Below are 55,612 nucleotides of genomic sequence, written 5' to 3' on the forward strand. Positions count from 1 at the left end.
CAGCGGGCCAGCCAGCCGCCGTCAACGGCTAAAATATGCCCATTCACATAATCTGAAGCACGTGATGCCAAAAAGACTGCCGTTCCGCCGATATCATCTGCTTTGCCCCAGCGGCCGGCGGGAATTCTCTTTAAAATTTCCTCATTCCGCTTTTTGTCGTCGCGAATAGGCTTTGTATTCGCGGTAGAAATATAGCCCGGGGCGATTGCGTTGATCTGAACACCGGATGCTGCCCACTCATTTGCAAATGATTTTGTTAAACCGGCAACTGCGTGTTTGCTTGCCGTATATGCGGGAACAAGAATACCGCCTTGAAAAGACAGGAGAGAAGCGATATTAATAATCTTTCCATAGCCTCTTTTCAGCATATGGCTGCCTGCCAGCTGTGTCAGAATAAACAAGCTATTTAGATTGACATTTAGTACGTGATGCCAGTTTTCTTCGGCAAAATGTTCCGCTTTTTCCCGGTGGATAATGCCGGCATTATTGACAAGAATGTCAATTTGGCGGCTTTCAAACAGCTCAGCTGCCGAATCTTTTATCGCTTCCGGCTTGCTCATATCCAATGTAAAAGACGTAAACGTACGGCCTTCCTGCTCCACAAGCTGTTGTGTTTCAGACAGGCCGCTTTTATGTGATGTGCCGATAATATCGGCGCCAGCCCCGGCAAGCGCTTTGGCAATTCCTTGACCGATTCCTGTTCCGGGACCCGTCACCAGCGCTGTTTTTCCTTCTAATGAAAAGGTGTCATGTAGATAACTCATTTTATTTCAGCCCATCCATCGGAACGACATCCATGTCCGTAAATGTGTAATTTTCCCCAGCCATCGCCCACACAAAGCTGTAATTCGAAGTTCCTGCGCCAGAGTGAATAGACCAGGCAGGAGAAAGGACAGCCTGTTCATTTCCGACAACAAGGTGGCGTGTTTCGTCCGGCTGGCCCATGAAGTGAAACACCTTTGAATCCTTCTCAAGATCAAGGTACAGATAAGCCTCCATCCGGCGGTCATGAACGTGTGCCGGCATGGTGTTCCAGTTGTTATTTGGATCTAGCATCGTAATCCCCATCATAAGCTGACAGCTTTTAATGCCATCTTGATGAATGACTTTGTAGAGGCTTCGGACATTAGAGGCTGCATCATCTCCAAGGCGGTCTGGTGCCAGCTCGGAAAGAGCGGCTTTTTGTGTCGGATAGCTTTGATGGGCACAAGCGGAAACGAAGTAAAATTTCGCTTGTTCTCCGTTCAGGCTAGTAAATGCAACATCCTGATTGCCCATTCCGATATAGAGAAAATCCTTTGTTTGGAGCACATATTCGTCATCACCGACCCTGACAGCGCCAGGCTGTCCGACATTAATAATCCCAATTTCACGCCGCTCCAAAAAGAAGTCTGTTTTAAGAAAATCCCCGGCGTCTAGCTTCAGTTCATTTTGTCCCGGAGCCGCGCCGCCGATGACAACCCGGTCTTCATGCGAGTAATACATTGAAAGTTTGTTTTCCTTAAATAAAGGTTCCATTAAAAAATGACTGCGCAGCTCCTCAGTTGTAAAGCGCTTTACTTGTTCAGGGTGTACAGAATAACGATTTTCCATTGTGTTTCCCCCTTAGTTAAGATTTCGGCATCACTTGAATGAAAACATTTTGGTAACGGTTTCAAAGAAAATTTTAGGATAAATAGCTGAAAGAGTCAACGCCAAAAATGTAATTAAGCACATTTTTGAAAAAACTCTTTTCGAATTTTAAAAATATGGTATTCTTGTGTTGTAACGGTTTTGGGATCGGTTTCAAATATAAGATGATACAGGAGCACTTGAATGAAAAAGAAAACAACAAGCCATACGACGATCAAAGATGTAGCAGAATGTGCAGGAGTTTCGAAATCGACAGTTTCCCGTTATATCAACGGAAAAATTGATGCGATTTCTCCTGAAAAAGTGAAAAGCATTAAAAAGGCAATCGCAGAATTGAATTATCGGCCAAGTAAAATGGCACAAGGTTTAAAAATAAAAAAAAGCAAATTAATCGGATTTGTTGTAGCTGACATTACAAATCCTTTCTCAGTTGCGGCTTTCAGAGGCGTCGAAGAGGTTTGTGATCAATATGGCTACAGTATTATGGTCTGCAACACAGATAACAATCCTGAAAAAGAGCGGGAAATGCTTTTGAAGCTTGAAGCCCATTCGGTTGAAGGGCTGATTTTAAACGCAACGGGAGAAAACAAGGATGTACTGCATGCCTTTAGAGAACAGCAAATTCCTACGATATTAATTGACCGGAAACTTCCGGATCTGAAACTGGATACAGTAACTACTGACAATAGAAGAATCACAAGAGAGATTCTTCAGAAGATTTACAGCAAAGGATACACTGATGTCGCACTGTTTAGCGAACCGGTTTCTTCTATAAGCCCTCGTACAGAAAGAGCAGAAGTGTATCAAGAAATGGCTTCTGTTGAAAATGTGAACGGGCTTGTCAGAATGTATGAAATTGACGTGAAAAACAAAGAACAGCTTAAGGCGGCGCTTCAAACGTTTCACACGGAGATGCCGGAGCAAAAAAAAGCGATTTTGGCGTTGAACGGCTTAATTATGCTGAAAATCATCAGCTGTATGGAAGAACTCGGCCTGCGCATCCCTCAAGATATAGGAATTGCAGGGTTTGATGATACGGAATGGTATAAACTGATCGGTCCGGGCATTACAACGATCGCCCAGCCGTCGCATGATATGGGCAGGACGGCGATGGAACGTGTATTAAAAAGGATTGAAGGTGACAAGGGAGCGCCTCAAACCATTGAATTAGAGGCGGAAGTCATTATGAGACAGTCGCTTTAATCCTATGTGCCCTCAACTGAAGAGGAGGTTGGGAAGAGATGAAGCTTGATGCGGTGACATTCGGGGAATCGATGGCCATGTTTTACGCAAATGAGTACGGAGGCCTTCATGAAGTATCCACTTTTTCTAAAGGGCTGGCCGGAGCAGAAAGCAATGTCGCTTGCGGCTTGGCCAGACTCGGATTTCAGATGGGATGGATGAGCAAGGTCGGCGATGATCAGCTCGGAACATTTATTTTACAGGAGCTTAAAAAAGAGGGAGTGGATGTGTCCCGCGTGGTCCGCTCACAGGACGGAAATCCCACCGGCCTGCTGCTAAAGTCAAAAGTGAAAGAAGGCGATCCGCTAGTTACCTATTACAGGAAACACTCAGCTGCAAGCACACTAACGTCTGCTGAATACCCGAGAGATTATTTTCAATGCGCAGGCCATTTGCATGTGACTGGTATTCCCCCAGCCTTATCAGCTGATATGAAAGACTTTACCTACCACGTGATGAAGGACATGAAACATGCTGGGAAAACGGTATCGTTAGATCCCAATTTGAGACCTTCGCTTTGGCCCGATCAAGTAACGATGGCCCATACGATCAATGATCTGGCGGGGCTTGTAGATTGGTTTTTCCCGGGGATCGCAGAGGGGGAGCTGTTGACCGGAGAGAAAACACCTGAAGGCATTGCCGACTATTATCTGAAAAAAGGTGTCAGTTTTGTCGCTATTAAACTCGGAAAAGAAGGCGCTTACTTTAAAACAAGGGAAAGTGAAGGATTTGCAGAAGGTTTCCGGGTCGACCGTGTGGTTGATACAGTCGGTGCCGGAGACGGATTTGCAGTCGGTGTGATCAGCGGGATTCTTGACGGTTTGTCGTACAAGGATGCGGTGCAAAGAGGGAATGCGATTGGCGCTTTGCAAGTGCAGGCACCGGGGGATATGGACGGCTTGCCGACCAGAGAGAAATTAGCTGCGTTTTTATCTGCTCAAAGAACGGTTTACCAAAAGAAAGGAGATTATTAATATGGAGTCTAAAATTGTTGTAAACCGTCTGAAAGAAGCAAGGCTGATTGCAGTCATTCGTTCACAGGATAAACAGGAAGCCTGCCGGCAGATTGAGAGCTTATTAAATAAAGGGATTCGTGCAGTTGAAGTGACGTATACGACACCTGGGGCATCGGAAATTATCGAATCATTCCGTAATAGAAAAGATATCTTAATCGGCGCGGGCACAGTCATCACTGCGCAGCAAGCGGGTGAAGCTGCTGAGGCTGGGGCGCAATTTATTGTCAGTCCGGGTTTTTCATCGGATCTTGCTGAACATCTTTCGTTTTTGAAGACACATTATATCCCTGGTGTATTGACTCCAAGCGAAGTAATGGAAGCGCTCACATTCGGTTTTACTACATTAAAGCTGTTCCCAAGCGGTGTGGTTGGCATTCCGTTTATGAAAAATTTAGCGGGCCCTTTCCCGCAGGTGACCTTTATTCCGACAGGCGGAATACATCCGTCTGAAGTGCCGGATTGGCTCAAAGCCGGAGCTGGGGCCGTCGGTGTCGGCAGTCAGCTTGGCAGCTGTTCAAAAGAGGATTTGCAGGCTGTTTTTCAAGTGTAAAGGTGTATAGTTTTTCTCATAAACCGGATGATGGGAGAATCCACATATGAAAATCAAAGCGACAATTGAACGGGTACCTGGCGGAATGATGATTATTCCGCTGTTCCTGGGAGCGGCACTCAACACGTTTGCGCCGGGAACAGCGGAGTTCTTTGGAGGATTTACGGGTGCTTTGATTACCGGAACGCTGCCGATACTGGGTGTTTTTATCTTTTGTGTTGGAGCGACGATTGATTTTCGCTCATCAGGCTATATTGCAAGGAAAGGAATCACATTATTGTTGGGGAAGATCGGATTTGCGGCGCTGCTTGGTGTGATCGCAGCACAATTTATTCCTGATGATGGCATACAATCCGGTTTTTTCGCGGGGCTTTCTGTTTTAGCCATTGTCGCGGTAATGAATGAAACGAACGGCGGCCTGTATTTGGCGCTTATGAACCATATGGGAAGAAAAGAGGATGCGGGCGCTTTCGCGTTTATCAGTACAGAATCAGGGCCTTTTATGACTATGGTGACGTTTGGTGTAACAGGGCTTGCCGCATTCCCGTGGGAAACGCTGGCAGCTACAGTCATCCCGTTTTTACTCGGCTGTATACTTGGAAATCTTGATCATGATCTCAGAGACTTATTCAGCAAGGTTGTGCCGGCGATCATCCCGTTTTTTGCCTTTTCGCTCGGCAATACTTTGAATTTTGGAATGCTGATCCAATCAGGGCTGCTTGGAATTTTTATCGGTGTTTCTGTCGTCATTTTATCGGGCAGCTCCTTGTATTTGCTTGATCGTTTTGTCGCGCGGGGAGACGGTGTCGCGGGCGTGGCGGCTTCTTCTACGGCGGGTGCGGCAGTAGCCGTTCCGTACGCATTAGCAGAAGCGAATGCTTCGTTTGCGCCAGTTGCTGAATCAGCAACTGCAATCATAGCGACAAGTGTCATTGTCACCTCTCTGCTTACCCCATTGGCAACAGTGTGGGTGGATAAAAAAATCAATAAAAAAAAGCGGAAAACCCCACCGCCAAAAAATCAAATGACGATCAACTGAACAAAGAAGGCTGCCGAAAAAATACCGGCAGCCTCTTATCCAAACAATTTGACTTTCATACACCCTTCCATTAGCCTGTAATGGAACGGCTAGAATAGGGAGGGAATGGATATGGAGATACATACATATGAAAGGGAATTTTTTGAACTTTTAAAAAGGATCTCACATTACAGTGAAGCGGTTGCGTTAATGCATTGGGACGCCAGAACTGGTGCGCCCAAAAACGGCTCAGAAGATCGTGCCGAAAGCATCGGCCAGCTTTCAACTGATATTTTTAATATCCAGACATCAGATCGAATGAAGGCGCTTATCGATGCCCTGTATGAACGATTTGATGACTTGTCAGATGATACGAAAAAGGCAGTGGAGCTGGCGAAAAAAGAGTATGAAGAGAATAAAAAAATCCCTGAGGCTGAATACAAGGAATACGTCATTCTGTGTTCAAAGGCAGAAACCGCGTGGGAGGAAGCGAAAGGAAAATCTGATTTCAGCTTGTTTTCCCCTTATTTAGAGCAGCTGATTGAATTCAATAAACGGTTTATTACGTATTGGGGTTATCAAGAGCATCCTTATGATGCATTGCTTGATTTGTTTGAGCCGGGTGTTACGGTAAAGGTGCTTGATCAGCTGTTTGCTGAGCTCAAGGAAGCGATTATTCCTCTTGTTAAACAAGTGACAGCTTCCGGAAATAAACCGGATACAAGCTTTATTACAAAAGCGTTTCCTAAAGAAAAGCAAAAAGAGCTCAGTTTGTATTTTTTACAGGAGCTTGGCTATGATTTTGATGGGGGAAGGCTTGATGAAACGGTTCATCCGTTTGCGACCACGATGAACCGCGGAGACGTTCGGGTTACGACGAGATATGATGAAAAAGATTTTCGCACAGCGATTTTTGGAACCATTCATGAGTGCGGTCACGCCATATATGAGCAAAATATTGACGAAGCACTGAGCGGTACGAACTTGTCAGACGGCGCATCAATGGGAATCCATGAATCTCAATCATTATTTTATGAGAATTTTATCGGCCGCAACAAGCACTTTTGGACACCGTACTACCAAAAGATTCAAGCGGCATCACCTGAACAGTTCAAGGACATTTCCCTGGATGATTTTGTCCGGGCAATCAATGAATCAAAACCTTCATTCATCAGGGTAGAAGCGGATGAATTGACGTATCCTCTCCATATTATCATCCGCTATGAAATAGAAAAAGCGATTTTCAGCAATGAAGTGTCTGTGGAAGAACTGCCGGCGCTTTGGAATCAAAAATATGAAGATTATTTGGGGATTACACCGCAGACGGACGCAGAAGGAATTTTACAGGACGTCCATTGGGCAGGAGGCGATTTTGGCTACTTCCCATCCTACGCGCTCGGCTACATGTATGCGGCTCAGCTGAAACAAAAAATGCTGGAGGATCTTCCTGAATTTGACACTCTCTTGGAAAGAGGAGAATTCCATCCGATAAAACAATGGCTGACGGAAAAGGTGCATATTCACGGAAAACGGAAAAAGCCGTTAGAGATTATTAAAGATGCAACAGGGGAAGAACTGAATGTACGCTATTTAATTGACTATTTGTCAAACAAATATTCAAATCTCTATCTTTCCTAATCAAAAGCCTGGCAGCGCGGCTGTCAGGCTTTTTTATGGCCGGAAAAACATAAAAGACGAATGATTAACTTATAAACAAAAATAAAGTTCGGAAATTTTGTTTTTTATCTATGCAAGAGATTAGAATCTTGATATAATTTATGACAATATCATAGGAACACTCATATAATCGCGTGGATATGGCACGCAAGTTTCTACCGGGCACCGTAAATGTCCGACTATGAGTGAGCAATGAGACCGCATGTGTACGGTTTTTTGTTATTTCAGCATTGCTTGCTCTTTTTTTGAGCGGGCGATGCTTTTTTTATTCTCATAACGGAGGTAAGCAGGATGGAAGCACTGAAACGGAAAATAGAAGAAGAAGGCGTCGTATTATCTGATCAGGTATTGAAAGTGGATTCTTTTTTAAATCATCAAATTGACCCGTTGCTTATGCAGAAAATCGGTGCCGAATTTGCCGCCAGATTTGCAAAAGACGGGATTACCAAAATTGTGACAATCGAATCATCCGGAATCGCTCCCGCTGTGATGACGGGCTTGCAGCTGGGTGTCCCGGTTGTCTTCGCCAGAAAGCATCAATCTTTAACACTTACCGATAACCTGCTGACAGCGTCAGTTTATTCCTTTACAAAGCAAACAGAAAGCCAAATCGCTGTGTCGGGAACCCACTTGTCAGATCAAGATCATGTGCTGATTATCGATGATTTCCTGGCAAATGGACAAGCGGCGTACGGGCTCGTGTCGATCGTGAAGCAGGCGGGAGCTTCTATAGCGGGGCTGGGCATTGTGATTGAAAAATCTTTTCAGCCGGGAAGAGATGAACTGATGAAGCTAGGGTACCGGGTGGAATCTTTGGCGCGAATTCAATCCTTAGAAGAAGGAAAAGTATCTTTCGTACAGGAGGTTCGTTCATGAAAAACGGATTCGGCAAAACGCTGTCTTTAGGGATTCAGCATGTGCTAGCCATGTATGCCGGTGCCATTGTCGTTCCGCTGATTGTCGGAAACGCAATGGGGCTGACTGTCGAACAGCTGACTTATTTAGTGTCGATTGATATTTTTATGTGCGGTGTGGCTACACTTCTTCAAGTGTGGAGCAACCGATTTTTCGGGATCGGGCTTCCGGTTGTGCTTGGCTGTACATTTACGGCCGTATCGCCGATGATTGCAATTGGATCCGAATATGGGGTTTCAGCGGTTTACGGAAGCATTATTGCTTCAGGTATTCTTGTCATTCTGATTTCATTTTTCTTTGGAAAGCTCGTCTCCTTTTTTCCGCCGGTCGTGACAGGTTCGGTTGTTACCATTATCGGTATCACACTTATGCCGGTAGCCATGAATAACATGGCAGGCGGAGAAGGAAGTAAAGATTTTGGAGATCTTTCCAATCTTGCGCTCGCTTTTATCGTTTTGGGCATCATTGTGCTTTTATACCGTTTTACGAAAGGGTTTATCAAATCGATTTCGATTTTGATCGGTATTTTGATTGGGACTTTCATCGCTTCTTTTATGGGAAAAGTTCAATTTGATAATGTGTCGGACGCTGCGGTTGTTCAACTGATCCAGCCGTTTTATTTCGGAGCGCCGTCTTTTCACGCAGCGCCTATCATTACAATGACCATCGTGGCGATTGTCAGCCTTGTAGAATCAACTGGTGTCTACTTTGCCTTAGGTGACCTGACGAACCGCCGTCTGACAGAGAAAGATTTGTCTAAAGGCTATCGTGCCGAAGGGCTGGCTGTGCTGCTAGGCGGTATTTTTAACGCTTTTCCTTACACGGCATTTTCTCAAAATGTCGGGCTTGTACAGCTCACAGGAATCAAGAAAAATGCCGTCATTGTGGTCACAGGTGTGATCTTAATGGCATTCGGGCTATTTCCGAAGATCGCTGCTTTCACGACCATTATTCCGCCTGCTGTTCTGGGCGGGGCAATGGTGGCGATGTTTGGGATGGTAATCGCTTACGGCATCAAAATGCTCAGCCGCATTGATTTTGCAAAACAGGAAAACCTGCTCATTGTTGCCTGCTCAGTGGGTCTGGGCCTCGGCGTGACAGTTGTGCCGGATATTTTTAAGCAGCTTCCGAGCGCCTTAACACTGCTTACAACCAACGGCATTGTTGCTGGCAGCTTTATTGCAGTCGTCTTAAATATTGTATATAACGTATTTTCTAAAGCCAAAAAAACCGAACAAAAAGCTGATATCACGAAACAAAAGACAGCAGTCTAAACTCCGCCTTGGCGGAGTTTTTGCATATAAAAGTGTTCGTTGCGGCACAATGTATGCAAAGAGGTGATCGCATGGCGTTTATTTTATCCATCGGAACAAGTCTTCCTGCGTATGATGTAAACCAAGAGAAAGCGGCTGAGTTCGCCCGCTATATGTTTCAGCATTCCTTTAAAGATATTGACCGGCTGTTAACCTCCTTTAAAAACGGGCACATTCAATCGAGACAATTTGTTAAGCCAATTGAATGGTATAAAGAGGGTCACAGCTTTGAAGAGAAAAATAAACTATACATAGAAGAAACGCTTAACCACAGCAGAGAGGCTGTTCGCGAGTGCCTCTCTCATCCTGAATTTTTCCAAGACGCCATCCCTTATGAGAAAGTGGACGCTGTTTTTTTCGTCTCCAGTACGGGCCTTTCCACCCCGAGCATCGAGGCGCGGCTCATGAATGAACTCCCGTTTTCTCCATATACGAAGCGGATTCCGCTATGGGGTCTCGGCTGTGCAGGAGGAGCCAGCGGACTTGCGCGCGCTGTTGAATACTGCAAAGCGTACCCTGAGGCTTTCGTGCTCGTCATTGCTGCTGAATTGTGCAGCTTGACATTCCAGCCGGAAGATAAAACGAAAAGCAATCTGATCGGCACTTCGCTTTTTGGAGACGGCATTGCCGCAGCATTATTATGCGGAGAAAAGGCGGACCGCAGGATGTCGAAACTGAAGTTTGTGCCGAAGATAACGGATTCCCAATCTGTTTTGATGAAACAATCAGAAGATGTCATGGGCTGGGACTTTACTGATCAAGGATTCAAAGCCATTTTCTCAAGAGATATACCGACTTTGGTAGAAAAATGGCTCAAATCACATGTACAGGTTTTTTTGGACAAACATCAGCTGTCATTCAGTGATATCAGCGTATTTTTAGCACATCCAGGCGGAAAAAAGGTGATTGATGCATATATCAAAAGTCTCGAACTCTCAACAGAAAAGCTTTCCTCAGCGCAAAGTATATTGCAAAAGCACGGAAATATGTCTTCAGCCACAATATTGTATGTGATCAAAGACCATCTGCTGAACGGCGATAAAAAGGAAGCAGAACGGGGAATGATTGGCGCATTAGGCCCGGGATTTTCTTCAGAGCTACTGTTATTCAGCTGGGGAAGGGTGGCTTGACGTATGTTTTGGTTGTTAATCGTCATTCTCATGACTCAAAGACTGGCAGAAATGGCAGTAGCCAGACAAAACGAACAAAAGGTAAAGAAACAAGGGGCGATCGAATTCGGTGAGAGCCACTATCCGTATATCATCATCATGCATATTCTATTTTTTCTGTCTTTCATTGCGGAAGTGCTGCTGCTGAACAAACAGCCGTCAAGCTGGTGGTTCGGCATCGCTGCGGCTATTTTAAGCGTGCAGGCAGTGCGGTATTGGGCACTTTGCTCATTAGGCGCACATTGGAATACGAAAATTCTTGTCATTCCGGGTGCAGAGCTTGTAAAAAAAGGCCCTTATAAATGGATAAATCATCCAAACTATACCGTTGTTATATTAGAAATCTTATTGATCCCGCTTCTGTATCAAGCCTACGTCACCATGTGTCTATTTTCCATTTTCAATGCCGTGCTGTTAACCGTCAGAATCCGTGCAGAAGACAAGGCACTATAGGATCACCTCGTAAAATAGAGATTGAAAATCATTCTCATCCATGTTACAATATAAGTGAAAAAGATTCTCAATCAGGATGGTGAAGCGAATGACAATGCTATTTTTGCTTGGGGCGGTTTGTACATATAGTGTATTAATTGGTTTTGTATTAAAAGGAATCTCTAATAAATCTGTTTCATGAATCTGGAACTTGTCAAAGTTGCAGATTTTCTTTATAGAAGCTGCCGTAATGGCGGCTTTTTTCTATTCTTTTAGAGAAATTTGATCCATTCTTGTGTAAAATGAAAGGGGATGTATTCAGATCTTTCAAAAAAGATTCACAATTGAAACGGCACAAAGGGGTTCATACTGATGACAGAACATAACAGAAAAGAGCTTTTGCATAAAACCGGGGAACTATATAAGGAATTCATCGAAAATCAAGATGAACAAAGAGCTGCCAAACTTGCTGCTGTCATGAACAAAGCGGCTGATGAAGAGGTTTATATCGCGTTTACCGGGCATTATTCAGCGGGGAAATCATCACTGCTGAACTGCCTGTTAATGGAGAATATTTTACCGACAAGCCCGATCCCGACAAGCGCTAACCTTGTTGTGATCAGAAACGGGGAAAAGCGTGTTCGGCTTCATACAACAGACGGAGCATGCGCTGAGCTAGAGGGGGCTTATCGGAAAGACAAGGTGCAGCAATACTGCAAAGACGGGGAACAGATTGAAAGCGTTGAAATCTATGATCGATATACTGAAATGGATACGGGAGTTGCGTACATTGACACCCCTGGGATTGACTCAACAGATGATGCGCATTTTCTGTCGGCGGCGTCTATTCTCCACCAGGCGGACGCGCTGTTTTATGTCGTTCACTATAATCACGTGCACGCTGAGGAGAATGTAAAGTTTCTCAGGTCAATTAAAGAAAGTATTCCTAATGTGTATTTTATCGTCAATCAAATTGACCGCCATGATGAGTCGGAAACACGTTTTGAAGATTATAAAGCGCAGGTTGAGGAGATGCTTTGCAGTGAAGGCTTTTCGAAGGACGCACTCTATTTTACGTCAGTGACAGAACCGAACCACCCGTTCAATCAGATTGGCGTCCTGAGAGATGAATTAAAAGGAATAGTACAGCAATCCAAGAACAGCCTCCAGCCTTTAACAGAACAAAAAGTCCGCCATCTGCTGAAGGAACATACGGAGATGCTTTTGAAAGATGAAACAGGTGGAACCAGCTATGCTGAACAGCTTATCACGCAAACTGAACTGGTCCAATCGCTGCGTGATCAACGAGATGAGATGACAAAGAAAGCGACTGAGGCAGAAAACAGGATGCAGGAAGAAGTCAATCGCATTTTAAAAAATGCCAACCTGACGCCTTTTGAAATGCGTGAGCTGGCAGCTGAATTCCTCGAATCGCAAGAGCCTTCTTTTAAAACCGGTTTTTTCTTTTCGAAAGGAAAAACTGCACAGGAAAGAGATAGAAGAAGAAATGCTTTTTTCTCAGATGTGAAAAAACGAACAGAGGCCGAAGCGGATTGGCACATAATAGACACGTTTCATAAACTCGCCAAGGCATTTGATGTTCATACAGCTGAAAGTGAAAAGCTGATTCAGGCCTATCGCACTCCGCTTAAAATTGACATTATTGAGCTTGCTGTCAAGCATGGTGCAGCATTTTCTTCTGAATATGTATTGCAATATACAAAAGATTTGGCAGAGCTGATTCGCAAAGAGGCGAAAAGAGAAGCGGCAGACATCATAAAGGCGATTTCTGCGATGGTGAAAGAGAGTGTCACTAAAGACATGCAAACGGTCAATGAACGACTCATTCAGGAATCAGAAAAACTAGCCATTCTCCAAGAACAGGCCGGCTTAGAGAATAATGCCCGCGAAAAAGCTGATCGCATATGGGCCATTTGGGAAGACGAATCCGCATGCCCAAGGAATATAGAAACCGACTGGTTTAAAACGAAGAAAAAAACAGTGGCGGCGCCAGAACAGATACGAAACCAAAGCCATCAGACACGGCAGCGAAATATAAAACCAGAAATAATGGAGCAAGAACGGCCGCTTCAAGACCAGATCAAGCGCTTTCGTATATTGTCTGATCTTTTAGGCGAATATAACATGCTGTCAAAACAAACCTCAGCCTTTCAGCAAAGGATTAACAGGCTCGAGGAACGGAAATTTACACTCGCGCTTTTCGGAGGCTTTAGTTCAGGGAAATCATCATTTGCCAATGCGCTTGTCGGTGAAAGGGTGCTTCCGTCCTCACCAACGCCAACCACAGCCACCATTAACAAGATTACAAAACCAACCAATGGCAGCATCAATAAAACAGCGGATGTGGTCTTTAAGACGGAGGATGACATAACGGCTGAGATTTTACAGCTTACCGGAATAAAAGAAGAGCCCACGGGCCGTTCTTTTACAGAGAAGTGGGAAAAGGCGATCAAAAAAAGCCGGCTGCAGGAAGAACACGTGAAATTAATCAGCAATTTCCTGCTTGCATATGAAAAGGTTCAGCCATATATACAGGAACAAAAGACATTAACGATACCGCTGTCTGACTTAAAACCGTATGTAGCAGAGGAAGCAACGGCCTGCGCTGTAAAAGAGGTAACGGTCTATTATACATGCCCGCTCACTGAAAAAGGGATTACGATCGTTGATACGCCCGGCGCGAGCAGCATGAACAAACGGCATACAGAGCTGGCGTTCCAATATATGAAAGATGCCGATGCGTTTTTTTATATGACCTATTATCAGCATTCCTTCTCGAAAGGAGACCGTTCATTTTTGCGAAAGCTCGGGCTGGTAAAAGAATCGCTCAGTATGGATAAAATGTTTTTCGTCATTAATGCGGCAGACCTTGCGAAAGATAAAACAGAGCTTGAAACAGTGACCGATTATGTCAGCGCAGAGCTTGTAAAAGAAGGGATTCATGAACCGCAGCTCTTTACTGTATCAAGTAAAGAGGAACTGCTCGGCAAACCGGAATCATTTTATAACCAGTTCCCGAAAGTAAGAAAACACTTAGATCGCTTTATTGAAGTGGATGTTAAAAAAGCGTCTGCCGCACAGCTCAGTTCGGAAGCAAACAAACTATGCGAAACTGTTTTCCAGCTTCACCGATCCCAGCATCAGTCCGAAGAAGAAAAGGAAGCGCAGAAACAGCGCCTTATGCAATCATTTGCGCGGACAGCAGCCGAAATCGAGAAACGGCGAAGCTCAGAAACCATCATTGAGAAAGCAAAAAAAGACACAAAAGAACAGCTATATCACATTACACAGCGCTTATCCTTTTTTGCGAATGATTTACTAAAATCGGCATTTTATCCAGGGCTTCAGAATGGAGATTGGAAAAAGAACGTCGCTAAGGCGATGAAAACCGCAGTGCATGAATATCAATTCGAATATGTCCAGGAAATCAAAACGCTTGATGTTCGCATGAGCGGTTTTATTGAACGGCATATCGCGGAAGAATGGCTGGAAAGCTTTCAAAAAATATTAAACGAGGACGGTTACTTTTCCATTTATGCGGGTGATCTGCATTCTAACGGTATACAACTGAAGGAAGTTGAACCGGATTTAGATGAACGCGTCTTCGAGCAGGAACAAAAAGAAATCAAATCACCAAAACACTTTTTTGAACAGAAAGGAAAAGCGGCCTTCATCGAGGCTGTGCGGATGAAACTTAATAAAATCACAGAGCATTGGGTGACAAAGGAAGAAGAAAGCCTTATTTCTCATTACACAAATCACCTCAGGCGCTTGCAGGAAGAGATGGCTGACAAAGCAATGGAACAAATAAAGGACCAGAAAGATACGTATATAGAAGGATATGCGGAAGGGGAACATGCGAAAGAGATTGAAAAAGCATACCAAGCATGCATCTCCTGGCAAAGATCAGGCCATATAATAAAAATGTAAAATTCAGTTGGCTTGTATTTCAAGTCATGATAGACTAAATAGAAAAAAGCGAGATGAACGATTCATGTCAGAGGTACATAAAGCAATTTCAGCACATTCATCAAAACAGCATGAGCATATCAAAGCATTTATGCGTCTTGAAAACATGCGTGAAATGGCCATTGAAGAAGCGGTTTCAAAATGCAAAAACGATGAGCCATTTACGACAGATGCGATTAATGGAATTACCGAGCAAATGAATCAGCTTGCCAAACAAGGCATCGTGCCGACAAGACGCCATGTATCAAAAGAAATGGTCAGAGAATACGTAAACCGTATGTAAGCTGGATGATCCTGTCGCGAGTGAATCCTCAGCGGAAGCATATACTATATGTATCCGACGTAAGGGGGGATTCATGTTGGGCAGAACAAAGCTGGGCAACAGAAACGCACAGGCCAATAACAATGCCAAAAAGAAAAATGGATTTCAAACGCATTTTGACTCTTACGCAGGACGGGAAGCTGAAAAGCTGATCGCCAGCAATAAAAGACACAATGACTGATGATACACAAAACAGTATCTCTCATCAAAGAGATGCTGTTTTTTATTTTTGCGCTGCTTTATGGTAAAATAGAAGGAATGAAAGAAAAAGGAGTTATCTGATGAATAATAATAAATTATTGCTTGTTGATGGCATGGCTCTGTTATTTCGGGCGTTTTTTGCCACGGCTGTGCATCGCAACTTTATGATAAATGATAGCGGGGTGCCGACGAACGGCGTCAACGGATTTTTAAAGCATTTGATCACAGCTGTTGAAACATTCCAGCCGACACACGTCGTTTGCTGCTGGGACATGGGAAGCAAAACATACCGAAATGACCTGTTCGAAGATTATAAGGCGAACCGCAGCGCACCGCCTGTGGAGCTGATTCCGCAGTTTGATCTGGCAAAGGAAGCGGCCGCTGAGCTTGGGATTATGAATATCGGCTTTGCCGGATATGAAGCGGATGATTGTATCGGAACTCTTGCCGCTTTGTTTGCAAATGAAGCTGATATTACGATCGTAACAGGAGACCGCGATTTACTTCAGCTGTTAACGGATGAAGTGAGTGTGGCCCTCCTCCAAAAAGGAATTGGAAATTATAAAGTCTATACAAAAGAGAACTTTTACGAAGAAACAGGCGTCCTGCCGAAAGCTTTGATTGATATTAAAGCGCTAATGGGTGATTCGAGTGATAACTATCCCGGCGTTAAAGGAATTGGAGAAAAAACAGCTTATAAACTGATTCGTGAATACGAATCGATTGATCGTTTATTAGAGAATCTGTCTCTTCTTCCGAAGGGGCAGCAAGGGAAGATTCAGCAAGGTTTGAGCGATTTGGAGATGTCGAAAAAGCTTGCGGAAATTCATTGCTCGGTGCCGCTGGCATGTACGCTTAAAGACACTTTATTTACTCTGAAAATGGAGCAGGCGGCTGACATGCTGCGCCGCCACCAAATTAAAGGAATTGAACGTATGCTTGAAAAGCTGAACGCTAGAGAGATCGTTTAGACCTTCCCTAGCGTTTTGTATTGCTTTTTTTTGCTCTTTCCTCAAGCTCTGTTTTAGGGTCTGTATGCGTGTTGCCTTCTAAATCGCCTTGAGGAGTTACACCGCCGGTCAGCCGGCCTTTATCTTTCTTTTTCATGTTTATTCACCTCATCATTAGAATGAACCAATGACCGTGATTTAATTCTTATCATTCAGCCGAATCGCTTCTTTTGCAAGCTGATCGGCTTTTTGGTTTTGTTTTCCCGGTATCCATTTGATGAAAAAGAGAGGAAAGGCCGCTTTTAACCGGATGATTTCTTCCACATATGGGTGAAACATTTTGTTTTTTACCATTTCAAGCTCAGCGGCTCGTTCCACAATATCTGAATCGGTGCGAAAGGAAACAGATTGATACCCGCGCTTTGCACATAGCTTCATGCCTTCAATTAATGCACGAAATTCCGCTTCCTGATTTGTATGCATTCCGATTGGAATAGAAAAAGACTCTGCTTGTCCTTCATGTTTGATAAAAATGCCGATGCCGGAAGGTCCGGGATTACCGGCACTTGCGCCGTCTACATATATTTCTGTAGGCATTATGAACCCCTTTCGTCATTCGGTATCATTTTTTTTGCTGCATAGGCATAAGGCAATGAAATCAAAGATACCGCAAACTTAATCAAATATGTAGAAATAAAAATATGAAGCCAAACGCCTGCAGGATAAATGCCGAAAAAAGCGACTCCAGTAAATATAAATGTATCAAACAGCTGGCTGACAGCTGTACTGCCGCCGTTTCTGAGCCACAAAAGTCGATCAGAAGGAAATATCCTTCTAATTGACGAATATACATAAACATCCAGCGTTTGGCTGAAGATAAAGGCAAGCAAACTTCCTAACGCAACGCGCGGAAGAAATCCGAAAATCGTTTCAAGTGCTGTTTGCGATATGTCGCTGGAAGCCGGTTCGAAAAGCAGCACGCCCTGCATGACAAATGTCAGCGTCAAAAGCGTTGAGAATCCGAGCCATACCGCTTTTTTGGCTTCAGCCGGACCGTATTTCTCATTGAGCACATCTGTCGCAAAAAAGATGGTGCCATACATTACATTTCCGAGCGTTGCTGTTAAGCCAAACAGTTCTACTGTTTTGACGACTTGAAGGTTTGCGCAGACTGTAGCAAATCCAATCCATACAAACAGTCCCATTTTGCCAAATCCTTTATAAAATAAAAGAACAATGATAAAATGAATGATCGCAAAAATGATCCAAAATGAGTTGTTAAACAAAATGAAAAAGCTTCCTTTCCGGGATAAGATTGGTTTGATTATAGCACAAGCCCGGCAACTAATGAATGGTAAGGTGATCATAATGAAGCTCAGACCGCATTTGAAAATAGAAGCAAAAGGGACGGGATCCGTTTCGTTTATAGCCGAAGATTGGCTGACTGCTCAACAGGCGCGTATGCTCGCCAGAGAACTAGGCCGTTTTCCATACATGAAAGAGCTCGAGTTCGAAGACGAAAAAGGCGGCAGCTGGACGCTAAAGGAATTGGAAAAGCTAACAGAGGAGCTAGCTCAAGAGCCTGATGACGTAACTGTTTATTTTGACGGCAGTTTCGATAAGGAGAGCGAACTGGCGGGACTCGGAATCGTCATTTATTATTCATTAGGAGGAATCCGGCATCGCTTGAGAAAAAATAAAAGCTTCCGGTTGAAAACCAATAATGAAGCTGAATACGCGGCGCTGTATGAAGCAATAAGAGAAGTAAGAGAGCTTGGAGCAAGCAGAAATTCAATTACGATCAAAGGGGACTCGCTTGTCGTGCTGAATCAGCTTGACGGCAGCTGGCCTTGCTATGATCCGTCTCATAATGAATGGCTGGACAAAATAGAAGCACTTCTCGAATCGCTGAAGCTTACTCCAACTTACGAAACCATACAGCGGAAAGACAACCAGGAAGCCGACAGCCTCGCTAAAAAAATTCTATCCCATCAATTCGTAGAAAGCCATACGAAATTAGACCGTAACGGAGATGACGATATTGGATAAGAAAATGATCTTTAAAGAACTGACAGAACTTCAAGATGAATATTGCAAGGATTGTTTTATCAAGAAACAGTTCCGCAAAGATTTTGGCAAAACTTACGCACATTCATTTTGTATCACTAAATGTACGGTTGGTGAAAAGCTGAAAGCCTACGGCGATGTCTTAACCAATCATTAAAGAATAAAACCGCAGAATCTGCGGTTTTATTCTTTGAATTCATCCAGCTGATGCTCGCTATCATCCAGAAGCTGCTGTTGCTGCTCTACAAATTGAGGATCATCGAGGGTGGTCAGTTCTTCTGATTGTGACAGTTCTCTTGCATCCTCAATGGCTTGGTATGCGGCATCGGCTAATGTTGTGCTTTGGCCTCTTGTCGCAGCTCCTGTCGTTTTCTGCGCTGTTTCCACGGCTAGTTCCAGCTGACGCTTATCCGTAAAGCCAGTCTGCTCCTCTTCATGAAATTCTGATGTCATAAAAAACACCTCCGCAACTATTTTGCAGAGGTTTTTTGAAATTTATGTACAAAAATAGAAAATAAAATAGAAAATAAGCCGATATAACTATTGAACCAGAATAGATAGGACTGTTTTACTATTTGAGGTATTGGCAGAGAAGGGGAACGCAGTTATGGATGATAAAGACTTGAGGTCGATCCTTCACAAAACATTTATAGAAATATACAGTGATTTAGAAGAACTCGCGGATATCGCGAAAAAAGGGAAGCCTTCAATGGAAAAGCATGTCGAAGAGATTGAACAGAGGTGCAAGCAAAATATTTTGGCCATTGAAATTCAGATGAAAATCAAATAGGAGAGGCAAATGCCTCTCCTCTATTTGTCATCATGTATTGAGTTTAGAGTTTTACAACATTAGAAGCTTGAGGTCCACGATTACCTTCGACAATTTCAAAAGAAACTTCTTGTCCTTCTTCTAATGATTTGTATCCGTCTCCTTCGATAGCTGTGAAGTGAACAAATACATCGTCTCCGCCTTCAACTTCAATGAAGCCGAATCCTTTTTCGTTGTTGAACCATTTTACTTTACCGTTTTGCATATTGCTTAATTCCTCCTAGTACTGTAGCACCTGTGTGCTAAAAAAAATTTTTGTCACCATTTAACTTTGATTCATTGTTAAATGATGGTTCAACTATACACCATCTGGGAGCACTCGTCAAGTTGCGAAACGGTTTATTTTTAAAAAGAAGGGCAAGTTTTACAGAAAAATGTAACCGTTTTTATTAGTAGTTAAAAACAAATAAAAAGAGCACACGATTTTCGTATGCTCTCTATAAACATGTTACGATAGCGCTTTTGCTCTTTGCTGAGCTGCCAACATCATCTCTGATTCCTTCAGGATATCCTCTAAAATCACTTCGGAAGAGTTTGCTAAATGAAGGTCCTTAATGTTTTTCTTCATGCGCTGTAAGGTCTCTTCATCTGCGAGAAGGGAAGTGACTGATTCGAGAATCTCTTCATGACGGTTGACGACGATGGCAGCGCCGCGATCTTCAAAGAAGTTCGCATTTTCTTTTTCCTGGCCGGGCACGGGTTTGTACAGAATGACAGGCACACCGATGGCGGTCGCTTCTGTCAAAGTAATGCCGCCAGGTTTTGTAATCATGCAGTCTGTGATCCGGAACAGCTCATCAATGCGCTCCACATAGCCAAGAACTTTTAATTTGTCCCCGTTTTCTGCTTCAAGCGTGCTTAAAGATTCTTTTAAGGCTGTATTTTTCCCGCACACGACAACCACTTGCACATGATCATCATTAACAAGGTTTTCACACAGCTCTTTTACGTTCTTTAAGACACCGTGGGCGCCTGCCATGATCATAAGCACTTTTTTGTTGGGTGAAAGATTGTACTTTTGATATATCGGCTCCACAGGCAGGGATTCTTCAAATTGCGGCCTAATTGGAATTCCGGTGATTTTTACGTTGCTTGGATGAGTGCCGATCTCCAGCAGTTTTTCCTTTACATAATCTGTCGCCACATAATACTTATCCACGTTTTCATGAACCCAAATTTTGTGAAGGCAAAAATCGGTCATCACGTTGAAGGTAGGAATGACTCTTCCTGTTCGGCGTCTGTATTCCGGCACGACGATCATCGGAAATGTATTAATAATAATATCGGGCTGATGTTCATCGACAAGTTCGCCCAATCGTTTATTCCCCATTTTAAAGTAAATATTAAATTTACGTTTATTATAGATTTTGTCAACTCCGTAATAAAACAAACGATAAAACTGTTTCCCGATTGAGAAGCTTTTTAAATAAAGGTACTGAGTTACCTCTGAAACAATCGGATTTGACTCTTGATACAAATTAGAAACTGTTACATGCTGAAAGCCGAGCCGAACACATTGCTCATAAAGCGTTTTGGCTACCTGCACATGCCCATTTCCGTAATTTGCAGTCAAAATTAATACTCTTTTATTGGTATTCAAGTAAATTCACCTCAATGTAATCAACAACAAGCAAGCTTCATGCATCGTAAGGAGTTATTGTCTATACATAAACATAACACAAATACATAATCGAATTATTAATGCAGTGAAAAAATTAAGCTAATTTTAAAAGATTTGGATTCCAGTATTTTAAATTTTTGTTATACGCAGACTTAATCAGATGTATTTTATCATATTTTTTGCTCAGCGTATCACTAAAATAGAAAAATCAGTCCCATTCATAAGGAGTTTCTTGGTAAACGTAATAATTTAGCCAGTTCATAAACAATAGTGTCGCATGCGCTTTCCAGCGATTTACTGGCTCTTTGCTGTCTTCTGCGAAATAATGTTTAGGCGCCTCGACACCAGAAAGGTTGCGTTCCAGATCTCTTTCGTATTCTTGAAGAAGCGTATTTGTATCATATTCAGGGTGCCCTGTTAAAAAGACTTGTTTTTCGTCTTTTGACACAATTAAGCATACCCCAGCTTCCTTTGATGCGGTAAGAATATTTAACTCGGACACTGCTTGAAGCTGTTCCATATTTATATCTGTATGCCGGGAATGCGGCACGTAGTATAGCTCGTCAAAACCTCTTACCAATCTTTCATGTTTTGAAAGAACTGTATGTTCGAACACACCGAAGATTTTTTTCGGCATTTCCACTTTTTCCACACCATAATGGTAATACAATCCTGCTTGAGCACCCCAGCAAATATGCAAGGTTGAAGTGACATTCGTTTTGCTCCACTCCATGATCTCTTTGAGCTCTTCCCAATATGAAACATCTTCAAACGCCAAATGCTCGATCGGCGCACCGGTGATAATCATGCCGTCAAACTTCTTATGACGGATATTGGAAAAAGTCGTATAAAATTCGTCAAGGTGTTCTCTTGCAGTATTTTTCGGCGTGTGTGTGCTTGGGATTAAGAAAGTAAAATGAACCTGTAAAGGCGAATTTCCAAGCAATCTGAGAAGCTGAGTCTCTGTCTGGATTTTTTTCGGCATCAAATTCAATATAATAATTTTTTGCGGCCGGATATCCTGATGAAATGCTCTGCTTTCATCCATTACAAATATATGTTCACTCTCAAGCACCTGTTTTGCCGGCAGGTGTGTTGGTATATTAATAGGCAACGTGCCACCTCCATCATTTCCCCGTGTAATTTTCTTCATTATAGGAATTTTCACGCCAATTTTCAATCTATCTATAAGTGTTGAAGGGGAAACAATAGAAAACTCTTTAAATAAAACGCATAAATACGCCTTTTGGTTTCACTGGAAAATGCTTTTCAGATGTTTTATTCCAGAAGGGAACAGTCCTGTTTTATAGAATGGTTAAGATAACAAAAGGAGTCACGCATCCTAATGGAAAAGAACAGGCGGGCTTTCATATATAGCAGTCTTTTTGAGCATCAGCCAGTTCTATGCATGATGCAGCAGGCATATCAGGTTTAGTTGACTCTGTTCTTATAAGTTCTGATAAAGGAAGTTTATTGTGAATTGAGATGTAAAAAAGGTAAAATAATCAGCAGCAAGGACATAGGAGGGGCTTACATGTCTATATATCATATGAAGGTACGTACAATAACTGGGAAAGAAATGACACTTCAGCCTTTTGCCGGAAAGGTATTGATGATCGTGAATACAGCAAGCAAATGCGGATTTACGCCGCAATTGAAACAGCTTCAGGAGTTATATGATACATATCAGCAGGAGGGGCTGGAAATCTTAGGATTCCCCTGCAATCAATTTATGAGCCAGGAGCCTGGTGATGAAGCAGATATACAAGAATTTTGCGAAACGAATTATGGCGTTACGTTTCCTATGTTTTCAAAAGTGGAAGTGAACGGAAAAAACGCCCATCCGCTGTTTGTATATTTGGCAGAGCATGCGAAAGGCATGCTGGGAACAAAAGCAATCAAGTGGAATTTTACGAAATTTGTAGTGGACGAAAATGGAGAAGTCGTTGGCCGCTATTCTCCAAATACAAATCCGAAAGAGCTGGAAGACGTGATCGTGAGGCTATTAGGACAATAATGAGGGTGTTTGTATGAAGGGATTGAAGCGAATAGAACAAATCAGGGCAGGGGTCCAATCTGTCCTAAACGGCGAAAGCTCTGGACATGATTGGCATCATGTATCAAGGGTTACAGAGCTTGCTATGTATATTGGAGAAAAGGAACATACGGATTTATTCATAGTGGAGACGGCGGCTTTGGTTCATGATGTAATTGATGCCAAGCTGCCTGATACGATCAGGCTTTCAGTAAGCGAAGTATATGATCAGCTCGTTTTTTTCGGAGTTGGAAAAGAGGATGCTGATAGAGTGATTCGCATTATCACAAGCATGTCCTTTCGAGACAGGGATAAGCTGGCGGGAGAGCCACTTTCCATCGAGGGAAAAGCCGTACAAGATGCTGACAGGCTTGATGCCATCGGCGCTATAGGAATTGCCAGAGCTTTTATGTTTGCGGGCGCAAAAGGGCACAGCCTTTATGGAAATGATCAAAGCGCCTACGCTCATTTTTTTCATAAGCTGCTGCGGCTGAAAGATATGATGAATACAGACACCGCTCAGGAACTGGCGCAAGAAAGGCACGATTTCATGCTTCGGTTTGTCCGCCAATTAGAAAAAGACATGCCCGGGATTGAAGTCAAAACGTCGTAATAGAAGGCTTAGGGGGACTATGATAGAATAAGTCACAGATATGCTAGAGGAGGACAATCATGAAGATAAAATCAATTGAACCTACGCCAAGTCCCAATACAATGAAGGTCATCTTAACGGAAGAGCTTCCGGCGGGCAAGAGCAATAACTATAAACCGGATCAAGCAGAAGGCGCACCGACTGTTATCGGGGAAATTCTTAAAATAGAAGGCGTGAAAGGCGTATATCATGTCGCTGATTTTCTTGCTGTTGAACGGAACGCGAGATACGATTGGAAAGACATATTACCGCAAGTCCGCACTGCATTTGGGATGGAAAGTGCTGAAAACACAGGAGAAAATCGCTCTGACCAAGAGTCTTTTGGAGAAGTGAAAGTTTTTGTGCAGATGTTCAGCGGCATTCCTATGCAGGTCAAGTTAACAGATGGGGAGCGGGAAGAGCGCTTCGGGTTACCCGAACGCTTTCAGCAGGCGATCTTAAAACTCAGATCTGAAGCTTCAAATGTTGTGTTTGAGCGGGCATGGAAAGAACAAGGCGTCAGATTCGGCGACTTTAATGAAATCGGTCATGACGTGACAGAAGAGCTTCAGGCGGCTTACAGCGATGAGCGGCTGAAACGGCTGACAGAAGCGGCGGCTCAAGGGAAGGGCGAAGCAAAACAAGCTGTACAGCGCAAGGCGTATAAAGTGACGCTTGACATGCTGGATGATGAGGACTGGAAAAAACGGTATGCACATTTGGAGCAGATGGATCCGAAAGAGGAAGATATCCCCGTTTTACAGAAGGCATTGGATGATCCCAAGGTGTCCATCAGAAGACAGGCTGTTGTGTATTTAGGAATGATTGAAACACCTGATGTTCTTCCTCTATTGTATAAAGCGCTTGAGGATAAAGCCGTCTCAGTCAGAAGAACGGCCGGAGACTGCCTGTCTGATATCGGCGACCCTCACGCCATTCCTGCTATGATCAAGTCGTTAAGCGACTCCAGCAAGCTTGTCCGCTGGCGCGCGGCTATGTTCCTCTACGAAGTCGGCGATGAAAGTGCAATTGAAGCTCTACGCGCTGCCGAAGATGATCCCGAATTTGAGGTCAGCCTTCAAGTGAAAATGGCGCTTGAACGTATTGAGCATGGAGAAGAAGCAAAAGGCTCTGTTTGGAAACAGATGACAGAGAGCAGAAAAAAAGGTGAATAAAAGAAAGAAAAGGGTGCAGATCATGCACCTTTTTTATGTGAATTCACTTTTTATAAAAATTATTTCGAATATTGTTGAAAAATGTCCGAAAACTATTTATAGTAAGTAACAATATTAATAGTTGGAGGGTTCACATCGACAGAAAGCTATATAAATATAAAAACATGAAGGAAACAAGCAAGGCGAGGGCGGCCTGTATTTTATCTTTTTGCAAAAACAGCCCAAAAATAAACTGAAAATTGTTAAAATAAAATCCAGTCTAACAATTGAAAGAATTTAGGGGGATCACCATGGCAGAATTACGCAGTAACATGATCACACAAGGAATCGATAGAGCTCCGCACCGCAGTTTGCTTCGTGCAGCAGGGGTAAAAGAAGAGGATTTTGGCAAACCGTTTATTGCGGTTTGTAATTCATACATTGATATCGTACCCGGTCATGTTCACTTGCAGGAGTTTGGGAAAATCGTAAAAGAAGCAATCAGAGAAGCTGGAGGCGTGCCGTTTGAGTTTAATACAATCGGAGTAGATGACGGCATCGCGATGGGGCATATCGGTATGAGGTATTCGCTGCCGAGCCGCGAAATTATCGCGGACTCTGTGGAAACGGTTGTATCCGCACACTGGTTTGACGGTATGGTTTGTATTCCGAACTGTGACAAAATCACGCCGGGAATGCTTATGGCAGCTATGCGGATCAACATTCCAACGATTTTTGTCAGCGGAGGGCCGATGGCGGCAGGAAGAACAAGTGATGGGCGGAAAATTTCCCTTTCCTCAGTATTTGAGGGGGTAGGCGCTTATCAAGCAGGAAAAATCAACGAGAACGAACTTCAAGAATTAGAGCAGTTCGGATGCCCAACGTGCGGATCTTGCTCAGGCATGTTTACGGCGAACTCAATGAATTGCCTGTCTGAAGCGCTTGGTCTTGCTTTGCCGGGTAACGGAACCATTCTCGCGACAGCACCGGAACGCAAAGAGTTTGTCAGAAAATCGGCTGCGCAATTAATGGAAACCATTCGCAAAGACATTAAACCGCGTGATATTGTGACAGTAAAGGCGATTGATAACGCGTTTGCGCTCGATATGGCGCTCGGCGGTTCAACAAATACCGTTCTTCATACGCTTGCTCTCGCAAACGAAGCCGGCGTTGACTATTCTTTAGAACGCATTAACGAAGTCGCTGAGCGAGTGCCGCACTTGTCCAAGCTGGCGCCTGCATCAGATGTGTATATTGAAGATCTTCACGAAGCCGGAGGTGTGAGCGCGGCGTTGAATGAGCTTTCCAAGAAAGAAGGGGCACTTCATTTAGACGCACTCACTGTTACAGGAAAAACACTCGGAGAAACCATTGCCGGACATGAAGTGAAGGATTATGACGTGATCCATCCGCTGGATCAACCATTCACTGAAAAGGGAGGGCTCGCAGTTTTATTCGGCAATCTGGCTCCGGATGGGGCTATCATTAAAACAGGCGGCGTTCAGAACGGAATTACGAGACACGAAGGACCGGCTGTCGTATTTGATTCTCAGGATGAGGCGCTTGACGGCATTATCAACCGGAAAGTAAAAGAAGGCGACGTGGTCATTATCCGTTACGAAGGGCCAAAAGGCGGACCTGGTATGCCAGAGATGCTTGCACCTACATCTCAGATCGTTGGAATGGGACTCGGGCCAAAGGTGGCATTGATTACGGACGGACGTTTTTCCGGAGCATCTCGAGGCCTATCAATCGGCCACGTATCACCAGAGGCGGCAGAGGGAGGACCGCTTGCTTTCGTGGAAAACGGAGACCATGTCATCGTTGATATTGAAAAACGCATCTTGGATGTTCAAGTGCCGGAGGAAGAATGGGAAAAAAGGAAAGCGAACTGGAAAGGTTTTGAACCGAAGGTGAAAACCGGCTACTTGGCCCGTTATTCCAAACTTGTGACAAGTGCCAACACCGGCGGTATCATGAAAATCTAGACAACGGGGATTCCTTTCTGTTATTTTAAGGCGTGAACATTTGAAATCCAGCCCTCTCTATAGTATCCTTTACTTCAGATGAAGGATAATAGAGGGGGCTTTTTTATGTCAATGGCTTATGAAGAATATATGCGACAGCTTGTTGTACCGATGCGCCGCGAGCTGACTGGAGCAGGTTTTGAAGAATTAACAACAGCGGAAGAAGTAGAAAACTTTATGGAAAAGGCTGAGGGCACGACTCTTGTTGTCGTTAACTCTGTGTGCGGCTGCGCGGCAGGCCTTGCGCGTCCTGCGGCAACACAGGCAGTCCTCCAGCATGACAAAAAGCCTGACAATACAGTGACTGTATTTGCGGGCCAGGATAAAGAAGCTACTGCAAAAATGCGTGAGTATTTTACTGGACAGGAGCCTTCTTCACCATCAATGGCTCTATTGAAAGGCAAGGAAGTCGTACATTTTATTCCGCGTCATGAAATTGAAGGTCATGATATGGAAGAGATTATGAAAAATTTGACCGCTGCCTTTGATGCACACTGCTAAATGCCCGTTTTCGGGCATTTTCTTTTTTGGAGAGTACAGAAAATGATAACAACAAGTTATAGACCGACTGAAGACACCGTTAGAACCGCAAAGCTGCTTGCTAAAGAGCTTGTAATGCCATATTGCAGCCGAAATAAACAAACGGTTGAAAACCTGTTGGAGTCAGCTGCACGTGATTTGCTTGTGGTCGGCAAAGAACGGTTCGAGCTTTATACAAAACAAGGTGCCAAATTCTTTTTCCATCCGAATACAGCGATGTTCAGAGCTAAACGCTTTTTACGAGGGGAGCGGGAGCCTATGCTTCGGGCAGCTGATTTATCGGAAGGGGATACGTTTTTAGATTGCACACTTGGGCTGGGTTCGGATGCCATTATCGCAAGTATGGCAGTAGGCGAAACGGGTTCTGTGATTGGGATTGAAAAAAACCATCTTGTGTCCGTTCTCGTGAGGACGGGACTGCAGGCATGGGAAACGGACATAGTTGAGCTTCAAGCTGCAATGAGTAGAATCCAAGTCAAGAATGGAGATTGCCATGAATACATCAAGCAGCTGCCTGACAACTCTGTTGATGTGATCTATTTCGACCCAATGTTTCATGAGCCTGTAGAGACGTCTGATGGCATCGCGCCTTTACGGGACTTGGCAGAGGATTCGCTTTTGGATGAAGGATGGATCAAAGAAGCGGTACGCGTTTCTAGAAAAAGGGTTGTGCTGAAAGACCACTGGAAAAGCCCGCGATTTGAACAGTTTGGTTTTAACGTCATCAAAAGAAAAACGGCGCTGTTCCATTATGGCGTCATTCAAGCCGCAAGTAAAACAAGCCCGTGATGAATCAAGGGCTTTCAGCGTGTCGACAAACCCTTGCATTCGTTGTCAGTCCTGCGCGTTGGTGCTCACGTGTTATGAAAGGAACGGCGGCTAAATGCTTAGGCGTCCTGCCTAAACGCCGCCGTCATCACATCCTGTGAAAGTCTGCTACGATGCTCGTCCTTCCTAGACTTCAAGGGTTTTCAATCACGCTGAAAAGATGACAAAGTCATAAAACGAAAATCGTTTTATGACTTTGTCAACAATCTGCAAGCCCGTGATGATTCACGGGCTTTCTATTAATCGGTGACTTCCATGACGACAAAGTATAACAATGTTAAGAGTGAAACTGTGGCAAACAGAGCGTCAATCATATAGAAAGCCTCCTTTCATGGAATATTGTAAGCGTTTTTACACAAACGGCAAAGTAACGAATAGCCTAATTTGCATATTCGTTTCATATCGTACATGACTTGCATGTTTCGGATGTGCTAAAATAAGAGAAATATATAAATATAGAGAGGAATAAGCAGTCATGAAATTGTGGATGAGAAAGACCCTTGTGGTTTTATTTACCATCGTAACGTTCGGGCTCGTATCTCCTCCGGCTGCTCTTATGGCGGACAAGCCCTCTGGACAGCCGAGCAGTCTTGAGCAGAACGATTACACCGCTTTTTATGATGAGCATGACCTGTACGATGGTGAGTCGGAAGACAGGCGAGATCCTGAATTGCTTTTTCAAACGTACAAGGAACAGCTCTTTGACAGCGCTCAGGATCAGTCTCTATTGAAATTCGGTAGCAAAATCGCTCCGGTCATTGAGGATGACTATCGGAAAGAGATCCTTCCGAAAATCGAAAATGTGATTAGTGATTATTTAACGACATTGCAAGATGATGAGGCGTATCAAGATGTTGTGATCTCAAGCACGCCTTCAGCTGGCAAAACGGAGAAAATTTTCAACGTTTACAATCGGACGACTGGAGAAGATCTCCTTAGATTCCATGTGCGCAGAGACCACCCCCCACATGAGGGGTACTGGTTTAATTTTCATTATCATACAGCAGAAGATGGATTTCAATCACATCATGAGCTTGGGAGCATTTACTGGGACCGCAACACGCCTCCCAACTGGATGAGTGCGTAAAGGAGATGCCTTTGACGTGAAAAAGTACACAATGAATGAAATGGTCGATATAACAAAAGATATGCTGAACAAACGTGGCGTTATGATTGAAGATATTGCACAGATTGTTCAAAAACTTCAGGAAAAATACAATCCAAATCTGCCGCTCAGTGTATGTATGGAGAATGTAGAAAAAGTGCTGAACAAACGTGAAATTATCCATGCTGTTTTGACAGGCCTTGCGCTTGATCAGCTCGCTGAGCAGAAACTTCTTCCGGAACCGCTACAGCACCTCGTTGAAACGGATGAACCACTTTACGGCATAGATGAAATCATCCCTCTATCAATCGTGAATGTATACGGGTCGATCGGCCTCACCAACTTCGGTTATCTGGATAAAGAGAAGACAGGAATCATTAAAGAACTTGATGAGAGTCCAGACGGTATTCATACCTTTTTAGATGATATTGTGGCAGCCCTTGCAGCAGCGGCTGCGAGCAGAATTGCCCATACGCATCAGGATCTGCAAGATGAAGAAAAAGAACAGGATGAAAAGCCTGTTGTCAGATGACTGATAAAAAAATCATTTCTGGGTTCAGAAATGATTTTTTATTGTGTTACACTACTATAAGACTACTTTTAAAGGATGAAAAAAATGAAACAGTATAAGGATTTATGCAGACATGTTTTAGAGCATGGCGAAGAAAAGGGAGACCGGACAGGGACCGGCACAGTCAGCACCTTCGGATATCAAATGAGATTTCATTTACAGGACGGCTTTCCGATGCTGACCACAAAAAAACTCCACTTTAAATCGATTGCGCATGAGCTGCTTTGGTTTTTAAAAGGAGATACCAATGTACGGTACTTGCAGGAAAACGGAGTGCGGATCTGGAATGAGTGGGCTGATGAAAACGGCGAGCTCGGACCTGTATATGGTTCACAATGGCGTTCTTGGCAGGGAGCTGACGGGGAAACTGTTGATCAAATTTCCCGCCTTATAGAAGATATTAGGACAAATCCGAACTCCAGACGCTTAATCGTCAGCGCATGGAATGTTGGTGAAATTGATAAAATGGCGTTGCCGCCGTGTCATTGCTTGTTCCAATTCTACGTGTCTGACGGGAAGCTGTCCTGTCAGCTGTATCAGCGCTCTGCTGATGTTTTCCTCGGTGTGCCGTTTAATATTGCTTCTTATGCCTTGTTAACCATGATGGTTGCTCATGTGACTGGGCTTGAACCGGGCGAGTTTATTCATACATTTGGCGATGTTCATATATATCAAAATCATATTGAACAGATCAACTTACAGCTGACAAGAGACGTTCGCCCGCTTCCAAAGCTTCGTTTCGCCAGAGAGGTTGATTCCATCTTCAATTTTGCGTTTGAGGACTTTATCATCGAGGATTATGATCGGCATCCTCACATTAAAGGGGCGGTGAGCGTATGATTTCGTTCATTTTTGCAATGGATGCCAACAGGCTGATTGGCAAAGACAATGATTTGCCGTGGCGTTTGCCAAATGATCTTGCATACTTTAAAAAAGTAACGTCGGGCCATTCCATCATTATGGGCCGGAAAACATTTGAATCGATTGGGCGCCCGCTTCCAAACCGAAAAAATATTGTCGTCACATCAGCGCCGGCTTCAAAATTTCCGGGATGCACGGTTGTCAGTTCCTTAAAGGATGTGCTGGACATTTGTTCGGGCCCTGAGGAATGCTTTGTGATCGGAGGGGCTCAGCTCTATACAGCGCTGTTTCCTTACGCGGACAGGCTTTATATGACGAAAATTCATCACAAATTTGAGGGTGACCGCCATTTCCCTGAATTTGATGAAACCAATTGGAAGCTCATTTCTTCTGAGCAGGGGATAAAGGACGAAAAAAACCGATACGATTACGAATTTCTGGTGTATGAAAAAAAGAATTCTTCTGAAACGGGAGGATTATAATTGATTCGCTACAGCTGGCTAGTAGTTTATATTGTGTATATGCTGCTCAAAAATATGAAACAATTATTTAATCAAACGATGCTCGACCCCCGTCTGTCATACAAAAAACAGATGACTCTTGTTTACGAGCAGCCAAAGGCGTTTTTGGAAGGCTGCATCGGCATCACCGGTTCAGTTGTGACGATCCACCAGCCTGAGCCAATACCGCATGGCCCTGTTTTGTATGTGCATCCCCATTTGCGTTTGGCTGAACTGGCCTTGATTGCTGGGTATATTGAGGAACCGGCCGGCTTTATTGCCGATCCAAAAGTATTTCGCTTGCCCTTTATCGGACAATGGCTAGATCGGATGGATGTGATTTCAGGCGGCGATTCAGAAAAAGTATACGAAGATGTGACGAAACAGCTGGAAAAAGGTCAAAGCCTGATTCTTGCGTTAGATGGTTGTATAGACCCTGTAGAACTTGCGGCCCGCTATCAACTTCCGTTGGTGATGGTGAAAACGAAAGGCACAGCTGACCTGCAAAAGGGGTCGTTTTTTAAACGTTTAAAACCGGGAAATATCGAATTGTCCTTTTCAAAAGCTTATATACCTGCAAATGAAAAACAATTACGTGCATAACAAAGCGCAGTCTTTAAGACTGCGCTTTTCTGTTACGAAATAAACGGGACTTTCACACAATAAAACAGGACACAGAAAAACATCGCCGCGCTTCCGCCTAATACAAAGCTATGCCAAATGGCGTGATGGAAGGGGATCTTTTTCCAAATATAAAAAATAGTGCCGACAGAGTATAAAATGCCGCCGAGAAAAAGAAGGCTGAATCCCGCTCCGCTCAGTGAAGCGTATAAAGGCTTAACCGCGATAATCATCAGCCATCCCATAATCAAATACACGAAGGTTGACAAAAGGATGAAGCGTTTCACGAAGAAAATTTTAAAAACGATTCCGCCTAAGGCAAGAGACCATACGATAACCAGCAGGGTGAAGCCGAGTGTTCCTTTCAGCGGCCCCAGCAAAAAAGGTGTATAGGTTCCGGCGATCAGTACATAAATGGCGCTATGATCAATAATCTCCAAAATATCTTTCGTCTTTTTATGTGTGATGCTATGGAGCAGTGTGGAGCTTACATATAACAGCAGCATAGAGACACCGAATATTGTAAAGCTGACAATGTCCCATGCGGAGCCGTATTGAGCCGCAAATATGATCAGAAACACTAATGCCGGTATGGATAGGAGCACACCGATACCGTGTGTAATGGCATTGGCGATCTCTTCTTTGATTGTAAACAAGTGCATTCTCCTTTCGATCGCTAGATCATTTGATTTTTTAGCGTTTCCAGAAAGCCCAAACCTTCTAACGTAATTTTAGTGCCGGCGCGTCCGCGGCTTTTTGTGACATAATCTTTTTTCTCCAAATAATCGAGACGGCTCCTGACCTGCTGCGGAGATAACGAGGTTTGGGTGTTTTTGCTGTGTTCCGAGATGAACCGTCTGCTGGCTGGTTCTCCTTTTTCGTTTAACACTTTTATTGTTTCCAAAATAAATAAAAACTCGGCTTTTTCCATTAAAGTCAGCAGCTTCTCTTTTTTCTTCGACGCTTTTCCGTCTAACGTGCCCCTAATATATGGAGGCAGGTCATATGGATGAATCGTTCCCCCGTTTGAGACTGCCGCCATATAATCTGCGGCGTTTTTTAATTCCCTGACATTGCCTTCAAATGTGTGCCGCTCAAGCATCGAAAAGACTGAGGGATCAACGGACAATTGCCGCCCGGAGTTTGTAAGAAAATATTGTGCCAAAAGCGGTATATCACTTTTTCGTTCAGACAACTCGGGCAGTGTGAGCGTTAATATATTCAGCCTGTAAAATAAGTCTTGTCTGAATGCATGTTCCGCGTATCCGTCTGTGGCGGCACAGATCATCCGCGGTAACTCGGTGTTTGAATCTAAAACTTTTAACAGTTGAGCTTGTACAGAAGCAGGCATGCGCCATACTTCATCAAGAAAAAGGGTTCCTTGTGCTGCTTTTTGAAACGCACCTGATTTACCGTCATAGCCAAAAAGCTCACGCATCAGGCTTTCTTCTGAATGGATGCTGCAATTGACGCTAATAAAAGGTTCGCTGTATCTCGAGGATTCCTGATGGATCGCTTGTGCAACATGATCTTTCCCTGTTCCGATTTTTCCTGTTATGAGGACAGGGAGCTCCGTTAAAGAGAACTGCTTGGCGATTCGTTTTGCTTCTAGAAATGTTTGATGTTCCCCGATCAGATTATGAAACGTGTTGAGTGCTGGTGCGCTATTCATCAATTGGCTCCTTTTGGTTCTAATTGGTTTTATTATAACACGTCTTTTACCCCAAAACACCTTTTATTTTCGATCTTCTTTTTCTTTAGGCCTGCTAAAATGCTGGTGACGGGGATGTTATCTGGAGAAATTGTAATCGCAGTCTGTATTTTTTTTAATTGTAAATAAAAATAATTGTCTTATTTTTTGAATATTCGTGTTATAATGGCATATTAAATAGGGATTTAAAACAAGAAAGGAATCTGTACATGAAACCGTTGCTTAAAGAAAACTCTCTCATCCAAGTGAAAGACATTTTGAAAGCCCATCAAAACGTGAAGGATGTTGTGATCCACACACCTTTGCAAAGGAACGAAAGACTTTCTGAGAGATATGAATGCAATATCTATTTGAAACGTGAAGACTTGCAAGTTGTCAGATCTTTTAAGCTCAGAGGGGCTTATCATAAAATGAAACAGCTTTCCAGCGAGCAGACGGAGAACGGAATTGTATGTGCCAGTGCCGGAAACCATGCTCAAGGTGTAGCGTTCTCATGTAAACATCTTGGCATTCATGGGAAAATCTTTATGCCGTCGACAACGCCGAGACAAAAAATTTCTCAAGTTGAACTGTTTGGAAAAGGATTTATCGACATTATTTTGACAGGTGATACGTTTGACGATGCGTATAAAAGCGCTGTTGAATGTTGTGAGGCGGAATTGCGGACGTTTATCCATCCGTTCGATGATCCGGATGTGATGGCCGGCCAGGGAACGCTGGCGGTAGAGATTTTAAACGATATTGATACAGAACCGCATTTTCTTTTTGCAAGTGTCGGAGGGGGAGGCCTCCTCTCAGGGGTAGGCACTTATTTGAAAAATGTGTCTCCAGAAACAAAGTTGATTGCTGTTGAGCCGGAAGGAGCGGCATCCTATTTTGAATCAAACAAAGCGGGGCATGTCGTCACACTTGATAAAATTGATAAATTTGTAGATGGAGCAGCTGTTAAAAAAATTGGGGAGGAAACATTCCAGACTCTGGAATCAGTCGTGGATGACATTCTCCTTGTCCCAGAAGGGAAAGTATGTACTTCCATTCTTGAATTATATAACGAATGTGCGATTGTTGCTGAACCGGCCGGTGCTCTTTCTGTCGCGGCGCTTGATTTGTACAAGGATGAATTGAAAGGCAAAAATGTGGTGTGTGTAGTCAGCGGGGGCAATAACGATATCGGAAGAATGCAGGAAATGAAGGAGCGATCCTTGATTTTTGAAGGACTTCAGCATTATTTTATCGTCAATTTTCCGCAAAGAGCGGGAGCACTCCGCGAATTTCTTGATGAAGTCCTCGGGCCGAATGATGACATTACACGGTTTGAGTATACGAAGAAAAATAATAAAAGCAACGGACCTGCTCTTGTCGGCATCGAGCTGCAGAACAAGGCCGATTATGGGCCGCTGATTGAACGAATGAACAAAAAAGCGTTTCATTATGTAGAAGTGAATAAGGATGAGGACTTGTTTCATTTGCTGATCTAAATTTTCACACAACCGCGTAAAATGACAGACAACCCGGCCGGCATTGTATATAATAGAAGAAAAACAAAAAGAGGATTGATAGCTTGTTACTCAAAAGCCTAGAGTTCAAACGCAGTGACGGGATTCAGGTGAAAGTGACAGAGATACCTGTATTAAAGGAAGATGAGCACTATTTCTTTATGTTACATCACCATTTGCAGTTCTACTTAAAAGAAGTGTTTTCATCAAACAGCAGGACAAAAGTGTATTCTTTCCGACAAGATATGAAGCGCCGGATGAAATGGGCTGATTATCAGGCTGTTTTTCATCAAGAGGTGTTAAAGTACAACGCGTAATATGCTGCTTAAACCTGTGTGTCTCCCTTTGAAACCGTTGGTTGGGAGACATGCAGGATTTTTTTTGCCTGTACCGAATATATAAGATATAAATAGAGGATATAGCAGGCAAGAGCTTTTACCGGCTGGAAAGGGTGAATGTCATGAAGGTGATCAAAGGTTTAATAGTAGGGCTGTGTATTCTGCTTTTGGGTGCCTGCGGAGGACAACAAATTACAGATCCGCTTAATTACGAGGTGGAGCCTTTTACATTTCAAAACCAAGACGGCAAGGATGTTTCATTAAAGAGTTTAAAAGGAGAAGTATGGCTGGCGGATTTTATTTTTACTAATTGTGAAACTGTATGTCCGCCGATGACTGCTCATATGACCGATTTGCAAAAAAAACTAAAAGCCGAGAATATAGATGTCCGGATCGTATCCTTTAGTGTTGACCCGGAAAACGATAAGCCAAAACAGCTGAAGAAATTCGCGGCGAATTATCCGCTATCTTTTGACAACTGGGATTTCCTCACGGGATACAGCCAGAGTGAAATTGAGGCGTTCGCGCTTAAAAGTTTCAAAGCGATAGTGAAAAAACCGGAGGGAAAAGACCAAGTCATTCATCAATCTTCCTTTTATTTGGTGGGTCCGGACGGTAAGGTGCTAAAAGATTACAATGGAGTGGAAAATACACCGTACGATGATATTATCGCGGATGTGAAATCAGCCAGCACACTCAAGTAAGCAAGGAGACTAGGCATTTGCAAATCTTCTAAAACATGATACACTTTCCACTAGTAGAATGGGAAGGAGCAACAAGATTGAAGCTGCGCATTTTTTCACTCATGGCCAGTTTGATTTTGCTTCTTACTGCTTGTACGAGCATACGTACAGCATCTGAGGGAAAACAAAAAGCTAATGAACCGAAAACGAAAGAGCACATTGTAATAGCGGCTGTCGGAGATTCGCTGACAGAAGGTGTCGGAGATCCCGCGGGTAAGGGATATGTCGGCATGGTTGCGGATTCTATCCGGTCAGATAAACAAGTCAAAACAGTAGACGTAAAAAATTATGCCGTAAAAGGGAACCGTTCTGATGATTTATTAGAGAAATTAAAAGATAAAAAGGTTCAAAAAGGCATAAAGGACGCTGATTATGTCTTTTTTACAATTGGCGGCAATGATTTGATGAAAGTCCTTCACCAAAACTTCCTGCAATTAACCATGGAACCATTTCAGGAAGCGGAAAAACCATATGAAAAGCGTTTTAAAAAAATCATTTCTGAAATTCGGGAACTGAATGATCACGCTGAGCTGATTTATGTCAGCATGTATAATCCGTTTACATTTACGTTATCTGAATTAAATGAAATAAACGGTGTTGTTACTGATTGGAACGAAATAGCTGAAAAAGAGCTGAAAAAAGATAAGTTTGCGAAAATCATTTATATTGAAGATTTATTCAATCAAAAAAGCGAGAGCAGCAGAATTTCAGAGGATGATGATTTTCATCCTAATGGTACGGGTTATTCCCTTATCGCGAAGCGCGTTTATCAAGCCATTGAAAAAGAAGGATTACCGAAAGAGTAGGGTGACATCATGAATAAGTGGAAACGACTGTTTTTTATATTGCTTGCCATCAATCTGATTCTCGCCGCTGGGTTTGTGACACTAGTCATGCTGCCGGGAAAACAAGCTCAGGTGAAGGATTCAACTGAGAGCGAGTATGGATTTCAAGTGACAAGCACAAAAGAATCTTTAGCTGCGTTTGTGAACTCATATTTAAAAGACAAAGCATCAAACAAGCTTGATTATAAAGTAGAGATCGATGACGATGTCCATGTCGCGGGGAAAATCAAGGCTTTTTCCACGTCCATTGATGCGCTTGTCGCTTTTGAGCCGACTGTGAAAAAAAATGGCGATGTGGAGCTGAATGTTACGAAATTTTCGTTAGGGAAATTGAGTATACCGATTAGCTTTGTGTTAAATTATATGGACAGCTTTTACGAATTGCCGTCATTTGTCCACGTTCATCCCGGCGACAAAAGCATTGAAGTGCGTCTGTCAGAAATGCCTTTAACGAATGGAATGTATGTCAAAGCGGATAAAATAAATTTAGAAAAAGATGAAATTGAGTTTTCCTATTACCATCCTAAACAATAGAGGTGACTGAAAATGAAACGGATTTGTCAGTATTTCAGTTTATTATCCTTTACATTTTCCCTGTATTTCGGCTGGCTTGCTTATCACCATCTGGCCGCTGAAGATATGGATCAAATGTATTTGAACATTTCCTATTGTGCCTTGTTCCTAAGTGTGATGGTGTTTACTTTCGGTATGAGAGACCGAAAAAAAACCGATAAGTCATGAAAAAAGAGACAAAACAACGTCTCTTTTTTCGTGTGATCAAAGCGATAATGTAAGACCACAAGGAGAAAAAATGAAAGCATACGATTTTACGCAGGGGAACGTGCTGAAACAGCTTGTGCTGTTTTCAATGCCAATTATGCTCGGAAACGCATTGCAGGTTTCCTTTCAATTGATAGACAGTTTGTGGATCGGCAATTTACTGGGGGGAAAGGCTCTTGGGGCTGCCGCGGTATCGAGCACGATTGTTTTAACCGTGCTGTCTTTTATTTTAGGCCTTAACAACGCGACATTAACGATTTTGTCACAGCAAAAGGGTAAAGATGATAAAAAAGGAATGGCGTCGTATATCAATGCTTTTGTCGTCTTATTAACAGGCCTAAGCATCGGATTCGGTGCGGCCGGTTTTTTCCTGTCAGAGCTTTTGCTTCGTCTTCTAAAAACGCCGGAGTCGATGATACCGCTTGCTGAGACCTATTTACAAATTCAATTTATCGGCATTTTATTTTTGTTTGGTTATAACTTTATCAGCACGGTGCTTCGGGCCCTCGGCGACAGCAAGACACCTCTCCGGTTTATTGCATTTGCCGTTGTGCTGAATACTGTGTTGGCGCCGCTCTTTATTTCTGTGCTGCACATGGGAATAGCGGGAGCAGCTTATTCGACAATTTTGTCACAGGGGATTGCGTTTCTGTACGGGTTGTTTTATGTCCTCAAACACAAGCTTGTGCCGTTCTCTATCCCGCGAGTTCCAAAGTGGGAAGAGTCCGCGCTGATTTTAAAACTTGGGATTCCAGCCGGTTTGCAGATGATGGTGATTACAGGCGGTATGATGGCAATTATGAGTGTTGTCAACTCCTACGGAGAGCATGTGGTGTCAGGCTTCGGCGCGGTGCAGCGGCTCGATAGCATCATCACGCTTCCGGCTATGGCTGCCGGTACGGCAGTCAACAGTATGGCGGGGCAAAATATCGGGATCGGGAACCATAAAAGAGTGGGAACGATTGCGAAGCTTGGTGTGATGGCCGTTATTTCTTGCATGATGGTGATTGCAGTCATGCTTTGGGTATTTGGTAAATACCTGATAAAGTTATTTATCAGCGACCCTGATGCGGTCGCGTTTGGTGAACAATATTTGCGATGGATCGCGTTTTTTTATCCTTTTATCGGGATTAATTTCGTGCTGAACGGAATCGTCAGAGCCGCAGGAGCGATGCTGCAGGTGCTGGTTTTAAATTTGATATCGTTTTGGGTTTTGAGATATCCTTTCACGGCTCTATTTTCAGCTTGGTTTGGACAGAAAGGAATCGGGCTCGGAATCGGAATGAGTTTTTTATTAAGCAGCTGTGCGGCGTTTTTGTATTACAGATACGGGCGATGGAAAACAATGAAACTGTTCGCTGAATAATAAGTGAAGCGCTGCAAAAAGCACATACCCATGTATAGCGGTATGTGCTTTTTTTCATCGCTTTTTATCAAGTTTGCTGAAGAGCTCGATTAATGAGGCAAGTTCGGCATCGGTGTAGCAGTCAAAGCGTTTAAAGAAATATTCTGTTTTTTTCTCGTTGAAATGCTGAAGGACTTTTTCACCCGCTTCGGTGATATGAATGCGGATGATGCGCCTGTCTTCCTTCGATCTGATTCTCGTAATCCATTCCTTTTCCACCAGCGCATCAGTCACAGCTGTAATGTGGCTTGCTGATACCTCTAAAATAGGCGCAAATTCGGTGACCTTTTTAGGGCCTTGTTCACTGAGGATCCGCAGAATGGTGAATTCATTCCGTGACAGCTCTTTATCAAGAATTTCATTGATTTCGTTGCGTATTTGTTTAAAGACTTTACGGAGTAAATTTTCCATATCGTACATCATCTGTGTTCTTACTTTCAAATTTGTACCTCCATTACATAAGCATATTGCTTAAAACCTATAGATTTTATGAAAAGCAGAATCATTTTCATTCTATTTTTACATGCTATAATATAATAATACCACGTATGAACAAAGGAGGCACCAGTATGTCTGAAAAAAAAGAAATCGCCACATTTGCAGGAGGCTGTTTTTGGTGTATGGTCAAACCTTTTGACGAACAGCCGGGGATTGAAAAAGTGGTGTCCGGGTATACAGGCGGCCATACTGAAAACCCTACGTATGAAGAGGTGTGCAGTGAAACGACAGGACATCGTGAAGCCGTTCAAATCACGTTTCAGCCTGATGTGTTTCCTTATGAAAAGCTGCTTGAATTATTTTGGCAGCAAATCGATCCGACAGATGCCGGCGGCCAGTTTGCGGATCGCGGCAGCTCCTACCGTGCAGCCATTTTTTATCATAATGATAAACAAAAGGAGCTTGCGGAGGCTTCCAAGCAGCGTCTGATAGATAGCGGCATCTTTAAGGATCCGATTGTAACGGACATTTTAAAAGCTGAACCTTTCTATGAAGCGGAAGACTACCATCAGCATTTTTATAAAAAGAATCCTGGACATTATCAGCGCTACCGGACGGGGTCTGGACGAGCAGGATTTATCAGTGAGCATTGGGGGGCGAAATAAATGGGGTACAATAAAGAAGAAAAAATCAAGTCACTAAACCGCATGCAATATGAAGTGACGCAAAATAACGGCACAGAGCCGCCGTTTCAAAATGAATTTTGGGATCATCAGGAAGAAGGGCTCTATGTTGACATTGTGTCAGGCAAGCCATTGTTTACATCCAAGGATAAATTTGATTCCCACTGCGGCTGGCCAAGCTTTACAAAGCCGATTGAAGAAGAAGAAGTGGAAGAAAAACTAGACGCGAGCCACGGCATGATTCGCACAGAAGTGAGAAGCCGTACGGCTGATTCTCATCTTGGCCATGTATTTAACGACGGACCGGGGCCAAGCGGGCTTCGTTACTGCATAAACTCAGCGGCGCTGCGGTTTGTGCCGAAGGATAAGCTGAAAGAAGAAGGATACGAAAGCTATCTGCATCTTTTTGAAAAATAAAACAAAAAACAAGCCTGCCTACTGGATAGACAGGTTTGTTTTTTTGCCTTTTTTTCATTGGGCAATTCTGTCTTTCTTAATGAGAGGGGCTTAATCTATTGATATTTGGCAGATTGGCTTTGCGAAAATCAGGATGTTTTTCAGGCTCTGGAAGTATCGTCTAAAGCTTGCGCCATTTATACAGAGAATCAATTTCATGTAGGGGCGTTCATTCTTTGTGTTGCTTTTCACCCGGACGTTTGGTTTCCACTGTGGGCCGCCCGTGCTGCGATGCATACATATTCTTCTTCAATGATTTCATTTTAAAATAAAAGCTTCTCCGCGTCATGTTCTTGCCTGAGATTTTAGCGGATCACGCTCCATCTTTTGTGCAAATAAAATTGGAATGGCCGAATCCTTTGGAGCTGGAACATTTTCGAAGCCTACTGACCAAAACACAGTTTCTCTGTTATGGACGTGGGGGTTTCAGATTTTCAGATAACAGCTTGGTGGCACCCATTGTATTCATAGGCGATACAGGTTTACCCATAACATGCGGGCCCCGGTTTAAAAGGGCAGCCCCGCCACATCCTGTCCGCCGATGAGATTGGTCCGGATGGCTTTAATGTATGTCTTCACATGACAGAACGGTGATACCCATCTGTGGTCGTGCGCATTTACGAGTTCAAATGAAAGCCGTTTAGCCGCCGCCTACTTTTCAAAAAAATGTATGGGAATGATCAACTCACAAAGTGTGTTTTTTTTATAGAAAATCCCTATCAAGGGCAATCAGACAATAAAGCAAACTAAATAAACGTTGTACTAAATATTCATAATGATCTTACTCTCGTGCCGTAAAAATAATTCTGACGGAGCCATTTCACGTGCTTCATAGGGAAAAGTGATTTATGAGGCAGAAACACTACAAAAAAAGGTTCATTTTCCTCACGGTTGAACACCTGTATATATTTTACAATAGAAGCGATAGTGAAGGAGGAGGGTACAAAATGAAAGTTTCAAAAACAATGCTGCTAAGCACTGCTGCGGGTATATTGCCTAGCCTGACAACTCACTCGGTGTCTGCACATCATGTGAAAGCGGAACATCATTTTAAAGTGACGGCGCAAACGGAGACCGATCCTGTCGCTTCTGGAGATGACGCAGCAGATGACCCGGCCATTTGGGTTCATGAAAAGCATCCGGAAAAAAGCAAGTTGATCACGACAAATAAGAAGTCGGGACTCGTCGTGTATGATTTAAACGGCAAACAGCTTCAATCTTATGAGTTTGGAAAGCTTAATAATGTCGATCTGCGTTATGATTTTCCTTTGAACGGCGAAAAAATTGATATTGCTGCCGCCTCCAACCGATCTGAAGGAAAAAATACGATTGAAGTCTATGCAATTGACGGAGATAAAGGAAAGTTGAAAAGCATTACAGTCCCCACCATCCTATTTCAACTGATATTTCCGAGGTATACGGGTTCAGCCTGTATCACAGCCAGAAAACAGGAGCATTTTACGCATTAGTGACGGGCAAACAGGGAGAATTCGAGCAATATGAAATTGTTGATAATGGAAAGGATTATGTAACGGGGAAATTAGTGCGTGAATTTAAATTGAATTCACAGACAGAAGGCCTTGTTGCTGATGATGAGTACGGGAACTTGTATATAGCAGAGGAAAATGAAGCCATCTGGAAATTTCATGCTGAGCCAGACGGAGGATCAAAGGGACGGGTTGTCGACCGCGCGACAGGAGAACGCTTGACAGCTGACATTAAAGGACTGACGATCTATTATGCGCCAGACGGCAAAGGATATCTCATGGCCTCAAGTCAGGGAAATAACAGCTATGCAATGTATGAACGTCAGGGAAGCAATTGCTACATAGCCAATTTTGACATTGCAGATGGCGAAAAGATAGACGGCACTAGTGACACGGACGGTATTGATGTTCTCGGTTTCGGACTCGGCCCCAAATATCCGTACGGGATTTTTGTGGCGCAGGACGGTGAAAATATTGACAATGGACAAGCCGTCAATCAGAACTTCAAAATTGTGTCATGGGAACAGATTGCACAGCATCTCGGAGGAAAGCCTGATTTTCATAAACAGGTGAATCCGAGGAAGCTGAAGGACCGTTCTGACGGCTAAGAAAGAGAAGCACATTCAGCTGGCTTTCAGCGTGTCGACAAGCCATTCGTTGTCAGTCCCGCGCGTTGATGTTCACGAATTTCTATTCGCTGCGCCCAATACTCTTTATTCCTAGACAGCGAGGGTTTTCCACCACGAAAAAAGTTGACCAAACGCTAAGACCAAACCGTTTCAGCATTTGGTCAACAATCTGGAAAGCAGCTTGTTTGGCTGCTTTTTTCTGTACAGAAAAAATCGTTCATCACAATGAACGATTTTTCAAGAAAGCGCCAGATGGATTGCCTTTAGTTTTGCAGGAAGCTCATCAAACGTATATGCGGGCACGGTCTCTTTGTAATTGGCTGCTGCTGCTTTTTGACGTTCCTCAGGGTGGTTGATATAGAAAGCGGCTTTTTCCTTAAAGTCGTTCATGCTGTGATAAGAAATAAAGGATGAAAAAGGATGTGCCGCGGGTAAATCTGTTAATTGAAATGCTTCGCATGCAGCTATATCAAACGTCCGGTTATTAAAACTGGCATTTTGGAGGCGGATATGATTTTGATTGAAAGCAAAATGATAGGGCCGATGCGCATTCATCACGATGTCTGCCCCGTTATAATAATGGACGGCCTGTTCGGGCGGAACCCATGTGCTGACGACATCGATATGCGGCTGTTTGAGCACTTTATTCGGCAGGTATTTTCTCCATTCCTTTCCGATAACCCGAACGGTGAAAGGCAGATGCACCGCTTCTTTCATAAGCTGAACCCGGTTAGGGTAAGGATAGCCGATGATAAGCAGATTTGAATGAAAAGAATCATCTGTGTCCATTTTTTTAAACAGCCGGTGATTCACTGGAATCGGAACATAATAGACGTGCTGGCAGCCAAGCTCCTGATAATAGAGAGCGGCATTTTGTTCAATCGTTAATATGGCGTCAGCGTGCTTTATCACCTGAAGACTGATATCAATGTAAAATGGGTCTTCGGTCAGCCAAACATATACGGGAATATCCTTACCCTTTAACCAGATCAGCCAGTCGTGAGGAACGCGGTCTCCAACCATCATGAGTGCGAAGTCCGGCTGAAACGCTTCGATGTTCTCCAGAGATTCTGGTTCCGGAATATCTGCAGACATGTACTCTGTATGAGTATGACGAAAACATTCTTCAGCCCAGCGGTCAAAATAACTGTATATTCCTCCGTATCCCGACTGGATATACAACACTTTCATCAGATGTTATGAAAAGAATGTGACGCTTTCTACTTTGTCGACATCAATTAATGTTGTAGCTTGCCCTTCTGGCGTGACGGAGCTTTCCTGTGTTACAAATACGATGCCGTGAATTTGATCAAAAGCAACGAAAACAACTGGCCCGATCATGTCACCTGAATCAGTTACGATGCTGATTGTAGTGCCTGGCGTAATTCTGGCAAAAATCCATCTTGCCGGAAGGGAAGTAGATTCAGCCGTAATCATTTCACTTTGATCTACTTTTTGATCGATTGCAGCTTCAAGCAAGTCTTTAAGATGGTTTTCCACGTTTTCTCCTCCTTCTGTTGCAGTTGGAAATAAAGGGTTTAAAAGGGTTTTAATCAAATCCTTTTTTAACTCTGCGTTTTCAGAGCTCATTACACACACCTCCTATTCAATAGTGAACTCACGTTAATCATATTCTTCAGGCCGCCATTTGGTATGAGTCGAATGCCGTACCTGACCTATTTTTCATATATTTAAGGAAAATGCTGATTTTTTAAATGAGTGGACATAGCCTATACCATAAATCGAAATCAGTCATATTGTGAAACAGAGCATAAGGGTAAAGGAGAGGGAATGTTTGGATATTGAGAACCACGTGAATCAAGAAGAAAACCAAGATGAACTGCATTTTATTTTGCTTTTGCTGATTTTGCTTATTCGCCAATCGTCTACTGAGCATCCATCTGATCTCAGGCGCCAGCTCGTATTTGCAAAAGAGCTTGGCGTACCGGTCTCAACCGTTCATCTGATAAATGGGGAGACGCTTCAAAACGTCATCATAAAAGAGGTTCTGAGTGATTTGGTTATTTTTCAAAACCCGTTAAATCATACGAGATCTCATGTCGCACTTTCAAGTATTGTAAGCTGGGGTGCTTTTTAAATGATGACAGAGGCTCTGCTTGCTGCGGAGCCGTTTTGATGTGTGACGATAGGGGGGCTGTATATTGGGAGAGAAAGTGTCCATTATTTTAACGAGTTATAATAAACCTTACTATCTGCAAAAAGCGATCGAAAGCGTCATGAAGCAAACGCATGAACTCTGGGAGCTCTTGATCATGGATGATCATTCTAATGATGAAACAATTGCAGTGATTCATAAATACCTTCATGACCCTCGCGTTCGTTATGAAAATAGTTTCGTACATCCCGCAGATCGATTAAAAACCACCCGTTATGCCACATTAATTAACAGTGCACTCCCATTTGCCGACGGCGATTTCATTTCCTATCTCACTGATGACACTGTTTATCATCCTGAGCGGCTGAGCCGTATGGTAGAGATGTTTTCACATCATCCTGAGGCGCAGGCTGTTTATTCAAAACAAAAAGTTGTACAGGTAAACGAAAGGGGAGAGGCAATCTCCCATTTTTATAGAAATGCCAATACAGTGCTTCATCAGGCTGCTTTTCAAGTCGATCATTGCTCAGTTATGCATCGCCGTTCGTTACTTGATCGTATTCTCCATAAATATGGAAGCTATTGGGATGATGATATGAAGCATTGGAATCATGGCGACTCAATTTTTTGGGCCAGAATGAACAACTTTGCTCCGTTTCTGCCGATAAATGAAGTATTAGATACAACCTATAAAACCCCCGATTCGTTTCAAAATGCGTATCGGTTTCTGCCCGCCGATTTGATTGACGGATCTTTTGTAAAAGGATCAGATCAAAACGTGTATTTTTTTGATATGGGTGTGAGGCATCCTGTCGGGGAAAGGTGGGGTTCTTTGTATCTAAATCGGACTGTGGCCGTTCCAGATCCGTATTTATTCCAATATAACATTGGGAAAATGTTAAACATTCCGAACTACATTTTAGTAAAGGGAGCTGACCACCCTGCAATATTCTATATCGAAGCCGGAAAAAAAAGACGAATTGCTGATCAGTATGCTTTTCAGTTTTATCAATTTAAAAGAAAAGACATAGTGACCATTGGAGAAGAAGAACTGAAGGCGCTGCCAGAAGGGCTGCCAATTACGCGGGAACGATCTGGTTTGATCGAAAATCCGCCTGGACGCAGGCTTTTTTTCATAGAACGCGAGCCGTTTTTGTTTCTAAACGGCGTCTTTCACCCAATTCGTGAACAAGTAGTAAGGAAATTCTTTTTATATCATAAGCCAATCCCCGCTTCTTTCCGAAATATTCAGCAATTTCCAATTGGAAAGCCGTTTTATCCGGTGTACGATGAGATTATAAAGAAATTGAATATTGCAGCTGAGTAAAGGCACAGGCCATAAAAAGGAGACGTTCATGACAGGAGACTATTCAAAAACAGAACATCAATATATATTGTTAACGTCTGAATCGGCTTCGTTTGATCATTACAGCGTATATAGAGATCCGAAGCTGCCGCACATTTTTTCTCATAACTTTGTTCAGCTCCATGATACGTTTCCATTGAAGCGGTTATTGGACTTTTTGCCATCCGTACCAAAGCTGCTTCATGCAAATTATCTCCATTTAAAAGCGGCGCCGCAGCATGTTTTTCCGCTCGGGTTGAAGCAATCCCTTGTCAAAAGCGGGTTTGTTGTCGAGGATGAGCTGTTGTACGACATGAAGCTTAGTGATTGGAAAGGGCAGATGGGGCATCCGTTAACGGCATGGGGGACGGCTAAAAGTCTCAGTGATGGATCTTCTATCATGAAAATTTATGATTCCATTTATATCGGGGAAGCGATTGCTGAACAAAAATTAAAAAGAAAATATCCCTTTTATGAAACGGGTACGGTCATCCTTGTTGTTTGTTACAGCGATCCATCACAGAAGGTTCCCATTGGGTGCGGCGAACTTTTCATCCATCCGCAAGAAAAAACGGCTAAAATCGAAGAAGTTGCCATTTTGGATCAGTTTCAAAGGAAGGGCTATGGCAGCATCTTAGTGAAAGAAATGCTGTCTATCGCAAAATCGCTCGGAATGGAAGCGGCCTATTTAGTGGCTACAAGCACTGACGGTGCAACCCATTTTTACGAAAAGCTGACATTTAAAAAATATGAGCGGATACACACTGTTTTTCATTATTTCCTTTCCTAAAATAGGCGTTTGTACCAACCATTTGGGACTTGGCCCGCATAACATGCCGTATATCGTGATAAGAAAGGATGAAAACAGCATGCATGGATACGCTGGATACGGTTACGGAACTGGCTGCGGGACAAATACGTTTGTATTGATTGTTGTCTTGTTCATTTTATTAATTATTGTCGGAGCCGCTTTTATTGGCTAAATATGAATTTTTAAAAGAGCCTTTCCATTCAGGAAGGCTCTTTTTTGTGAGAAAAGTTTTTCAGTGAACGTCATGCCGCAATTTGGACACTCATATAATATGTCAAAAGGGTTTTTGAGGTGGAAACATGAGCAGTTATTTGATTAAGCCGGAGCTTAGTTCGGCCTATCCGGTTGTCAGTCATGCGAAGGGTTCATATGTTTATGATCAGACCGGAAAAAGATATCTTGACGGCTCATCAGGTGCGGTGACATGCAATATCGGCCACGGGGTTCGTCATGTGACTGAGAGGCTGAAAGAACAGCTTGATCAGGTGTCTTTTGCTTACCGCTCACAGTTTACGAGCGAGCCTGCCGAGCAATTAGCCGCTCTCTTAGCGCAGGAGCTGCCGGGAGACGTGAATTGGTCTTTTTTTGTCAACAGCGGATCAGAAGCCATAGAAACAGCGATGAAAATCGCCATTCAGTATTGGCAGGAAAAAAAGCAAACCCAAAAATCCATCTTTTTGTCGCGGTGGAGCAGTTATCACGGAATAACTTTGGGAGCGCTTTCATTATCTGGTTTTTATGAGAGGAGATACCGATTCACCCATCTCATTGAGCGATATCCCGCTACCTCAGCTCCCCACATGTATCGGCTGAATGATAGGACGGCAGAAGAAATTGTTCAAACTGCCGCTGATGAACTGGAAACGGCCATCAGAAGAATCGGAAGCCAATTTATCGCCGCCTTTGTGGCTGAGCCTATTATCGGTGCCGCAGGTGCAGCGATAACTCCGCCACCGGGATATTATGAGAGATTAAGTGAGGTATGCCGCACACACGAAATACTCTTTATTGCAGATGAAGTGATGACAGGTCTTGGAAGAACAGGGAGGATGCTCGCGACAGAGCATTGGCACACCGTTCCTGATATAGCTGTACTGGGTAAGGGCCTTGGTGCGGGGTATGCGCCTATTGCTGCTGCCGTTGTATCAGATCCTATTATTGAAACGATAAAACAAGGTTCGGGTGTGATTATGAGCGGCCACACATATAGTGCACATCCCTATTCAGCCAAAGCGGCTCTGGAAGTTTTGCGGTATGTGTTAAAGCACGGCTTGATCAAGCAATCAGAAAAAAAGGGAGCTGTGCTGAAAAAGAAGCTTATTGAGGCAGCTTCTCAAAGCAGCATCATTGGTGATGTACGAGGGAAAGGACTGCTATTAGGCATAGAATTTGTAGCTGACAAGAACACGAGGAACGTTTTTTCGCCAGAGCAGACTATTACCCAGCGTATTGTAGCCGAGGCGAAAAAACGCGGACTGATTGTTTATCCTGCCAAAGCGGGAATAGACAGCGGGGAAGGAGATGCTGTCATTATTGCACCGCCTTTTACCATTTCAGATTGTGAGACTGAAGAACTCATATCAATTTTTTCAGAAACAGTTGCAGCGATTGAAAAAAACTGAAAAGGGATTGAAATCAAATGGCGCCATTTCAAAAAACAATCAGCATCGAAACGGCAATTGCAGATGTCCAGGACGGATCGGTCCTGATGTTTGGCGGTTTTGGAGGAGTCGGCTCACCTCCTTCATTGATTGAAGCTATATTAGACAGCGGTGTAACGGATTTAACCGTTATTTGCAATGATGCCGGGTTTCCGGAAATAGGGATCGGGCCGCTTATTGTCAATCAACGAGTCAAAACCCTGATCGCATCGCATATCGGTTCTAATCCAGTAGCGGGAAAACAAATGACAGACGGGACGTTAGAGGTTCAATTTTCACCCCAGGGAACGCTTGCAGAACGGATTCGCGCCGGTGGAGCGGGGCTCGGCGGCATTTTAACTGACGTGGGGATTGATAATCAAATGGTTTGTGAGGGAAAGAACATCATGTCTATGGCAGGAAAGCGATATTTGATTGAAGAGGCGCTGACGGCTGATTTTGCTTTCATCAATGCGCACATTGCAGATGAATTTGGCAATTTAACGTATGACAAAACAGCGCGCAATATGAATCCGCTTATGGCGATGGCCGCAAGGAGAACCTTTGCCGAAGCTCAGCGTATCGTCCCGATGGGAGAGATTTCAGAAGAAAGGATTGTTACACCGGGGGTTTTTGTCGAGGGGGTAGTGAGAAGCGAAGGAGTGAAGTGGAAATGGGCTTGGGAGTAGCAGAGAGAGAACAGATCGCAAAACGGGCCGCATCTGAAATCAAGCCGGGCATGATTGTGAATCTCGGTATTGGCATCCCATCTTTGGTGCCAAACTTTTTGCCGCCTGGTATGCAGGTCATGCTGCAGGCTGAAAACGGTGTGCTCGGAATTGGCGAAAGCCCTGAAAAGGGAGATGAGGATGAACATTTATGCAACGCGGCTGGATTTCCGGTCCGCGCTGTTAACGGAGCGTCTTATTTTGATACAACGGTGTCTTTTGCGATGATCAGAAGAGGCAAAATTGACATTACCATTTTAGGTGCCCTGCAGGTCAGCCAGTCAGGCGATTTGGCGAATTGGCTTGTCCCGGGAAAAAAGGTGCCGGGTATGGGTGGTGCGATGGAACTGGCCCAAAAAGCGAAAAAAGTGGTTGTCGTCATGAGTCATACAGATCAAAAGGGAAGGCCCAAATTAACAGAAACATGCACGCTCCCGTTAACGGCGGCAGGCTGTGTAGATATGATCATTACTGAAAAAGCGGTTCTTGAGGTCGATGGCCGTCATTTCATTTTAAAAGAGCTGATGAATGGCTCGACAATCACCGAGGTGACAAGGCTGACTGAAGCTGAAATCAAAATAGATATGCCTTTTTCTTAAAGGGGGAATGAGGATGCAAGACATTGAGAAAAAAGTAATCGAGTGGCTTGATCAGCATTCGGCCAAAGCCATTCGTCTTCTCAAAAGGCTGATTGGAGAAAAAAGCACATTGGGTTCAGAATTTAATGCCCAAGCTGTTGTGCTGGAAAAACTGCGGCAATTTCATATGGACATTGACGTGTGGGAGCCAAGCCTAAAGCAATTAAAACAGCATCCCTACTTTAAATCAGACCGCTCCGATTTTCATGAGAGTCCGAACATCGTTGCAAAAAAAACGGGAGCGGGCGGGGGCCGGTCGCTGATTTTAAACGGCCATATCGATGTTGTGCCTGAAGGAAGCGTGAAGGATTGGAAGCATGAACCGTTTCAAGCTGTCGAAGAAAACGGTAAAATATACGGCCGCGGCTCAACGGATATGAAGGGAGGCAATACAGCCCTTCTTTTTGCTTTAGAAGCCCTGAACGCCTGCGATGTCAAATTAAAAGGTGATGTGTTGTTTCAAAGTGTTGTCGATGAAGAGTGCGGCGGAGCGGGAACACTGTCTGCCATCATGAGAGGATATCGTGCTGACGGGGCGCTGATTCCGGAACCGACGAACATGAAACTTTTTATAAAGCAGCAGGGGTCGATGTGGTTTCGGATCACAGTGAAGGGATTAGCGGCACATGGAGGCACACGCTATGAAGGGGTAAGCGCGATTGAAAAAAGCATGCATGTGATCAGAGCCATACAGGAGCTGGAAAAAGTCCGCAATGCCAGAATCTCAGATCCGCTGTACGACAATGTCCCAATACCTGTACCGGTGAATATCGGCACCATCTCAGGCGGAGCGTGGCCTTCTTCAGTTGCAGACCGTGTCGTCATAGAAGGGAGATGCGGAATTGCGCCCCATGAGAAGCCAGAAGCAGTAAAACTTGAATTGGAAAACTGGCTGAAGGATTTAGATTACCGTGATGAATGGTTTAAACGCCATCCGATTAAAGTTGAATGGTTCGGCGCTCAATGGCTTCCGAACGATTTGCCTAATGACCATCCTTTGATTTCAGTGCTGCAATCAGCCTATCAAAAAATGAAACAGACAGAGCCGATCATCGAAGCCTCGCCATGGGGAACGGATGGAGGGCTTTTATATCATGCAGGCGATACGCCTGTGATCGTTTTCGGGCCCGGAGAAACAAAAACAGCTCATCAAGCAAATGAATACATTGAGATTGAAGCCATGCTAGAATCTGCTAAGATTATCGCTCTTTTTGTGATCGATTGGTGCGGGCTTCATACAGGCGGGGAGGGGGAGAATGAGGATGCTCAAGTCGATAATGAGTAATGGTGTCACAGCTGTTCTGGACCATGACAGCTTTAATAGGCGAATAAGAGTTGTCCGTTATGACGGCGCTATTGAGCAGGCCCTGCCTGATATCGTGGCAGCGGCAAAAGAAGAGGATGCGGAAAAAATCATCGTCTATACGAAACAGCAAGATGAAGCTGTGCTTGCCAGACAATTGTTTGCGCCGGAGGGTTTTCTCGAGGGCTATTATCTCGGCCACTCGGCTTGTGTCATGGCGCGTTACCTCACAGAAAAACGCAGGCAAACAGATTCATATATAAAGGAACAGGAGATGATCGAAGCCTTATACCGCACAGCACCTCACCCCTGTAGCGAAAACAGTCCAAACTTTACGATGAGAAAAGCGGAAATAAACGACATGTATCAGCTTTCGATGTTGTTTAAAAAAGTATTCCGTACGTACCCGACCCCTGTATTTGATCCCGCATACATTGAAAAGACGATGAATGAAAATGTGATGTATTATGCCATGTTTGATCATGACCGCCTGATCAGCGCAGCAAGCGCAGACATCAATCCAGAGCTCGGGCATGCAGAAATAACCGACTGCGCTGTGCTTCCGGAATATCGAGGCCATTCGCTGACAAGCTTTTTAATCGAGGCATTAGAAAAAGAAATGGCCGAGAAAGCAATCTTTCACGTGTTTTCTCTCGCCCGGGCTGCCTCTTTTGGGATGAATGCTGTATTGTATCATTCCGGTTATCAGTATGGCGGAAGGCTGATTAATAATTGCTATATAGCGGAAGGTCTTGAAAACATGAATATTTGGTGCAAGCACCTGTAAGTCAAAAAGATGCACGAGGAGGAATTCATTTGGAGAGCAAATGGTATAAACCGAAACGGCATTGGAAGGAGATAGAATTATGGAAGGACGTTCCGGAAGAGAAATGGAACGATTGGCTTTGGCAGCTTACACATACGGTAAGAACGTTAGATGATTTGAAAAAAGTCATTCACTTGACCGAGGACGAAGAGGAAGGCGTCAGAATTTCAACCAAAACGATCCCCTTAAATATTACACCATATTATGCTTCTTTAATGGACCCCGATAACCCGAGATGCCCGGTCCGCATGCAGTCTGTACCTCTTTCTGAAGAAATGCACAAAACAAAATACGATCTGGAAGATCCCCTCCATGAGGATGAAGATTCACCGGTACCCGGACTGACACACCGCTATCCCGATCGTGTGCTGTTTCTTGTCACCAATCAATGTTCCATGTACTGCCGCTACTGCACAAGAAGGCGTTTTTCCGGACAAATCGGAATGGGAGTTCCTAAAAAACAGCTTGATGCTGCAATTGCTTATATCCGGGAAACACCTGAAATCCGCGATTGTTTAATTTCAGGCGGTGACGGACTGCTAATCAATGACCAAATTTTAGAATACATTTTAAAAGAGCTGCGCAGCATTCCGCATCTGGAAGTCATTAGAATCGGAACGAGGGCTCCGGTCGTCTTTCCGCAGCGCATTACCGATCAGCTGTGCGAGATCTTGAAAAAATATCATCCAGTCTGGCTGAACACCCATTTCAATACAAGCATCGAAATGACAGAGGAATCCGTTGAGGCCTGTGAAAAGCTGGTGAATGCGGGAGTGCCGGTCGGAAATCAGGCCGTCGTGTTAGCCGGTATTAATGATTCGATTCCCATCATGAAAAAACTCATGCACGACTTGGTAAAAATAAGAGTCCGTCCGTATTATATTTATCAATGTGATCTGTCAGAGGGGATCGGACATTTCAGAGCTCCTGTTTCCAAAGGTTTGGAGATTATTGAAGGGCTGCGTGGCCATACCTCGGGCTATGCGGTTCCGACCTTTGTCGTTGACGCACCGGGCGGCGGGGGGAAAATCGCCCTGCAGCCAAACTATGTCCTGTCGCAAAGCCCTGACAAAGTCATCTTAAGAAATTTTGAAGGTGTGATTACGTCATATCCAGAACCGGAGAATTACATTCCTAATCAGGCTGACGCCTATTTTGCGTCCGTTTTTCCTGACATCGCTGACAAAAAGGAGCCAATTGGACTGAGTGCCATTTTTGCTGACAAAGAGGTTTCATTTACACCGGAAAACGTAGCCAGAATCAAAAGGCGTGAGGCGTTTACAGCGAATCCGGAGCATGAAACATTAAAAGATCGGCGTGAGAAAAGAGATCAGCTTAAAGAAAAGAAATTTTTGGCGCAACAGAAAAAACAGAAAGAGGCTGAAAACGGAGGGGATTCTTCATGAAAACATGCGAATGGTGCGGCGAGCTTGAAGCAGTACCCGGCAGGAACACGGTGTACTGGGAGCTCCCTGACGGAACAAGAGCCATAGAGCTGACTGACACCCCCGCCATGGTGTGTGCTTCCTGCGGAATGACCTATCAGGAGGAAGCCACAATAAAGATGATTGAGGATCAGCTGCTTTTGATTCAAACAAAAAAACTGCCTCAAAGCCTGACCTACCAGCAGCTCATGGAGACAGAAAGGATTCTGAAACGCAACTATTTTGACTTCTCCTGAATGATGTTTCGGTATTCTTTTGTTGTATTTTTACACTTGAACTGTATAATAGAACAACAAAAGACAGACATCAGGAGGGGAAACCCATGAAATCCTTTTATCACTATTTATTGAAATATAGACACCCGAAGCCGCAGGACAGCATCAGTGAATTTGCCAATCAGGCGTATGAGGATCACAGCTTTCCGAAAACCTCAACCGATTATCATGAAATCAGTTCATATTTGGAGCTGAACGCTGATTACCTTCACACGATGGCGACGTTTGATGAAGCTTGGGATCAATACGAGGCTGAAGTTCACGGCAGATAATAGCTGTTTCGTCCGCAGATTCCTGCGGATTTTTTTATGTCCTAATCTAACCATAATTGGATATTTCCTTTGGTTTTCATGCCCATGCGAATTGGCGTCACCCGGCATACGATAGCGTATGAGAAATGTTGCGGCGAGGGGGAGACACCATGAAGCAAAATAAACCGAAATTCCAAGTAGGGGATGTCGTAGTCGTCATTATGTATGGAACAGTCGGCACCATCACAAAAGTACACCAAATTGATCATCACTATCTTTATGAAGTCAATCATAATGAAGTCTTATACTTTGAATCGTCCATTCAGCTGTACAAAGATTATGAGGGTGTCATTGTCGACATGGAAAAGCTGGATATTGAGTATGAATTCCTTATTGGGGATGTTGTTTATGTAAAAGATTATGGAAAAGAACTCTTTCGCATTATCGGCCACAGAACAGAAATTTGGAGATATTTAGAAGATGGTTGGGAAGATATCATATATGAGCTGACCCGTTTAAAGGATGGAGAGTGGCTTGAAACGGAGGAAGAGGATCTCACGCTGGTGCTAAGAAAATATGAAATGGACCAGTTTGTACACCAGCTGTTGTTTGTCCACTATGTCGGAGAAACTGGCCATGAGATCGGCGAAGATATTGCATCGTCTGCTCTTCTTCAGTTTGAAGGCGATGATGAAGATCAAGATACCCTTCACATCCTTGCTGTATCAATTGTTGATGAGCTTCTCGATATTTATAACGACTACAAAATTCTGTATGACATGTTTCGAGATGAAGAATATAAGGATATGATGATGTTTGTTTTGGAAAGTTTAAAAGAGCATTTCAGTTAGTTTGTGAACATGCAGATCAAGACATATAAAAAATAAGGCAGACAGCCCCACATCATCACATGCGTCATTCCTTTAAGCGTTTTTTCCATGATGATATCGAATCTTTCTCCGTCCAGTGCTTCCATCATTTTAGCAATCATTCCTGTCAGCCTCCCATGGCTTGTTTTTTATTCAATGTATATGATTGAAAGAATTGTTTAGAACACCGGGTATAATTCAGCCTGTTTTTTCATAAAACATAAAAAAGGAGGCGGTACGGAGATGAAAGAAATAGATCTTGTGATTGATACGGAAGAAATCGCTGAATTTTTTTACAGAGAGCTTGCGCGACGGGGCTACATACCGAGTGAGGATGAGCTGTTTGAAATCGCTGACATTACCTTTGATTATTTGATAGAAAAATGTATGATAGATGAAGAGCTGGATGAAGATGATTGAAGCTTAAAGCCGGAGTGGTCAGCTCCGGTTTTATTATTCGTGTTCTATGAATTCTGTGATAATTGAGGTGGTTTACATGTTGTACAAGCCCGTTAGCCTGTTTCTTTTCTTTCTTTT

Annotated in this window: 67 protein-coding genes, 2 pseudogenes and 1 riboswitch (2 of these 70 running past the window's edge); of the genes and pseudogenes, 53 read left to right on the plus strand and 16 right to left on the minus strand. The window is 43.6% G+C overall.

Annotated features, from left to right (window positions below; all coding sequences use genetic code 11):
* Positions 1-764, minus strand: partial view of a 2-dehydro-3-deoxy-D-gluconate 5-dehydrogenase KduD gene (kduD, locus tag BV11031_RS06945; RefSeq protein ID WP_010327936.1) — the 5' portion only. It extends 1 nt beyond the left edge of the window; only the first 764 of its 765 coding nucleotides appear in the window; the start codon lies at positions 762-764; the stop codon is cut by the window's left edge — 2 of its three bases fall inside, at positions 1-2.
* A gap of 1 nt (position 765) precedes the next feature.
* Positions 766-1,593, minus strand: a complete 828-nt coding sequence (gene kduI / locus BV11031_RS06950; protein ID WP_010327937.1) for a 5-dehydro-4-deoxy-D-glucuronate isomerase — start codon at positions 1,591-1,593, stop codon at positions 766-768.
* A gap of 222 nt (positions 1,594-1,815) precedes the next feature.
* On the opposite strand from kduI, the gene BV11031_RS06955 reads away from it, so the two are divergent.
* The 14 genes from BV11031_RS06955 to exnP all read left to right on the plus strand — a co-directional run bounded on the left by BV11031_RS06955 (position 1,816) and on the right by exnP (position 16,448).
* Positions 1,816-2,835: a LacI family DNA-binding transcriptional regulator gene (locus tag BV11031_RS06955; protein ID WP_010327938.1), complete on the plus strand. Its 1,020-nt coding sequence runs from the start codon at positions 1,816-1,818 to the stop codon at positions 2,833-2,835.
* Positions 2,836-2,873: 38 nt separating this feature from the next.
* Entirely contained in the window at positions 2,874-3,848 is a 975-nt protein-coding gene (kdgK, locus tag BV11031_RS06960) for a 2-dehydro-3-deoxygluconokinase (RefSeq protein ID WP_010327939.1), read from the plus strand.
* A 1-nt stretch (position 3,849) separates the two neighbouring features.
* Positions 3,850-4,440 carry a bifunctional 4-hydroxy-2-oxoglutarate aldolase/2-dehydro-3-deoxy-phosphogluconate aldolase gene (gene eda / locus BV11031_RS06965; RefSeq protein ID WP_010327940.1) on the plus strand — a complete coding sequence of 197 codons (591 nt, stop codon included), beginning with the start codon at positions 3,850-3,852 and terminating at the stop codon, positions 4,438-4,440.
* Positions 4,441-4,486: 46 nt separating this feature from the next.
* Complete coding sequence (gene kdgT, locus BV11031_RS06970; RefSeq protein ID WP_100740092.1) at positions 4,487-5,479, plus strand: 2-keto-3-deoxygluconate transporter; 993 nt, start codon at positions 4,487-4,489, stop codon at positions 5,477-5,479.
* A gap of 111 nt (positions 5,480-5,590) precedes the next feature.
* Entirely contained in the window at positions 5,591-7,096 is a 1,506-nt protein-coding gene (gene ypwA / locus BV11031_RS06975) for a carboxypeptidase (RefSeq protein ID WP_129550711.1), read from the plus strand.
* 141 nt (positions 7,097-7,237) lie between these two features.
* A riboswitch (purine riboswitch) is annotated at positions 7,238-7,337 on the plus strand.
* A gap of 89 nt (positions 7,338-7,426) precedes the next feature.
* Positions 7,427-8,011, plus strand: coding sequence for a xanthine phosphoribosyltransferase (xpt, locus tag BV11031_RS06980; RefSeq protein WP_010327943.1), 585 nt, complete (start codon positions 7,427-7,429; stop codon positions 8,009-8,011).
* Entirely contained in the window at positions 8,008-9,324 is a 1,317-nt protein-coding gene (pbuX, locus tag BV11031_RS06985; protein ID WP_010327944.1) for a xanthine permease PbuX, read from the plus strand. The genes xpt and pbuX overlap by 4 nt, the downstream gene beginning before the upstream one ends.
* Positions 9,325-9,395: 71 nt before the next feature.
* Positions 9,396-10,493, plus strand: a complete 1,098-nt coding sequence (locus tag BV11031_RS06990; protein WP_010327945.1) for a type III polyketide synthase — start codon at positions 9,396-9,398, stop codon at positions 10,491-10,493.
* Positions 10,494-10,496: 3 nt separating this feature from the next.
* A complete protein-coding gene (locus tag BV11031_RS06995) occupies positions 10,497-10,985 on the plus strand; it encodes an isoprenylcysteine carboxyl methyltransferase family protein (protein ID WP_010327946.1) in 489 nt (162 codons plus the stop codon).
* Between the two features lie 88 nt (positions 10,986-11,073).
* Positions 11,074-11,166 (plus strand): Fur-regulated basic protein FbpC, encoded by a 93-nt coding sequence (gene fbpC, locus BV11031_RS07000; protein ID WP_100740084.1) that lies wholly within the window; start codon positions 11,074-11,076, stop codon positions 11,164-11,166.
* Between the two features lie 170 nt (positions 11,167-11,336).
* Positions 11,337-14,915 carry a dynamin GTPase gene (gene dynA / locus BV11031_RS07005; protein ID WP_010327947.1) on the plus strand — a complete coding sequence of 1,193 codons (3,579 nt, stop codon included), beginning with the start codon at positions 11,337-11,339 and terminating at the stop codon, positions 14,913-14,915.
* Between the two features lie 64 nt (positions 14,916-14,979).
* On the plus strand, positions 14,980-15,237 hold the full coding sequence (locus BV11031_RS07010; RefSeq protein WP_010327948.1) for a YpbS family protein: 258 nt from the start codon (positions 14,980-14,982) through the stop codon (positions 15,235-15,237).
* Positions 15,238-15,310: 73 nt separating this feature from the next.
* Entirely contained in the window at positions 15,311-15,457 is a 147-nt protein-coding gene (locus BV11031_RS07015) for a hypothetical protein (protein ID WP_003230761.1), read from the plus strand.
* Between the two features lie 100 nt (positions 15,458-15,557).
* Positions 15,558-16,448: a 5'-3' exonuclease ExnP gene (exnP, locus tag BV11031_RS07020; RefSeq protein WP_010327949.1), complete on the plus strand. Its 891-nt coding sequence runs from the start codon at positions 15,558-15,560 to the stop codon at positions 16,446-16,448.
* Between the two features lie 7 nt (positions 16,449-16,455).
* Here exnP and sspL read toward each other — a convergent pair whose 3' ends face one another.
* Genes sspL through BV11031_RS07035 form a run of 3 tightly spaced genes read right to left on the minus strand, consistent with a single transcriptional unit; the run spans position 16,456 to position 17,713 of the window.
* A complete protein-coding gene (gene sspL, locus BV11031_RS07025; RefSeq protein ID WP_010327950.1) occupies positions 16,456-16,584 on the minus strand; it encodes a small, acid-soluble spore protein L in 129 nt (42 codons plus the stop codon).
* 41 nt (positions 16,585-16,625) lie between these two features.
* Entirely contained in the window at positions 16,626-17,024 is a 399-nt protein-coding gene (locus BV11031_RS07030) for a reverse transcriptase-like protein (protein WP_010327951.1), read from the minus strand.
* The gene (locus BV11031_RS07035) at positions 17,024-17,713 is read right to left on the minus strand and encodes a queuosine precursor transporter (RefSeq protein ID WP_010327952.1); all 690 of its coding nucleotides are present in this window, start codon (positions 17,711-17,713) and stop codon (positions 17,024-17,026) included. The genes BV11031_RS07030 and BV11031_RS07035 overlap by 1 nt, the downstream gene beginning before the upstream one ends.
* 82 nt (positions 17,714-17,795) lie before the next feature.
* Here BV11031_RS07035 and BV11031_RS07040 point away from each other — a divergent pair, with 82 nt between their 5' ends.
* Complete coding sequence (locus BV11031_RS07040; RefSeq protein WP_010327953.1) at positions 17,796-18,476, plus strand: ribonuclease H family protein; 681 nt, start codon at positions 17,796-17,798, stop codon at positions 18,474-18,476.
* Positions 18,469-18,651 (plus strand): zinc-finger domain-containing protein, encoded by a 183-nt coding sequence (locus tag BV11031_RS07045; RefSeq protein WP_039074238.1) that lies wholly within the window; start codon positions 18,469-18,471, stop codon positions 18,649-18,651. Before BV11031_RS07040 ends, BV11031_RS07045 begins: the two co-directional genes overlap by 8 nt.
* A gap of 26 nt (positions 18,652-18,677) precedes the next feature.
* Here the strand turns inward: BV11031_RS07045 and BV11031_RS07050 are convergent, their stop codons facing one another.
* The gene (locus tag BV11031_RS07050; protein ID WP_010327955.1) at positions 18,678-18,947 is read right to left on the minus strand and encodes a DUF2564 family protein; all 270 of its coding nucleotides are present in this window, start codon (positions 18,945-18,947) and stop codon (positions 18,678-18,680) included.
* 154 nt (positions 18,948-19,101) lie between these two features.
* Here BV11031_RS07050 and degR point away from each other — a divergent pair, with 154 nt between their 5' ends.
* Complete coding sequence (gene degR, locus BV11031_RS07055) at positions 19,102-19,284, plus strand: transcriptional regulator DegR (RefSeq protein WP_010327956.1); 183 nt, start codon at positions 19,102-19,104, stop codon at positions 19,282-19,284.
* Between the two features lie 43 nt (positions 19,285-19,327).
* Here the strand turns inward: degR and cspD are convergent, their stop codons facing one another.
* The 4 genes and pseudogenes from cspD to metA form a co-directional block, all read right to left on the minus strand.
* Entirely contained in the window at positions 19,328-19,528 is a 201-nt protein-coding gene (gene cspD, locus BV11031_RS07060; protein ID WP_003230776.1) for a cold-shock protein CspD, read from the minus strand.
* A 15-nt stretch (positions 19,529-19,543) separates the two neighbouring features.
* Positions 19,544-19,691, minus strand: a pseudogene (locus tag BV11031_RS07065) (hypothetical protein); the annotation flags it as partial.
* A gap of 80 nt (positions 19,692-19,771) precedes the next feature.
* Positions 19,772-20,923 (minus strand): diglucosyl diacylglycerol synthase, encoded by a 1,152-nt coding sequence (locus BV11031_RS07070; RefSeq protein WP_010327957.1) that lies wholly within the window; start codon positions 20,921-20,923, stop codon positions 19,772-19,774.
* Between the two features lie 229 nt (positions 20,924-21,152).
* Positions 21,153-22,058, minus strand: a complete 906-nt coding sequence (gene metA / locus BV11031_RS07075) for a homoserine O-acetyltransferase MetA (RefSeq protein ID WP_010327958.1) — start codon at positions 22,056-22,058, stop codon at positions 21,153-21,155.
* A 420-nt stretch (positions 22,059-22,478) separates the two neighbouring features.
* Here metA and BV11031_RS07080 point away from each other — a divergent pair, with 420 nt between their 5' ends.
* The 11 genes from BV11031_RS07080 to BV11031_RS07135 all read left to right on the plus strand — a co-directional run bounded on the left by BV11031_RS07080 (position 22,479) and on the right by BV11031_RS07135 (position 31,799).
* Positions 22,479-22,961, plus strand: coding sequence for a glutathione peroxidase (locus tag BV11031_RS07080; RefSeq protein ID WP_010327960.1), 483 nt, complete (start codon positions 22,479-22,481; stop codon positions 22,959-22,961).
* A gap of 13 nt (positions 22,962-22,974) precedes the next feature.
* On the plus strand, positions 22,975-23,592 hold the full coding sequence (locus BV11031_RS07085) for an HD domain-containing protein (RefSeq protein WP_010327961.1): 618 nt from the start codon (positions 22,975-22,977) through the stop codon (positions 23,590-23,592).
* 59 nt (positions 23,593-23,651) lie between these two features.
* Complete coding sequence (locus tag BV11031_RS07090; RefSeq protein WP_010327962.1) at positions 23,652-24,785, plus strand: conserved virulence factor C family protein; 1,134 nt, start codon at positions 23,652-23,654, stop codon at positions 24,783-24,785.
* 290 nt (positions 24,786-25,075) lie between these two features.
* On the plus strand, positions 25,076-26,752 hold the full coding sequence (gene ilvD, locus BV11031_RS07095; protein WP_010327964.1) for a dihydroxy-acid dehydratase: 1,677 nt from the start codon (positions 25,076-25,078) through the stop codon (positions 26,750-26,752).
* Between the two features lie 105 nt (positions 26,753-26,857).
* Entirely contained in the window at positions 26,858-27,292 is a 435-nt protein-coding gene (gene brxA / locus BV11031_RS07100; RefSeq protein ID WP_010327965.1) for a bacilliredoxin BrxA, read from the plus strand.
* A gap of 42 nt (positions 27,293-27,334) precedes the next feature.
* The gene (locus tag BV11031_RS07105; protein ID WP_010327966.1) at positions 27,335-28,120 is read left to right on the plus strand and encodes a class I SAM-dependent methyltransferase; all 786 of its coding nucleotides are present in this window, start codon (positions 27,335-27,337) and stop codon (positions 28,118-28,120) included.
* A gap of 514 nt (positions 28,121-28,634) precedes the next feature.
* Complete coding sequence (locus BV11031_RS07115) at positions 28,635-29,246, plus strand: YpjP family protein (protein ID WP_010327967.1); 612 nt, start codon at positions 28,635-28,637, stop codon at positions 29,244-29,246.
* A 16-nt stretch (positions 29,247-29,262) separates the two neighbouring features.
* Positions 29,263-29,796: a phosphatidylglycerophosphatase A family protein gene (locus BV11031_RS07120; RefSeq protein ID WP_010327968.1), complete on the plus strand. Its 534-nt coding sequence runs from the start codon at positions 29,263-29,265 to the stop codon at positions 29,794-29,796.
* A gap of 84 nt (positions 29,797-29,880) precedes the next feature.
* Positions 29,881-30,675 (plus strand): thymidylate synthase, encoded by a 795-nt coding sequence (locus tag BV11031_RS07125; protein ID WP_010327969.1) that lies wholly within the window; start codon positions 29,881-29,883, stop codon positions 30,673-30,675.
* On the plus strand, positions 30,672-31,178 hold the full coding sequence (dfrA, locus tag BV11031_RS07130; RefSeq protein WP_010327970.1) for a dihydrofolate reductase DfrA: 507 nt from the start codon (positions 30,672-30,674) through the stop codon (positions 31,176-31,178). The genes BV11031_RS07125 and dfrA overlap by 4 nt, the downstream gene beginning before the upstream one ends.
* Positions 31,179-31,799 (plus strand): lysophospholipid acyltransferase family protein, encoded by a 621-nt coding sequence (locus BV11031_RS07135; RefSeq protein WP_010327971.1) that lies wholly within the window; start codon positions 31,179-31,181, stop codon positions 31,797-31,799.
* 32 nt (positions 31,800-31,831) lie between these two features.
* Here BV11031_RS07135 and trhA read toward each other — a convergent pair whose 3' ends face one another.
* Positions 31,832-32,473: a PAQR family membrane homeostasis protein TrhA gene (trhA, locus tag BV11031_RS07140; protein ID WP_010327972.1), complete on the minus strand. Its 642-nt coding sequence runs from the start codon at positions 32,471-32,473 to the stop codon at positions 31,832-31,834.
* A 20-nt stretch (positions 32,474-32,493) separates the two neighbouring features.
* Positions 32,494-33,489 (minus strand): sigma 54-interacting transcriptional regulator, encoded by a 996-nt coding sequence (locus BV11031_RS07145; protein WP_010327973.1) that lies wholly within the window; start codon positions 33,487-33,489, stop codon positions 32,494-32,496.
* A 248-nt stretch (positions 33,490-33,737) separates the two neighbouring features.
* Here BV11031_RS07145 and ilvA point away from each other — a divergent pair, with 248 nt between their 5' ends.
* The 7 genes from ilvA to BV11031_RS07180 all read left to right on the plus strand — a co-directional run bounded on the left by ilvA (position 33,738) and on the right by BV11031_RS07180 (position 39,096).
* Entirely contained in the window at positions 33,738-35,006 is a 1,269-nt protein-coding gene (gene ilvA / locus BV11031_RS07150; protein WP_010327974.1) for a threonine ammonia-lyase IlvA, read from the plus strand.
* Positions 35,007-35,089: 83 nt separating this feature from the next.
* On the plus strand, positions 35,090-35,341 hold the full coding sequence (locus BV11031_RS07155; RefSeq protein ID WP_010327975.1) for a DUF2535 family protein: 252 nt from the start codon (positions 35,090-35,092) through the stop codon (positions 35,339-35,341).
* Between the two features lie 143 nt (positions 35,342-35,484).
* Positions 35,485-36,066, plus strand: a complete 582-nt coding sequence (locus tag BV11031_RS07160) for an SCO family protein (RefSeq protein ID WP_010327976.1) — start codon at positions 35,485-35,487, stop codon at positions 36,064-36,066.
* 77 nt (positions 36,067-36,143) lie between these two features.
* The gene (locus BV11031_RS07165) at positions 36,144-36,911 is read left to right on the plus strand and encodes an SGNH/GDSL hydrolase family protein (RefSeq protein WP_010327977.1); all 768 of its coding nucleotides are present in this window, start codon (positions 36,144-36,146) and stop codon (positions 36,909-36,911) included.
* Positions 36,912-36,920: 9 nt separating this feature from the next.
* Entirely contained in the window at positions 36,921-37,484 is a 564-nt protein-coding gene (locus tag BV11031_RS07170; protein WP_010327978.1) for a YpmS family protein, read from the plus strand.
* Positions 37,485-37,496: 12 nt separating this feature from the next.
* Complete coding sequence (ypmT, locus tag BV11031_RS07175; protein WP_129550712.1) at positions 37,497-37,691, plus strand: protein YpmT; 195 nt, start codon at positions 37,497-37,499, stop codon at positions 37,689-37,691.
* A 70-nt stretch (positions 37,692-37,761) separates the two neighbouring features.
* The gene (locus BV11031_RS07180; protein ID WP_129550713.1) at positions 37,762-39,096 is read left to right on the plus strand and encodes an MATE family efflux transporter; all 1,335 of its coding nucleotides are present in this window, start codon (positions 37,762-37,764) and stop codon (positions 39,094-39,096) included.
* 54 nt (positions 39,097-39,150) lie between these two features.
* Here BV11031_RS07180 and BV11031_RS07185 read toward each other — a convergent pair whose 3' ends face one another.
* Positions 39,151-39,576 carry a MarR family transcriptional regulator gene (locus tag BV11031_RS07185; protein ID WP_039074221.1) on the minus strand — a complete coding sequence of 142 codons (426 nt, stop codon included), beginning with the start codon at positions 39,574-39,576 and terminating at the stop codon, positions 39,151-39,153.
* Positions 39,577-39,704: 128 nt separating this feature from the next.
* Here BV11031_RS07185 and msrA point away from each other — a divergent pair, with 128 nt between their 5' ends.
* The 3 genes and pseudogenes from msrA (at position 39,705) to BV11031_RS07200 (ending at position 42,807) form a co-directional block, all read left to right on the plus strand.
* Positions 39,705-40,238: a peptide-methionine (S)-S-oxide reductase MsrA gene (gene msrA / locus BV11031_RS07190; protein ID WP_010331330.1), complete on the plus strand. Its 534-nt coding sequence runs from the start codon at positions 39,705-39,707 to the stop codon at positions 40,236-40,238.
* Complete coding sequence (msrB, locus tag BV11031_RS07195) at positions 40,239-40,673, plus strand: peptide-methionine (R)-S-oxide reductase MsrB (protein WP_010331329.1); 435 nt, start codon at positions 40,239-40,241, stop codon at positions 40,671-40,673.
* Between the two features lie 986 nt (positions 40,674-41,659).
* Positions 41,660-42,807, plus strand: a pseudogene (locus tag BV11031_RS07200) (phytase).
* Between the two features lie 258 nt (positions 42,808-43,065).
* Here BV11031_RS07200 and BV11031_RS07205 read toward each other — a convergent pair.
* Together BV11031_RS07205 and cgeA are read right to left on the minus strand one after the other, a co-directional pair.
* Positions 43,066-44,019 carry a spore maturation protein CgeB gene (locus BV11031_RS07205; RefSeq protein WP_026014583.1) on the minus strand — a complete coding sequence of 318 codons (954 nt, stop codon included), beginning with the start codon at positions 44,017-44,019 and terminating at the stop codon, positions 43,066-43,068.
* A 6-nt stretch (positions 44,020-44,025) separates the two neighbouring features.
* Positions 44,026-44,418, minus strand: coding sequence for a spore crust protein CgeA (gene cgeA / locus BV11031_RS07210; protein ID WP_010331326.1), 393 nt, complete (start codon positions 44,416-44,418; stop codon positions 44,026-44,028).
* Between the two features lie 205 nt (positions 44,419-44,623).
* On the opposite strand from cgeA, the gene cgeC reads away from it, so the two are divergent.
* The 13 genes from cgeC (at position 44,624) to BV11031_RS07285 (ending at position 55,057) form a co-directional block, all read left to right on the plus strand.
* Positions 44,624-44,926, plus strand: coding sequence for a spore maturation protein CgeC (gene cgeC, locus BV11031_RS07215; RefSeq protein ID WP_121642750.1), 303 nt, complete (start codon positions 44,624-44,626; stop codon positions 44,924-44,926).
* A gap of 64 nt (positions 44,927-44,990) precedes the next feature.
* Positions 44,991-46,271, plus strand: a complete 1,281-nt coding sequence (locus BV11031_RS07220) for a spore maturation glycosyltransferase CgeD (protein WP_010331325.1) — start codon at positions 44,991-44,993, stop codon at positions 46,269-46,271.
* A gap of 28 nt (positions 46,272-46,299) precedes the next feature.
* Complete coding sequence (locus tag BV11031_RS07225) at positions 46,300-47,079, plus strand: spore maturation N-acetyltransferase CgeE (RefSeq protein WP_010331324.1); 780 nt, start codon at positions 46,300-46,302, stop codon at positions 47,077-47,079.
* 79 nt (positions 47,080-47,158) lie between these two features.
* Positions 47,159-47,272: a YjcZ family sporulation protein gene (locus BV11031_RS07230; protein WP_039074280.1), complete on the plus strand. Its 114-nt coding sequence runs from the start codon at positions 47,159-47,161 to the stop codon at positions 47,270-47,272.
* A 127-nt stretch (positions 47,273-47,399) separates the two neighbouring features.
* A complete protein-coding gene (locus tag BV11031_RS07240) occupies positions 47,400-48,722 on the plus strand; it encodes an aspartate aminotransferase family protein (protein WP_010331322.1) in 1,323 nt (440 codons plus the stop codon).
* A gap of 17 nt (positions 48,723-48,739) precedes the next feature.
* Positions 48,740-49,429: a CoA transferase subunit A gene (locus tag BV11031_RS07245; RefSeq protein WP_010331321.1), complete on the plus strand. Its 690-nt coding sequence runs from the start codon at positions 48,740-48,742 to the stop codon at positions 49,427-49,429.
* Positions 49,414-50,067 (plus strand): 3-oxoacid CoA-transferase subunit B, encoded by a 654-nt coding sequence (locus tag BV11031_RS07250; protein WP_010331320.1) that lies wholly within the window; start codon positions 49,414-49,416, stop codon positions 50,065-50,067. The genes BV11031_RS07245 and BV11031_RS07250 overlap by 16 nt, the downstream gene beginning before the upstream one ends.
* A 7-nt stretch (positions 50,068-50,074) precedes the next feature.
* Complete coding sequence (locus tag BV11031_RS07255) at positions 50,075-51,391, plus strand: peptidase (RefSeq protein ID WP_082246418.1); 1,317 nt, start codon at positions 50,075-50,077, stop codon at positions 51,389-51,391.
* Entirely contained in the window at positions 51,369-52,196 is an 828-nt protein-coding gene (gene ablB / locus BV11031_RS07260; protein ID WP_010331318.1) for a putative beta-lysine N-acetyltransferase, read from the plus strand. The genes BV11031_RS07255 and ablB overlap by 23 nt, the downstream gene beginning before the upstream one ends.
* A 29-nt stretch (positions 52,197-52,225) precedes the next feature.
* A complete protein-coding gene (kamA, locus tag BV11031_RS07265; protein ID WP_010331317.1) occupies positions 52,226-53,641 on the plus strand; it encodes a lysine 2,3-aminomutase in 1,416 nt (471 codons plus the stop codon).
* Entirely contained in the window at positions 53,638-53,916 is a 279-nt protein-coding gene (locus BV11031_RS07270; protein ID WP_010331316.1) for a YokU family protein, read from the plus strand. Before kamA ends, BV11031_RS07270 begins: the two co-directional genes overlap by 4 nt.
* 86 nt (positions 53,917-54,002) lie before the next feature.
* The gene (locus BV11031_RS07275) at positions 54,003-54,227 is read left to right on the plus strand and encodes a YozE family protein (protein ID WP_010331315.1); all 225 of its coding nucleotides are present in this window, start codon (positions 54,003-54,005) and stop codon (positions 54,225-54,227) included.
* A gap of 149 nt (positions 54,228-54,376) precedes the next feature.
* On the plus strand, positions 54,377-55,057 hold the full coding sequence (locus BV11031_RS07285) for a hypothetical protein (protein WP_121642744.1): 681 nt from the start codon (positions 54,377-54,379) through the stop codon (positions 55,055-55,057).
* Here the strand turns inward: BV11031_RS07285 and BV11031_RS07290 are convergent.
* Entirely contained in the window at positions 55,054-55,197 is a 144-nt protein-coding gene (locus BV11031_RS07290) for a hypothetical protein (RefSeq protein WP_121642743.1), read from the minus strand. The two genes, BV11031_RS07285 and BV11031_RS07290, sit on opposite strands and share 4 nt — an antisense overlap.
* Before the next feature lie 121 nt (positions 55,198-55,318).
* Between BV11031_RS07290 and BV11031_RS07295 the strand changes: the two genes are divergently transcribed.
* Positions 55,319-55,495, plus strand: coding sequence for a YozD family protein (locus BV11031_RS07295; protein ID WP_003241581.1), 177 nt, complete (start codon positions 55,319-55,321; stop codon positions 55,493-55,495).
* Positions 55,496-55,574: 79 nt separating this feature from the next.
* Positions 55,575-55,612, plus strand: partial view of a phosphatase PAP2 family protein gene (locus BV11031_RS07300; RefSeq protein ID WP_121643743.1) — the start only. Its footprint extends 574 nt past the window's final position; the window shows 38 of its 612 coding nt (coding positions 1-38); the start codon lies at positions 55,575-55,577; its stop codon lies off the right edge, out of view.

This window comes from Bacillus vallismortis, assembly GCF_004116955.1.
Lineage (GTDB): Bacteria > Bacillota > Bacilli > Bacillales > Bacillaceae > Bacillus > Bacillus vallismortis.

Excerpts from the sequence above, each read along its gene's own strand:
- kduI (WP_010327937.1), bottom strand. The coding sequence starts at position 1,593 with ATGGAAAATCGTTATTCTGTACACCCTGAACAAGTAAAGCGCTTTACA.
- BV11031_RS06955 (WP_010327938.1), top strand. The coding sequence starts at position 1,816 with ATGAAAAAGAAAACAACAAGCCATACGACGATCAAAGATGTAGCAGAA.
- kdgK (WP_010327939.1), top strand. The coding sequence starts at position 2,874 with ATGAAGCTTGATGCGGTGACATTCGGGGAATCGATGGCCATGTTTTAC.
- eda (WP_010327940.1), top strand. The coding sequence starts at position 3,850 with ATGGAGTCTAAAATTGTTGTAAACCGTCTGAAAGAAGCAAGGCTGATT.
- kdgT (WP_100740092.1), top strand. The coding sequence starts at position 4,487 with ATGAAAATCAAAGCGACAATTGAACGGGTACCTGGCGGAATGATGATT.
- ypwA (WP_129550711.1), top strand. The coding sequence starts at position 5,591 with ATGGAGATACATACATATGAAAGGGAATTTTTTGAACTTTTAAAAAGG.
- xpt (WP_010327943.1), top strand. The coding sequence starts at position 7,427 with ATGGAAGCACTGAAACGGAAAATAGAAGAAGAAGGCGTCGTATTATCT.
- pbuX (WP_010327944.1), top strand. The coding sequence starts at position 8,008 with ATGAAAAACGGATTCGGCAAAACGCTGTCTTTAGGGATTCAGCATGTG.
- BV11031_RS06990 (WP_010327945.1), top strand. The coding sequence starts at position 9,396 with ATGGCGTTTATTTTATCCATCGGAACAAGTCTTCCTGCGTATGATGTA.
- BV11031_RS06995 (WP_010327946.1), top strand. The coding sequence starts at position 10,497 with ATGTTTTGGTTGTTAATCGTCATTCTCATGACTCAAAGACTGGCAGAA.
- fbpC (WP_100740084.1), top strand. The coding sequence starts at position 11,074 with ATGACAATGCTATTTTTGCTTGGGGCGGTTTGTACATATAGTGTATTA.
- dynA (WP_010327947.1), top strand. The coding sequence starts at position 11,337 with ATGACAGAACATAACAGAAAAGAGCTTTTGCATAAAACCGGGGAACTA.
- BV11031_RS07010 (WP_010327948.1), top strand. The coding sequence starts at position 14,980 with ATGTCAGAGGTACATAAAGCAATTTCAGCACATTCATCAAAACAGCAT.
- BV11031_RS07015 (WP_003230761.1), top strand. The coding sequence starts at position 15,311 with ATGTTGGGCAGAACAAAGCTGGGCAACAGAAACGCACAGGCCAATAAC.
- exnP (WP_010327949.1), top strand. The coding sequence starts at position 15,558 with ATGAATAATAATAAATTATTGCTTGTTGATGGCATGGCTCTGTTATTT.
- sspL (WP_010327950.1), bottom strand. The coding sequence starts at position 16,584 with ATGAAAAAGAAAGATAAAGGCCGGCTGACCGGCGGTGTAACTCCTCAA.
- BV11031_RS07030 (WP_010327951.1), bottom strand. The coding sequence starts at position 17,024 with ATGCCTACAGAAATATATGTAGACGGCGCAAGTGCCGGTAATCCCGGA.
- BV11031_RS07040 (WP_010327953.1), top strand. The coding sequence starts at position 17,796 with ATGAAGCTCAGACCGCATTTGAAAATAGAAGCAAAAGGGACGGGATCC.
- BV11031_RS07050 (WP_010327955.1), bottom strand. The coding sequence starts at position 18,947 with ATGACATCAGAATTTCATGAAGAGGAGCAGACTGGCTTTACGGATAAG.
- degR (WP_010327956.1), top strand. The coding sequence starts at position 19,102 with ATGGATGATAAAGACTTGAGGTCGATCCTTCACAAAACATTTATAGAA.
- cspD (WP_003230776.1), bottom strand. The coding sequence starts at position 19,528 with ATGCAAAACGGTAAAGTAAAATGGTTCAACAACGAAAAAGGATTCGGC.
- BV11031_RS07080 (WP_010327960.1), top strand. The coding sequence starts at position 22,479 with ATGTCTATATATCATATGAAGGTACGTACAATAACTGGGAAAGAAATG.
- BV11031_RS07085 (WP_010327961.1), top strand. The coding sequence starts at position 22,975 with ATGAAGGGATTGAAGCGAATAGAACAAATCAGGGCAGGGGTCCAATCT.
- BV11031_RS07090 (WP_010327962.1), top strand. The coding sequence starts at position 23,652 with ATGAAGATAAAATCAATTGAACCTACGCCAAGTCCCAATACAATGAAG.
- ilvD (WP_010327964.1), top strand. The coding sequence starts at position 25,076 with ATGGCAGAATTACGCAGTAACATGATCACACAAGGAATCGATAGAGCT.
- brxA (WP_010327965.1), top strand. The coding sequence starts at position 26,858 with ATGTCAATGGCTTATGAAGAATATATGCGACAGCTTGTTGTACCGATG.
- BV11031_RS07105 (WP_010327966.1), top strand. The coding sequence starts at position 27,335 with ATGATAACAACAAGTTATAGACCGACTGAAGACACCGTTAGAACCGCA.
- BV11031_RS07115 (WP_010327967.1), top strand. The coding sequence starts at position 28,635 with ATGAAATTGTGGATGAGAAAGACCCTTGTGGTTTTATTTACCATCGTA.
- BV11031_RS07125 (WP_010327969.1), top strand. The coding sequence starts at position 29,881 with ATGAAACAGTATAAGGATTTATGCAGACATGTTTTAGAGCATGGCGAA.
- dfrA (WP_010327970.1), top strand. The coding sequence starts at position 30,672 with ATGATTTCGTTCATTTTTGCAATGGATGCCAACAGGCTGATTGGCAAA.
- BV11031_RS07145 (WP_010327973.1), bottom strand. The coding sequence starts at position 33,489 with ATGAATAGCGCACCAGCACTCAACACGTTTCATAATCTGATCGGGGAA.
- ilvA (WP_010327974.1), top strand. The coding sequence starts at position 33,738 with ATGAAACCGTTGCTTAAAGAAAACTCTCTCATCCAAGTGAAAGACATT.
- BV11031_RS07160 (WP_010327976.1), top strand. The coding sequence starts at position 35,485 with ATGAAGGTGATCAAAGGTTTAATAGTAGGGCTGTGTATTCTGCTTTTG.
- BV11031_RS07170 (WP_010327978.1), top strand. The coding sequence starts at position 36,921 with ATGAATAAGTGGAAACGACTGTTTTTTATATTGCTTGCCATCAATCTG.
- ypmT (WP_129550712.1), top strand. The coding sequence starts at position 37,497 with ATGAAACGGATTTGTCAGTATTTCAGTTTATTATCCTTTACATTTTCC.
- BV11031_RS07180 (WP_129550713.1), top strand. The coding sequence starts at position 37,762 with ATGAAAGCATACGATTTTACGCAGGGGAACGTGCTGAAACAGCTTGTG.
- msrA (WP_010331330.1), top strand. The coding sequence starts at position 39,705 with ATGTCTGAAAAAAAAGAAATCGCCACATTTGCAGGAGGCTGTTTTTGG.
- msrB (WP_010331329.1), top strand. The coding sequence starts at position 40,239 with ATGGGGTACAATAAAGAAGAAAAAATCAAGTCACTAAACCGCATGCAA.
- BV11031_RS07205 (WP_026014583.1), bottom strand. The coding sequence starts at position 44,019 with ATGAAAGTGTTGTATATCCAGTCGGGATACGGAGGAATATACAGTTAT.
- cgeA (WP_010331326.1), bottom strand. The coding sequence starts at position 44,418 with ATGAGCTCTGAAAACGCAGAGTTAAAAAAGGATTTGATTAAAACCCTT.
- BV11031_RS07225 (WP_010331324.1), top strand. The coding sequence starts at position 46,300 with ATGACAGGAGACTATTCAAAAACAGAACATCAATATATATTGTTAACG.
- BV11031_RS07230 (WP_039074280.1), top strand. The coding sequence starts at position 47,159 with ATGCATGGATACGCTGGATACGGTTACGGAACTGGCTGCGGGACAAAT.
- BV11031_RS07240 (WP_010331322.1), top strand. The coding sequence starts at position 47,400 with ATGAGCAGTTATTTGATTAAGCCGGAGCTTAGTTCGGCCTATCCGGTT.
- BV11031_RS07245 (WP_010331321.1), top strand. The coding sequence starts at position 48,740 with ATGGCGCCATTTCAAAAAACAATCAGCATCGAAACGGCAATTGCAGAT.
- BV11031_RS07250 (WP_010331320.1), top strand. The coding sequence starts at position 49,414 with ATGGGCTTGGGAGTAGCAGAGAGAGAACAGATCGCAAAACGGGCCGCA.
- BV11031_RS07255 (WP_082246418.1), top strand. The coding sequence starts at position 50,075 with ATGAGGATGCAAGACATTGAGAAAAAAGTAATCGAGTGGCTTGATCAG.
- ablB (WP_010331318.1), top strand. The coding sequence starts at position 51,369 with ATGCTCAAGTCGATAATGAGTAATGGTGTCACAGCTGTTCTGGACCAT.
- BV11031_RS07270 (WP_010331316.1), top strand. The coding sequence starts at position 53,638 with ATGAAAACATGCGAATGGTGCGGCGAGCTTGAAGCAGTACCCGGCAGG.
- BV11031_RS07275 (WP_010331315.1), top strand. The coding sequence starts at position 54,003 with ATGAAATCCTTTTATCACTATTTATTGAAATATAGACACCCGAAGCCG.
- BV11031_RS07285 (WP_121642744.1), top strand. The coding sequence starts at position 54,377 with ATGAAGCAAAATAAACCGAAATTCCAAGTAGGGGATGTCGTAGTCGTC.
- BV11031_RS07290 (WP_121642743.1), bottom strand. The coding sequence starts at position 55,197 with ATGATTGCTAAAATGATGGAAGCACTGGACGGAGAAAGATTCGATATC.
- BV11031_RS07295 (WP_003241581.1), top strand. The coding sequence starts at position 55,319 with ATGAAAGAAATAGATCTTGTGATTGATACGGAAGAAATCGCTGAATTT.